At 58.5% G+C, this 57,671-nt stretch carries 46 protein-coding genes, 2 tRNA genes and 2 pseudogenes (1 of these 50 running past the window's edge); 19 read left to right on the forward strand and 31 right to left on the reverse strand.

What is annotated here, in order from left to right; all coding sequences use genetic code 11:
• The 4 genes and pseudogenes from BMY49_RS17535 to BMY49_RS04455 form a co-directional block, all read right to left on the reverse strand.
• A pseudogene (locus tag BMY49_RS17535) lies at positions 1–341 on the reverse strand (IS1380 family transposase); the annotation flags it as partial.
• 123 nt (positions 342–464) lie between these two features.
• Positions 465–767: pseudogene (locus BMY49_RS17720) on the reverse strand (group II intron maturase-specific domain-containing protein); the annotation flags it as partial.
• Between the two features lie 78 nt (positions 768–845).
• A complete protein-coding gene (locus BMY49_RS04450; protein ID WP_089674987.1) occupies positions 846–1,496 on the reverse strand; it encodes a 3'-5' exonuclease family protein in 651 nt (216 codons plus the stop codon).
• 5 nt (positions 1,497–1,501) lie between these two features.
• Positions 1,502–3,319, reverse strand: a complete 1,818-nt coding sequence (locus BMY49_RS04455; RefSeq protein WP_074211534.1) for a putative nucleotidyltransferase substrate binding domain-containing protein — start codon at positions 3,317–3,319, stop codon at positions 1,502–1,504.
• Between the two features lie 607 nt (positions 3,320–3,926).
• Here BMY49_RS04455 and BMY49_RS04460 point away from each other — a divergent pair.
• From BMY49_RS04460 to BMY49_RS04475, 4 genes are all read left to right on the forward strand, one after another.
• The gene (locus tag BMY49_RS04460; RefSeq protein ID WP_074211533.1) at positions 3,927–4,187 is read left to right on the forward strand and encodes a DUF4212 domain-containing protein; all 261 of its coding nucleotides are present in this window, start codon (positions 3,927–3,929) and stop codon (positions 4,185–4,187) included.
• A 6-nt stretch (positions 4,188–4,193) separates the two neighbouring features.
• Positions 4,194–5,975, forward strand: coding sequence for a sodium:solute symporter family protein (locus tag BMY49_RS04465; RefSeq protein ID WP_089674989.1), 1,782 nt, complete (start codon positions 4,194–4,196; stop codon positions 5,973–5,975).
• Positions 5,976–6,079: 104 nt separating this feature from the next.
• On the forward strand, positions 6,080–6,610 hold the full coding sequence (locus BMY49_RS04470; protein ID WP_062374854.1) for a hypothetical protein: 531 nt from the start codon (positions 6,080–6,082) through the stop codon (positions 6,608–6,610).
• A gap of 128 nt (positions 6,611–6,738) precedes the next feature.
• Positions 6,739–10,683 (forward strand): NahK/ErcS family hybrid sensor histidine kinase/response regulator, encoded by a 3,945-nt coding sequence (locus tag BMY49_RS04475; RefSeq protein WP_089674992.1) that lies wholly within the window; start codon positions 6,739–6,741, stop codon positions 10,681–10,683.
• 67 nt (positions 10,684–10,750) lie between these two features.
• Here the strand turns inward: BMY49_RS04475 and BMY49_RS04480 are convergent, their stop codons facing one another.
• The 3 genes from BMY49_RS04480 to BMY49_RS04490 form a co-directional block, all read right to left on the reverse strand.
• Positions 10,751–11,413 (reverse strand): LuxR C-terminal-related transcriptional regulator, encoded by a 663-nt coding sequence (locus BMY49_RS04480; protein WP_016916171.1) that lies wholly within the window; start codon positions 11,411–11,413, stop codon positions 10,751–10,753.
• Positions 11,414–11,683: 270 nt separating this feature from the next.
• Positions 11,684–13,633, reverse strand: a complete 1,950-nt coding sequence (gene acs / locus BMY49_RS04485) for an acetate--CoA ligase (protein WP_089674993.1) — start codon at positions 13,631–13,633, stop codon at positions 11,684–11,686.
• A 169-nt stretch (positions 13,634–13,802) separates the two neighbouring features.
• Positions 13,803–14,351 carry a SprT family zinc-dependent metalloprotease gene (locus BMY49_RS04490; protein WP_044628722.1) on the reverse strand — a complete coding sequence of 183 codons (549 nt, stop codon included), beginning with the start codon at positions 14,349–14,351 and terminating at the stop codon, positions 13,803–13,805.
• A gap of 87 nt (positions 14,352–14,438) precedes the next feature.
• Between BMY49_RS04490 and BMY49_RS04495 the strand changes: the two genes are divergently transcribed.
• A complete protein-coding gene (locus tag BMY49_RS04495; protein ID WP_058577146.1) occupies positions 14,439–15,113 on the forward strand; it encodes a YecA/YgfB family protein in 675 nt (224 codons plus the stop codon).
• Positions 15,114–15,116: 3 nt separating this feature from the next.
• On the opposite strand, the gene BMY49_RS04500 is transcribed toward BMY49_RS04495, so the two are convergent.
• From BMY49_RS04500 to ampD, 7 genes are all read right to left on the reverse strand, one after another.
• Positions 15,117–16,238, reverse strand: coding sequence for a phospholipase D-like domain-containing protein (locus BMY49_RS04500; RefSeq protein WP_089674995.1), 1,122 nt, complete (start codon positions 16,236–16,238; stop codon positions 15,117–15,119).
• 37 nt (positions 16,239–16,275) lie between these two features.
• A complete protein-coding gene (locus tag BMY49_RS04505; RefSeq protein WP_044628725.1) occupies positions 16,276–16,986 on the reverse strand; it encodes a class I SAM-dependent methyltransferase in 711 nt (236 codons plus the stop codon).
• Complete coding sequence (gene tsaB, locus BMY49_RS04510; RefSeq protein WP_062362230.1) at positions 16,983–17,684, reverse strand: tRNA (adenosine(37)-N6)-threonylcarbamoyltransferase complex dimerization subunit type 1 TsaB; 702 nt, start codon at positions 17,682–17,684, stop codon at positions 16,983–16,985. Before tsaB ends, BMY49_RS04505 begins: the two co-directional genes overlap by 4 nt.
• Before the next feature lie 112 nt (positions 17,685–17,796).
• Complete coding sequence (gene adk, locus BMY49_RS04515) at positions 17,797–18,450, reverse strand: adenylate kinase (RefSeq protein ID WP_062362226.1); 654 nt, start codon at positions 18,448–18,450, stop codon at positions 17,797–17,799.
• Positions 18,451–18,715: 265 nt separating this feature from the next.
• Positions 18,716–20,728 carry a pyruvate dehydrogenase complex dihydrolipoyllysine-residue acetyltransferase gene (gene aceF, locus BMY49_RS04520; protein WP_044628728.1) on the reverse strand — a complete coding sequence of 671 codons (2,013 nt, stop codon included), beginning with the start codon at positions 20,726–20,728 and terminating at the stop codon, positions 18,716–18,718.
• 58 nt (positions 20,729–20,786) lie between these two features.
• Positions 20,787–23,459, reverse strand: a complete 2,673-nt coding sequence (gene aceE / locus BMY49_RS04525) for a pyruvate dehydrogenase (acetyl-transferring), homodimeric type (RefSeq protein ID WP_089674998.1) — start codon at positions 23,457–23,459, stop codon at positions 20,787–20,789.
• A gap of 400 nt (positions 23,460–23,859) precedes the next feature.
• A complete protein-coding gene (ampD, locus tag BMY49_RS04530; RefSeq protein WP_062374848.1) occupies positions 23,860–24,441 on the reverse strand; it encodes a 1,6-anhydro-N-acetylmuramyl-L-alanine amidase AmpD in 582 nt (193 codons plus the stop codon).
• Positions 24,442–24,523: 82 nt separating this feature from the next.
• On the opposite strand from ampD, the gene nadC reads away from it, so the two are divergent.
• A complete protein-coding gene (nadC, locus tag BMY49_RS04535; RefSeq protein WP_062374847.1) occupies positions 24,524–25,378 on the forward strand; it encodes a carboxylating nicotinate-nucleotide diphosphorylase in 855 nt (284 codons plus the stop codon).
• Between the two features lie 4 nt (positions 25,379–25,382).
• On the opposite strand, the gene BMY49_RS04540 is transcribed toward nadC, so the two are convergent.
• Positions 25,383–25,913 (reverse strand): GNAT family N-acetyltransferase, encoded by a 531-nt coding sequence (locus tag BMY49_RS04540; RefSeq protein ID WP_089675000.1) that lies wholly within the window; start codon positions 25,911–25,913, stop codon positions 25,383–25,385.
• 146 nt (positions 25,914–26,059) lie between these two features.
• On the opposite strand from BMY49_RS04540, the gene tsaA reads away from it, so the two are divergent.
• Positions 26,060–26,812, forward strand: coding sequence for a tRNA (N6-threonylcarbamoyladenosine(37)-N6)-methyltransferase TrmO (tsaA, locus tag BMY49_RS04545; protein WP_062374845.1), 753 nt, complete (start codon positions 26,060–26,062; stop codon positions 26,810–26,812).
• Here the strand turns inward: tsaA and purC are convergent.
• The 3 genes from purC to dapA form a co-directional block, all read right to left on the reverse strand.
• Positions 26,809–27,525, reverse strand: coding sequence for a phosphoribosylaminoimidazolesuccinocarboxamide synthase (gene purC / locus BMY49_RS04550; RefSeq protein ID WP_044628734.1), 717 nt, complete (start codon positions 27,523–27,525; stop codon positions 26,809–26,811). The two genes, tsaA and purC, sit on opposite strands and share 4 nt — an antisense overlap.
• A gap of 32 nt (positions 27,526–27,557) precedes the next feature.
• Positions 27,558–28,526: an outer membrane protein assembly factor BamC gene (locus tag BMY49_RS04555; RefSeq protein ID WP_074211523.1), complete on the reverse strand. Its 969-nt coding sequence runs from the start codon at positions 28,524–28,526 to the stop codon at positions 27,558–27,560.
• Between the two features lie 81 nt (positions 28,527–28,607).
• The gene (gene dapA, locus BMY49_RS04560) at positions 28,608–29,492 is read right to left on the reverse strand and encodes a 4-hydroxy-tetrahydrodipicolinate synthase (RefSeq protein ID WP_044628736.1); all 885 of its coding nucleotides are present in this window, start codon (positions 29,490–29,492) and stop codon (positions 28,608–28,610) included.
• A gap of 247 nt (positions 29,493–29,739) precedes the next feature.
• On the opposite strand from dapA, the gene BMY49_RS04565 reads away from it, so the two are divergent.
• A complete protein-coding gene (locus BMY49_RS04565; protein ID WP_062362204.1) occupies positions 29,740–30,213 on the forward strand; it encodes a peroxiredoxin in 474 nt (157 codons plus the stop codon).
• Between the two features lie 48 nt (positions 30,214–30,261).
• On the opposite strand, the gene BMY49_RS04570 is transcribed toward BMY49_RS04565, so the two are convergent.
• Both BMY49_RS04570 and BMY49_RS04575 read right to left on the reverse strand, forming a co-directional pair.
• Positions 30,262–31,359 (reverse strand): AI-2E family transporter, encoded by a 1,098-nt coding sequence (locus tag BMY49_RS04570; protein ID WP_044628738.1) that lies wholly within the window; start codon positions 31,357–31,359, stop codon positions 30,262–30,264.
• Positions 31,356–31,634 (reverse strand): sulfurtransferase TusA family protein, encoded by a 279-nt coding sequence (locus BMY49_RS04575; RefSeq protein ID WP_044628739.1) that lies wholly within the window; start codon positions 31,632–31,634, stop codon positions 31,356–31,358. Before BMY49_RS04575 ends, BMY49_RS04570 begins: the two co-directional genes overlap by 4 nt.
• A 182-nt stretch (positions 31,635–31,816) precedes the next feature.
• On the opposite strand from BMY49_RS04575, the gene BMY49_RS04580 reads away from it, so the two are divergent.
• On the forward strand, positions 31,817–33,277 hold the full coding sequence (locus BMY49_RS04580; protein WP_089675002.1) for a M48 family metalloprotease: 1,461 nt from the start codon (positions 31,817–31,819) through the stop codon (positions 33,275–33,277).
• 78 nt (positions 33,278–33,355) lie between these two features.
• Here the strand turns inward: BMY49_RS04580 and nadA are convergent, their stop codons facing one another.
• The 8 genes from nadA to purL form a co-directional block, all read right to left on the reverse strand.
• Positions 33,356–34,384, reverse strand: a complete 1,029-nt coding sequence (gene nadA / locus BMY49_RS04585) for a quinolinate synthase NadA (RefSeq protein ID WP_089675004.1) — start codon at positions 34,382–34,384, stop codon at positions 33,356–33,358.
• Positions 34,385–34,775: 391 nt separating this feature from the next.
• A tRNA-Lys gene (locus BMY49_RS04590) sits at positions 34,776–34,851 on the reverse strand.
• 117 nt (positions 34,852–34,968) lie between these two features.
• Positions 34,969–35,044 (reverse strand) — tRNA-Lys (locus tag BMY49_RS04595).
• Between the two features lie 137 nt (positions 35,045–35,181).
• Complete coding sequence (rluB, locus tag BMY49_RS04600; RefSeq protein WP_062374835.1) at positions 35,182–36,057, reverse strand: 23S rRNA pseudouridine(2605) synthase RluB; 876 nt, start codon at positions 36,055–36,057, stop codon at positions 35,182–35,184.
• The gene (gene scpB / locus BMY49_RS04605) at positions 36,050–36,844 is read right to left on the reverse strand and encodes an SMC-Scp complex subunit ScpB (RefSeq protein WP_089675006.1); all 795 of its coding nucleotides are present in this window, start codon (positions 36,842–36,844) and stop codon (positions 36,050–36,052) included. Before scpB ends, rluB begins: the two co-directional genes overlap by 8 nt.
• Positions 36,841–37,800 (reverse strand): segregation and condensation protein A, encoded by a 960-nt coding sequence (locus BMY49_RS04610; protein WP_062374830.1) that lies wholly within the window; start codon positions 37,798–37,800, stop codon positions 36,841–36,843. Before BMY49_RS04610 ends, scpB begins: the two co-directional genes overlap by 4 nt.
• 48 nt (positions 37,801–37,848) lie before the next feature.
• On the reverse strand, positions 37,849–39,669 hold the full coding sequence (locus BMY49_RS04615) for a DEAD/DEAH box helicase (RefSeq protein WP_089675009.1): 1,821 nt from the start codon (positions 39,667–39,669) through the stop codon (positions 37,849–37,851).
• 29 nt (positions 39,670–39,698) lie between these two features.
• Positions 39,699–43,625 (reverse strand): phosphoribosylformylglycinamidine synthase, encoded by a 3,927-nt coding sequence (gene purL, locus BMY49_RS04620; RefSeq protein WP_089675011.1) that lies wholly within the window; start codon positions 43,623–43,625, stop codon positions 39,699–39,701.
• Between the two features lie 165 nt (positions 43,626–43,790).
• On the opposite strand from purL, the gene mltF reads away from it, so the two are divergent.
• Positions 43,791–45,257 carry a membrane-bound lytic murein transglycosylase MltF gene (gene mltF / locus BMY49_RS04625; protein WP_054645112.1) on the forward strand — a complete coding sequence of 489 codons (1,467 nt, stop codon included), beginning with the start codon at positions 43,791–43,793 and terminating at the stop codon, positions 45,255–45,257.
• Positions 45,258–45,264: 7 nt separating this feature from the next.
• On the opposite strand, the gene tadA is transcribed toward mltF, so the two are convergent.
• Positions 45,265–45,717: a tRNA adenosine(34) deaminase TadA gene (gene tadA / locus BMY49_RS04630; protein WP_208596167.1), complete on the reverse strand. Its 453-nt coding sequence runs from the start codon at positions 45,715–45,717 to the stop codon at positions 45,265–45,267.
• A 111-nt stretch (positions 45,718–45,828) separates the two neighbouring features.
• Between tadA and BMY49_RS04635 the strand changes: the two genes are divergently transcribed.
• Entirely contained in the window at positions 45,829–46,650 is an 822-nt protein-coding gene (locus BMY49_RS04635; RefSeq protein WP_062374825.1) for an acyl-CoA thioesterase, read from the forward strand.
• A gap of 228 nt (positions 46,651–46,878) precedes the next feature.
• Here the strand turns inward: BMY49_RS04635 and BMY49_RS04640 are convergent, their stop codons facing one another.
• Positions 46,879–48,150 carry a malic enzyme-like NAD(P)-binding protein gene (locus tag BMY49_RS04640; RefSeq protein ID WP_054645111.1) on the reverse strand — a complete coding sequence of 424 codons (1,272 nt, stop codon included), beginning with the start codon at positions 48,148–48,150 and terminating at the stop codon, positions 46,879–46,881.
• A gap of 476 nt (positions 48,151–48,626) precedes the next feature.
• Positions 48,627–48,842: a 50S ribosomal protein L31 gene (gene rpmE, locus BMY49_RS04645; protein WP_044630499.1), complete on the reverse strand. Its 216-nt coding sequence runs from the start codon at positions 48,840–48,842 to the stop codon at positions 48,627–48,629.
• A gap of 144 nt (positions 48,843–48,986) precedes the next feature.
• Between rpmE and BMY49_RS04650 the strand changes: the two genes are divergently transcribed.
• The 8 genes from BMY49_RS04650 to BMY49_RS04685 form a co-directional block, all read left to right on the forward strand.
• A complete protein-coding gene (locus tag BMY49_RS04650) occupies positions 48,987–51,242 on the forward strand; it encodes a primosomal protein N' (protein WP_228168343.1) in 2,256 nt (751 codons plus the stop codon).
• Between the two features lie 144 nt (positions 51,243–51,386).
• Entirely contained in the window at positions 51,387–53,072 is a 1,686-nt protein-coding gene (gene argS, locus BMY49_RS04655; protein WP_089675019.1) for an arginine--tRNA ligase, read from the forward strand.
• A gap of 3 nt (positions 53,073–53,075) precedes the next feature.
• Entirely contained in the window at positions 53,076–53,834 is a 759-nt protein-coding gene (locus tag BMY49_RS04660) for an SPOR domain-containing protein (RefSeq protein WP_089675013.1), read from the forward strand.
• A 167-nt stretch (positions 53,835–54,001) separates the two neighbouring features.
• Positions 54,002–54,535, forward strand: coding sequence for an ATP-dependent protease subunit HslV (gene hslV / locus BMY49_RS04665; RefSeq protein WP_044630495.1), 534 nt, complete (start codon positions 54,002–54,004; stop codon positions 54,533–54,535).
• A 10-nt stretch (positions 54,536–54,545) separates the two neighbouring features.
• On the forward strand, positions 54,546–55,868 hold the full coding sequence (gene hslU, locus BMY49_RS04670; protein WP_062374819.1) for an ATP-dependent protease ATPase subunit HslU: 1,323 nt from the start codon (positions 54,546–54,548) through the stop codon (positions 55,866–55,868).
• 87 nt (positions 55,869–55,955) lie between these two features.
• A complete protein-coding gene (locus BMY49_RS04675) occupies positions 55,956–56,339 on the forward strand; it encodes a gamma-butyrobetaine hydroxylase family protein (RefSeq protein ID WP_044630493.1) in 384 nt (127 codons plus the stop codon).
• A 121-nt stretch (positions 56,340–56,460) separates the two neighbouring features.
• Positions 56,461–57,216, forward strand: coding sequence for a bifunctional demethylmenaquinone methyltransferase/2-methoxy-6-polyprenyl-1,4-benzoquinol methylase UbiE (ubiE, locus tag BMY49_RS04680; RefSeq protein WP_044630492.1), 756 nt, complete (start codon positions 56,461–56,463; stop codon positions 57,214–57,216).
• Positions 57,217–57,259: 43 nt separating this feature from the next.
• Positions 57,260–57,671 carry the 5' portion of a ubiquinone biosynthesis accessory factor UbiJ gene (locus BMY49_RS04685; protein ID WP_044630491.1) on the forward strand. The gene runs 251 nt beyond the window's last position, so the window shows 412 of its 663 coding nt (coding positions 1–412); the start codon lies at positions 57,260–57,262; its stop codon lies beyond the right edge, outside the window.

The raw sequence follows: 57,671 nt of genomic DNA on the forward strand, positions 1-57,671 counted from the left end.
ACCTTCTGGTAGGTCCGCGAGACGCCTTCCTTCTTCGAGTTGCTGTTGTCCATGACGAAGGTGTCGATGTCCAGGCAGACGTGCGTCGTCTCGGCGGTGATCGGTGCTTCGATCAGTGACAGCAGGGTCGTGGACCAGGTGGCGGTGCGCGCCTGCAGGTCGTTGGCGGCAAGTTTCTCCAGCCGCTGTCGCAGCGTCGCCGCGCTCGGCACCTTCTGCAGGGTCAGCAGTTGTTGGAAGGGCTTGTCGCGGCGGAAGTTCTCGACAGCGTCATAGTCGCTCATGCCCAGACACAGCAGGCCCAGGTAGCTCTTGATCACGTCACTGGTGCGCATGCCCAGCCGATCAAAGTAGGCCACCGTTAATACATGATGGACTCCCGACAGACTGTTGTGCCACCAGCGACGACTCAACGCCGCCACCGATTGTGCTACCCTCGGCGTAGCGCCAAGACGCATCAGCTCACGATAAATCGTCTTACCCCGACGCCATTGCTTAAGGTGCAAAGCTCTTAACCGTCGTCGTATCCACCCGTCCAGCGACCGCCAGATACGAGGTGTTTGCGACAGCTTAAAGTAGCCTTGCCAGCCTAAAAGGTAGCGTCGTAGATAGGCGACGACCTGTGAGATACTGCGTCCGCCATTTCGGCGTGTCAGTTGCCTAATCCGCTGTTTAAATGCCCCCAACGCTTTTGCTGATATACCACGTCGGACATCTCCACCCTTAGCTTCCCATAGGGCGTAGCCCAGGAACTTGCGGCCAAACACGCTGGTGACCGCACTTTTGGACTCATTGATCGTCAAGCGCAGCTTACTGTAACAGCGACGCTCTACCCAATACAAACCCTAGGCAGTTAACGCTATCTCGCGCTGAAGACGCAGATACAGCAACGCGCTGGCGGTGGCTTCGCTGACCACGCTGGGCCAGGTTAATGGGGGCAGTTTCCATCGGGTAAGCGCATCACCAAGGCGGCTGCTGGCTTCGATATGAGGATGCAGCCGCCGTAGCTGACGCCCGTGCAGTTTAGCAATATCCACCTGCGCGTTAGGCAGCCCGAATCCCAGCACGTTTCGAAACAGCCCATTAAGCGGCTCAATGGTGTTCTCTAATTGCCACCCGACTAGCGGCCGATTGCCAATAAACTCCGCCAGCTCACTCAGACACTCAGCATCGGGAGAACGGGGCGAGTGCGTGGCATGCAACTGATGATGGCGTCGCAGAGTAGCAGGCGCCAGCGCCGATGATGCGACTAAGGTGGCCACCCACGTACGGCTGGTGTGCACTTGGCGCGGGCTTAGCACCACCGCCGCCACACTCATTACAGCGGGCTGAACGGCGCTTACCTGGCACGCCATGGCCACGGCCTCTTCCCCCATATAAGGCTGAAACAGCCAGGCATAGGGCGAGTCCGCCCAGCGACGGCGGTCGCTCTCACGCTGAAGCAGAGTGCGCAGTGAACCGCTGAACAGGGTCATATGTCGATCTAACAAGCGCATTCCGCTCACGAATACTCCAAATGGTAACGATGGGAAAGACGCTGCTTAAAGTCTTTCACGATGCGTAGGGCTTCACGCAACAAGTCCCGTTCTAGCGAAGAGAGTTCCTGAACGACCACTCGATTGGTGCGTTTAGGGTTGACGTTATCCAACTCCTGAAGCTGCTGACGAAGGCGTAGCTCGGTAAACAGCGCCAGCGCCTCGCCTAGATCATCAGCAAAGCGGCGGTCAAGCCGCCCATCGGCGGCCAAGGCATCTAAGCGGTCCAAGGTAGAGGTCGCATTAATGCGCCGCTCAAGGGCCATCGTACGCACACCGTGGACTATCGGAAAAATACCGCCTTTTTTGATATCAATACCGTGCTGGGGCTTTTTCAGCGAGCCAAATAGCGTCAGAGGCGTCGAGAAGCGCAGTGCCGCCCGGGCAAAGTAAGAGAGCAGCAGTTCATCGTGGGAGCAGCGCTCAAACAGCGCTTCACGCACCTGATCCAGTAGCGCCGGATTACCCGCCACGCCGTGGGAGTCCAATAGAATCGCTAGTTTCATCAGGCTATCGCCATCTCGGGCATTGACCCACTTAGTGATATTGTTTTTCCACTGGGAAACCGTACCCACCCACTCTGGGTTAGACACCATGATATTGCCGGGGCAAGGTGGATAGCCTAGCTGGATTAGCGTTTCCGTTAGAGTGTTCATCTCCTCAGCCACCGTGGGCCACTGGCAATCATCAGCTAAGATCAACCCATTATCTTGATCGGTTTTGAGGATCTGCTCGCCGCGTCCTTCGCTGCCCATCACCATTAAGCAGCTTTGGGTGTGGTACTGCTCAGGCACTGTGAAGCTCCACGCTTTGCTCATAATGCGCCCGTTCAGCGCCGCCAACAGATCCATGGCAAAACGCAGCTTTACGCCCTGCGCCATCAGCGCATTCACTAATTCCGGCGTACGCTGGCTAGCCGCCGCCAGCGCTTCCAGACTGCTAGCCTGCTCCACCTGCAGGCTGACCACGTAGCTACGGCTAGAGAAGAAGCTCAACACGTCCATTAGCTCAACGACGCCTTTAACACTCTCCCCTTCCATTACCACCACCCGCGCCACTTTATGGCGGGTCATTAAAATCAGCGCTTCAAACAGGTACTGCTCGGGAGCTACCGTGACCAAGGAGACGTTGGCCAGCGCTTCAACCGGTGTTGCCTGGGTGCAGTTACCCAATACCAACCCATTGAGCAGATCGGTTTTGGTCACCATGCCCAGGGCGCCTGCAGTAGCGACCAGTAGACTGTCCGCATGACTATCATGTAGCTGTCGAACAGCGTCATGAATACTCTTTGAGGCATCAATGAGCAGCGGCTCGCGCATACACTCATTCACTTTGGCCAGCATAAAGCCCGCCATGGTGACGCCGCCTTCAGCGCGTTTTTCGGTGAGCAGGCGCGCTTTGTGTGAGAGCGACTGCTTAAAGAACTGCTCAAACGGTGGATAGTGACGGCACAGTTGAGTAAACAGCGCTTTAGGCATCACATAGCACAGGCACTCTTGTTCAGCTTGGAAGCGGTAGCGGCTTTTGCCGTTGAGAATACTGATGGCGCCAAACAAATCGCCTGCGGTGTAGTGGCCAATGCGCGCACTAGCAGCAGGCAGGGTGGGATCAAGCTCGGCGACTTCTCCTTTATGTATCAAAAAAACCGACTCACCCGGCTGGCCCATCTCCAGAATAATTTCATCGCGGTCAAAGTAGGCAAGATCCATCCCGCGACGAACATGATCGCGCCCCGCCTCATCCATCAGCGTAAACGGTAGCTGGGAGAGATCCACTTCTACCATGGGCGACCTCGCTTAAGGGCAGGGGTTGGGAAGTAAAGCGAACGGTTTGACTACTTTTCAACTCATTCACTTATTATACTTTAAGCTATAGCGCTAACGTCTTAACGACGTTCGTTTAGCGACTAAAGTAGTGTCTTTTTTAAACTCTCTTAAAACGATTAAACATCACTCATTAAGGTAGCAAACATTACTTTTAACCGAGCCATAGACTATTGTCCTATCACTTCTCAGACGGCGTTTAAATATCGATGAAAAATCAATAAAAATAATGCTTTATATTCAAAACAGCCAATTTCACTGCCTTGCAAAGAGCACCTGATACCAAAGTCTGGGATTTATTTTTTGCAATTATTGCCCAGTATTATCAACGAGTCATACAGGGTAATCGCACGACACCTATCTAACGCACTTCAAGCCGCTGACGATAACTTGCCGATCACCCAATAACGACACAAGACGGCTTAACAATAAGAAGGTGACGTGCCTGGCAACGCTGTCTTACCGCCCAACACCCAGCGCGGTTTTCTATGCGGGGTCGCCCTGATGAACCAAACACTATCTTGAGTTCACTTTCCAACCCTAAAAATCACAACTGGAGAGCAACACAATGGCAGACGATAAATCCAATGCTGCTGAATACTGGAAGGCCAACGTCCGTCTGATCTTAGGATGCCTGGCGGTTTGGGCATTTGTCTCTTATGGATGCGCCATCCTCTTTCGTCCGCTTCTCGCGGGCATTCCCGTTGGCGGTACGGACCTGGGCTTCTGGTTTGCTCAGCAAGGCTCCATTCTTACCTTCATCGTGCTGATCTTCTTCTACGCCTGGAGAATGAACGCGCTCGACAAAAAATACGGCCTGGGGGAGTAAGCCAGCATGAGCCAGTTTGCAATTAACTTACTGTTTGTTGGCGCCTCGTTTGCCCTCTATATCGGGATTGCGATATGGGCGCGAGCGGGCTCCACCAAAGACTTCTATGTCGCCGGTGGCGGCGTACACCCGATTACCAACGGCATGGCGACAGCAGCCGACTGGATGTCGGCGGCATCCTTTATCTCTATGGCGGGCTTGCTCGCTTCTGGCGGCTACGCTAACTCCACCTTCCTGATGGGCTGGACCGGGGGCTACGTTATCCTGGCGATGCTACTTGCCCCTTACCTGCGTAAGTTCGGCAAGTTCACCGTTCCAGATTTCATCGGCGACCGCTTCTACAGTAACACCGCGCGTTTAGTGGCGATTGTGTGTTTGATCGTAGCCTCGGTGACCTACGTTATCGGCCAGATGACCGGTGCAGGCGTTGCGTTCTCCCGCTTCCTAGAAGTGAGCAACACCTGGGGTATCTGGATCGCCGCGTTTATCGTCTTCCTTTACGCTGTTTTCGGCGGTATGAAAGGCATCACGTATACGCAGGTTGCTCAGTACGTGGTACTGATCATCGCCTACACTATCCCGGCGGTGTTTATCGCCATGCAGCTTACCGGCAACCCAATCCCGATGTTCGGCATGTTCAGCACACATACAGAGTCCGGCATTCCGTTACTCACGAAGCTTGACGATGTGGTCAATGCACTGGGTTTCCAAGACTACACCGCAGACGTTGATAACAAGCTGAACATGGTGTTGTTCACTCTATCGCTGATGGTCGGTACTGCCGGTCTGCCCCACGTTATTATCCGCTTCTTTACTGTACCGAAAGTAGCCGATGCACGTTGGTCAGCGGGCTGGGCACTTGTCTTCATCGCACTGCTGTATTTAACCGCTCCTGCGGTTGGCTCAATGGCACGTCTCAACCTGGCTACAACCGTCTATCCAGATATGGCTGGGCAGGTGGAAAACTATGAAGAAGCCACTCTTAACCCCATCCTCTATGAAGATCGCCCTGACTGGTTCCGCACCTGGGAAGAGACTGGCCTGATTACCCATACTGACCTGAACAACGATGGTCGTATCCAGATGTACAACAATGCGGCTGATTTTTCTGATCGCGGCTGGGAAGGTAACGAGCTAGAAGTAAACAACGACATCCTAGTATTGGCGAACCCTGAAATTGCCAATCTCCCAAGCTGGGTAGTGGGCTTGATCGCAGCGGGCGGTATCGCAGCGGCACTCTCTACCGCAGCGGGTCTGCTCTTGGCAATCTCGTCAGCGATCAGTCATGACTTGATCAAAACCATGATCAACCCGAAAATCTCCGAAAAAGGCGAAATGCTGGCAGCACGTATCTCCATGGCCGGTGCGATCCTGCTAGCAACTTACTTGGGCCTTAACCCACCTGGGTTTGCCGCTCAAACGGTAGCACTTGCCTTCGGTATTGCCGGTGCCTCGCTGTTCCCTGCGCTAATGATGGGTATCTTCTCTAAGCGCATGAACAACAAAGGCGCAATTGCCGGTATGCTGGCAGGTCTGATCTGCACCCTGCTCTACATCTTCACCTACCTGGGCTGGTTCTTTATTCCGGGCACCAACATGCTGGCCAATACGCCGGATAACTGGATACTGGGCATTTCACCGCTCTCGTTTGGTGCTGTAGGCGCGCTGATCAACTTCGCTGTGGCCTTCGTTGTCTCTAACGCCACCGATGCGCCGCCGCAAGAAATTCAGGACCTGGTGGAAAGCGTACGCTATCCGAAAGGTGCTGGTGCAGCGGTTGATCACTAAGTCATAATCGTTCCACCTTATTGCGCCGTCGGCCAATAGCGAACGGAACCACCTTCCATCGGGCTTCCTTAGGGAAGCCCGATGGCTTTTCAGAAGGAAATAGTATGATTTGGCACTTAGTGGCCGCTGTGTTTGCAGGCCTTGCCGCGGCAGGTATCGGCCTATTGCTTCGAACAATCAGCCGTAAGCGGCTACCCAAATGGATCGTGCCGGTGTTTGGTGGGCTGGGCATGCTGGGTTATCAGGTTCAATTTGAGTATGACTGGTTCGAGCATAAGCAGCTGCAGCTGCCGGAAACGGCCCAAGTGATTTCCAGCGACACGTCCAGCAACATGTGGCGACCCTGGACGTTTATTTTCCCGATCACCACCACTTTTAGTGTGGTGGATAGCGAGAATGTACGCGCCCAAACCGTCGATGGCGATCTGGTGGCCGAGTTTATTCTTTACCAGTTTGAGCGCCGCCATACGGACCTGATCACCACGCAGCCCTACATCCTCAACTGCTCAAGCCGAGAGCTGATTCCGCTAAACCCAGAGACCGGGGACGCGGATCTCAATGAGCTACGCACACTCCGCGACACCTCACCGCTGCTGACCACCGTTTGCCAACTGGCCAACGAACGGCAGACGTAGCGCCTCCCCTTCGCCTAGAATGGAGCCCTTTGCTGGGCGAAGGTCGGTTTAGACGTGCTGTTTAGACGTACTGCTCAGTACGCGCTATTTAAAGGTACAGTTAAAAGTACGATTGGTGAGGAGACACTATGTTTCATGGCGGGCTGCTGGTCGCGGTGTCACTGCTCTATATTGCAGTGCTGTTTGGTATTGCCTGGTTTGGCGACCGGCGTGCACGCACTCACGGCGCTAGCCAGCGCCGCCCGATTATTTATAGCTTGGCGCTCGCTATCTACTGCACGTCATGGACCTTCTACGGCGCGGTGGGTCAAGCTGCCACCGCGGGCTGGTCGTTTGCCAGCATCTTCGTGGGGCCTATTCTGACGTTTTTGCTCTTCTGGCCTGTGCTGGCGAAGATGATCCGCGTTGCCAAGCACCAAAACGTCACCTCCATTGCCGACTTCATTGCCTCCCGTTACGGTAAAACCCAATCTCTGGCCGCTTTTGCTAGCCTGGTCGCCCTTGTCGGCACCCTGCCCTACATCGCGCTACAGCTAAAAGCGGTCTCCACCACGTTCAGCGTGCTCACCGACGCTTCCGATGTTACTCATACGCCACTGTTTGGCGATACGGCCTTTTATGTGGCAGTAGTGATGGCCATTTTTGCCATTCTATTCGGCACGCGGCATACCGATGCCACTGAACATCATGAAGGTTTAATCCACGCCGTCGCGTTTGAGTCATTGGTCAAGCTGCTGGCCTTTGTCGTGCTCGGCGCTTTTGTTACCTGGGGCATGTTCGATGGCCTGGGTGAGCTGATGGGGCACGCAGAGAGTCAGCTTGAACTTCAGCGCCAGCTCGCTAATCAGGATTTTGGCCAGAGCTTCTGGGCGCAGACCCTGCTCGCCATGCTGGCAATCCTGTGTCTACCCCGCCAGTTTCATGTGGCGGTGGTCGAGAACATTCACCCTAACGACGCCACTAAAGCACGCTGGCTGTTTCCGCTTTACTTGCTGGCGATTGCCTTTTTCGTAGTTCCCCTGGCCGCCGCTGGTCTGCTGCTGTTTTCAGAAAGCGGTGTGGAGCCCGACACCTATGCGCTCGCCCTTTCCATGGCCTCCGGCCAGCAGTGGCTCACGCTGCTCACGTTTATCGGCGGATTCTCTGCCGCAACGGGCATGGTGATTGTGGCGGCGGTGGCGGTCTCCATCATGATCTCGAACGAAATTGTGATCCCGGCGCTCTTCAGGCTGCGCTGGTTCGACACCAAAGCCAGAGACTATGGCCGTTTGGTGCTGCGCGCTCGCCGCCTCACTATCGTGGCCGTGCTGGCCATGGCGTACGGCTTTTATCAGCTGATTGGCGAATTCACCTCGCTGGCCTCCATCGGCATGCTCTCGTTTGCAGCGGCGGCCCAGTTTGCTCCGGCGCTGATTGGCGGGCTGTACTGGAAGCGCGGCAACCGCTTAGGCGTCATTGTGGGCATGAACGTGGGCTTTGCTATTTGGGCGTATAGCCTGCTCATGCCCGCCATGATTAACGCTGGTGTACTGCCTCAAGCGTGGCTTGCCGGTGGCCCGCTGGGGCTTAACTGGCTGTCGCCGACGGCGCTGTTTGGCCTGAACATGGGCGATGCCTTTACCCATGGCGTGATGCTTTCGCTAGGGGTCAATCTGTTCTGCTATATCTTTGTCTCACAGATCACCTCCCAGCGGGTAGTCGAACGCATTCAGGCGTCGCTGTTTGTGGATAGCGTCGAAACTCGCCAAACCTCCGTTAATCGCCCCTGGACAGGGGCCACAACGGTGGGCGATTTGAAAGTGCTGTGTGAGCGCTTCTTAGGCGCGGGCCAAGTCGACCGTGCCTTCGATGATTACGCACGCCGAGCGGGCAAGCCGCTGGACGATGGCACCCGCGCCTCCATCGACGTGATCCAATTCACCGAGCGGTTTCTCGCCTCTGTCTTGGGGGCATCGTCGGCGCGGATCGTGGTGAACTCTGCCCTTCAAGGGCGAGGCATCGGTATTTCCGATGTGATCTCCATCGTGGATGAGGCCTCCCAGGTGCTGGAGTTCAACCGTGCCCTGCTACAAGCCACCATCGAGAACATCAACCAAGGCATCAGTGTGGTCGACCAGAACCTGCGCCTAGTGGTGTGGAACCAGCGCTATTTAGAGCTGTTCCGCTTCCCCGACCACATCATTCGCGTCGGCGCACCGATGGATCGCATCTTCCGCTACAACGCCCACAACGGCGAGTACGGCCCCGGCGACCCGGAAGAGCACGTGCAGCTACTGCTGGATAACATTCGCGATGGCCAACCCCACCGCTACGTGCGCTACCGCCAGGACGGCAGCGTGCTGGAAGTACAGGGCAACCCGATGCCCGGCGGCGGCTTTGTCTACACCTATCAGGATATTACCCAGCAAAAGCGTATCGAAGAGGCGCTGATCCGCTCAGAAAACAATATCCGCATCTATACCGATAACGTCCCGGCGCTCATTGCCTACTTCGATAAAGAGAGCCGCTATCTCTTTACCAACCGCGCCTACGAGCAGGCGTTCAACATCGACCGCAACGCGGTGATTGGGCGGCGCTACGAAGACGTGCTGCCGGTGAAACAGGCCGAAGAACGGGTGCCCTGGGTACAGCGCACCCTGGCCGGTGAGCGGGTCAGTTTTGAAGTCTCCATGCAGGTCAACGACGCCATGCGCTATATGCTGGTGACCTACACCCCGCACTTTGGTGACAGCCAGTCGATTTTGGGTTTCTTCGCGCTGTATCAAGATATTACCGAGCGCCGCCAAGCAGAAATTGCCCTCAAAGAGACCAACGAAACCCTGGAAGAGCGGGTGCGCGAGCGTACCCAGGCGCTCTCCGAAGCCAACGCTGCTCTACGCCAAGAGAACCGCGTGCGTGCCGAAGCGGAGCAGGCATTGCGCCAGGCCAAACAGCTCGCTGAAGACGCCAACGCTTCGAAAACCCGCTTCTTGGCCGCCGCCAGCCACGACCTGCTGCAGCCTTTGAACGCCGCGCGGCTGTTCACCTCGGCGCTAATGCAGAACGTCACCGCCAGCGACACCCAGCGCACCATTGGCCATATCGATAACTCTCTTCAGGCCGCCGAAGAGCTTCTCGGCACATTGCTGGATATCTCCAAGCTGGATGCCGGTGCGCTGACGCCACGGCGCAGCCACTTTGCCCTGGCCGATATTTTCCGCCCACTACGCGCTGAGTTTGAGGTGATGGCCGATGATCGCGGCTTGGATCTTGACGTTGTGCCCACTCAGCAGTGGGTGGATTCCGACCCGCAGATGCTGCGCCGGATCGTGCAGAACTTCCTCTCCAACGCGATTCGCTACACTCAAGAGGGGCGCGTGCTGCTTGGCTGCCGCCGCCAAGGAGGGCGACTGCTGATCGAAGTATGGGACAGCGGGCCAGGGATTCCCGAATCCAAATTGACGGAGATATTTCAAGAGTTCCGACGCCTCGATCAGGTTTCCCGTCATAAAGAGAGTGAAAAAGGCCTGGGGCTGGGACTCTCCATCGCCGACCGTATGAGCCGCGTGCTGGATCACCCCATCAAGGTGCGCTCCTGGGAGGGTGTAGGTACGGTGTTCTCGGTCAGCGTGCCCATCGTTGCGGCACGGGAAGCGACGATAACTGATCATCAAGAACCCCACAGCCGCCGCAGCGGCAACAAGCTGGCAGGCACTCGGATCGTGTGTATCGACAACGAAACACTGATTCTAGAAGGCATGACTGCGATGCTCAGCGGCTGGGGCTGCGAAGTGTTTACCGCCACCAGCATCGGTGGGGCAAAGTCGATTCTACGCAATATGGACGGTGATCCTGACGCCATCCTGGCAGATTATCACCTGGATAACGAGATCACCGGCCTGATGGCGCTAGAAGCACTTAGTGAGCGCTTTGCAGGGGCCGTTCCCGGCATTGTCATCACCGCCGACCGTACCGAAGCCGTCGCAGAAGAGATCAAGCGGGCAGGCTACCAGCTCCTGCTCAAGCCGGTGAAACCAGCCGCCCTACGCGCACTACTCACTCGTACTCTCCAGGCCAGCCGCGCCAAACCCTAATACTAAAAAACAGCAGCGCCGCGCTTAGAAAAATCTAAGCGCGGCGCTGTTCACCTGCCGTTAGCCGTTACGACTCGACTTTTGGCGGCTCCACTTCCAGTTTCTGCGCGGCAATAACTGCCTGAGTGCGCGAGTGCACGCCCAGCTTGCGCAGAATGGCCGTCACATGGGCTTTAATAGTCGCTTCTGACACATTCAGCTCGTAGGCAATTTGCTTATTCAGCAGGCCTTCGGTCAGCATGTTCAGCACGCGAAACTGCTGGGGTGTTAGCGAGGCAATCGCCTCAGCAAAGCGCGACTCCTCTTCACTGGTCTCTTCCAGTACGTTGGCTAGTGCTTCCGGTAACCACACCTCACCCTGCAGAATCTCACCGACCGCTTCCGCGATCAGTTGCAGCGACGATGATTTAGGAATAAAACCAGAGGCACCGTAGTCGATAGCACGACGCACCACGTAGGGCTCATCGCTGCCGGATACGACGGCTACCGGAATATCCGGCATCTGCCCGCGCAGTTGGATGAGACCCGAAAAGCCGTGGGCACCAGGCATATGAAGATCCAGCAGAATTAAATCCGCATCGGGGTGTCGATTAACGACCTCAGTGGTGGCTTCCATGGTGTCGGCTTCGACAATCTCAGCCTGGGGGGCCAACTGGCGCAACGCCTGGGTGAGCGCTGCACGAAACAGCGGATGGTCGTCAGCGACGATAAACTTATGGGCTACTGCCATGGATATTCCTCCGGTTCCTCGAGCAGCGGGGTTGCCTGCCGCCGCGACGCTAGGCTCATACGGTTGAAGCATGGTACCCCATGGGCTTCATCATGCCCAAGCATCACATGCACAATTTGTTATTGGAACGTCATTCAAACAGAAACAGCGGTGCCGGCTCATGGCCGGCACCGCAACAGACTAACGCAGTTTTCCCTGATTCAATAAATCCAGGCGTGACGCTGGTCATTGAAAACAGCCCCCACAAGACGATTCATGGGGGTGCTTCCCTTACTGGTTGGCACGATGTTCGATCAGGTCATCGACCACCGACGGGTCTGCCAGCGTGCTGGTATCGCCCAGACCATCGCACTCGTTGGCGGCAATTTTGCGCAGAATGCGGCGCATAATTTTACCTGAACGCGTTTTCGGCAGCCCCGGCGCCCACTGGATAACATCCGGCGACGCAATCGGCCCGATATCCTTACGCACCCACTGGGTCAACTCTTTCTTTAGCTCGTCCGTGGGATCGATACCGTCGTTCAGGGTCACGTAGATGTAGATGCCCTGGCCTTTGATATCGTGGGGGAAGCCCACTACAGCCGCTTCGGCCACGGCAGAGTGCGCCACCAGCGACGACTCGATCTCGGCGGTGCCCATGCGGTGGCCGGAGACGTTCAGCACGTCGTCCACCCGGCCGGTGACCCAGTAGTAGCCATCCTCATCACGACGGCAGCCGTCGCCCGTGAAGTACATGCCGTCGTAGGTAGAGAAATAGGTCTGAACGAAGCGCTCATGATCGCCCCAAATAGAGCGCGCTTGCCCCGGCCAGGAGTCCAGAATCACCAGGTTGCCCTCGGTGGCTCCTTCGAGTTGGTGGCCTTCGTTATCGACCAGGGCAGGTTTGACGCCAAAGAAAGGCGTGGTCGCCGAGCCTGGTTTCAGGTCGGTGGCCCCTGGCAGCGGCGCAATCATGATGCCGCCGGTTTCTGTCTGCCACCAAGTATCCACAATCGGACACTTCTCGTTGCCGATCACGCGGTAGAACCACTCCCACGCTTCGGGGTTAATCGGCTCACCCACCGAGCCCAGTAAGCGCAGCGAATCACGCTTGCTGGAATCCATCACGTTGTCGCCATGAGCCATCAGCGCACGCACGGCTGTGGGCGCGGTGTAGAGGATATTGACCTGATGCTTATCGACGATTTCACCCATGCGGCCGTGGGTCGGATAGCTCGGCACGCCTTCAAACATCAGCGTAGTGGCACCGTTCGCCAGCGGGCCGTAAACGATATAGCTATGCCCGGTCACCCAGCCCACATCTGCCGTACACCAGTAGATTTCGCCCTCTTGATAGTCGAACACGTACTGATGCGTCATGGCGGCGTAGGTCAGGTAACCACCGGTAGTGTGCTTCAAGCCTTTCGGCGCGCCGGTGGAGCCTGAGGTGTAGAGAATGAACAGCGGATCTTCCGCATTCATCGCCTCAGCTGGGCACTCGCTGGACTGTTTGTCGACCAGCTCGTCAAACCAGATATCGCGGCCTTCCTGCCAGTCGATCTCACCGCCGGTACGCTTCACAACCAGCACGTTTTTGCACACATCGGTGCCGTCACGCTTGAGCGCAGAGTCGACGTTCTCTTTCAGCGGCACATGCTTGCCACCGCGAACCGACTCATCGGCAGTGATCACCAGTTTGGAATCTGCGCCGATGACCCGCTGGGCCACAGCGTCTGGCGAGAAGCCGCCAAATACCACCGAGTGCACCGCACCGATACGGGCGCAGGCCAACATGGCCATGGCCGCTTCGGGAATCATCGGCATATACAGCGTTACTGTATCGCCTTTCTGAACACCCAGCGATTTCAAGCCGTTTGCTAGCTGATTGGTGCGCTCGTAAAGTTCGCGATAACTAATATGTTTGGATTCGTTGGGGTTATCGCCTTCCCAAATAATCGCCGTTTGGTCGCCGCGCTTCTCTAGGTGGCGATCTAAGCAGTTCGCCGCGACGTTAAGTTCGCCGTCTTCAAACCAGCGGATATCGACGTTATCTCGGGCGAACGAGGTGTTTTTGATTTTGCTGGGGGTTTTAATCCAGTCGAGGCGTTTTGCTTGCTCGTCCCAGAAACCTTCTGGGTCGTCCATGGACTGCTGATACATTGCCGCATATTTATCTTTATCGGCCCATGCCTTGGCAGCGATGCTATCGCGCACTGGATAGACGTTTTTATGCTCGCTCATGAAATTGCCTTTGTCCGTGAAGTTGCACTCTCTAGAAAATGGTGTCGGCCTTATTATTGACTACACCGACGCGCGTAATCTTCACCTAGCATAAACCTGTCCTGAACGGCTTCCCTTTAGACATTGGTATTATCATTTTTTATTTTAAAAACAATGATTTAAAATAGCATCACAGGTTTTTAAATGCGCTGTAGACCAAGGTCTGATCACAATGGCGGCAACGATAACGACGCCCCTTTACCACCAAGGCATGACGTCTGGCGGTAAAATGATGGACCTGGCAGCCACACTCATACCGATAAGGACGCGGTTGGGAACGCTGAATATCAAAGCGGTGAGTCACCCGTGGCACCAAGCCAAACAGATTTCGCATCACCGACTGCCACTCGCGGCCGTGGGGCTTTAAGCGCGTGCCGTTGGCCAGATGAAAGACCAGCCAGTGGGCCATCTCGTGGGGAATCACTTCATCGAAGAAGGCCTGTCGATTGTCTTTCAACAGCACTGGGTTAAAGCGTAGTCCACCCCGCCCAAGATGCGCCTGCCCTGCTGAAGCACCTTTCAAATCAAACCATACCTTTGGGGCAGGCAGCGCTGGGTAGACTTCTCGGCAGCGTGCCAGGGCCTGCGCCACGCGCTCTTGAGCCGCCTGAAGCAGCGCGTCATGAGAACGCGACATGAGCTCATCGCGCGGCCAAGGGGGCAGTGGTGACGTCTTCATTAGTGATAAACTAGCCATTAGTAACGTTGCTCGATTGTGACGGATCGACAGCGGTTTTCAAAGATGACGTTGACCACGAGGCTCCCCATGGCAGAGCGCAATACCGTGACCGAAGCAAACTCGCCCGACAATGCCCCGCCTCAGCCGCTGCTTGATGATGAACAGCTCGACAGGCTGGATGATTTTCTCGATTCAGAGCAAGTGGGCGAAGATGCCCTCGATCTGATTTCAGCCCACGGCTTTCTAGTCGCCTTGGCGGTTGCCCCTAGCGAGCAGCCCACCGAGCAGTGGCTAGAGGAGCTATTCCAAGGCGAACCCAACTACCGCGACGCCGCCGAGCGCGAAGAGATCATCCAGCTGCTGACGCTACTGCGCGACAACACCATGGCGGTACTGGAGCAAGGTGGCCTACCGGAGCTGCCCTTCGAGCTAACGCTGGATGGCCTGCCCGCCGAGGAAACCCCTATTGGCGACTGGTGTGCAGGCTTTATGGAGGGCGTATTCAGCGACGAGAGCGCCTGGTTCCAGGAAGACGAAGAGGCTGCGGCCACCCTGCTGCTGCCCTTCATGCTGCTCTCGGGTCTGTTTGACGACGAACCCGACATGGCCGAGATGGCCAGCGACCAGGCCAATCAGGAAGCGCTGGTGGCCCAGCTGCCCGAACTGGTGCTCGACCTGTACCTGCACTACCGCGTACCCCCCGAGACGCCCAAACCCAAGCCCCGCAAGAAAACCCCTGCCAAGGGCAAAAAGCGCAAGTAGCCGCTACTTGAGCCGCGTCACCAGGCCATCCAGCGCGCCATATACCCACTCCCGGGCGCGCTGCCACCAGGGCCGCGCGGCCCAGGCATGGGCATCCACCTCTTGGCTGGCGGCAAAGTTACGCTCGAAAAGCGCCTGCACTTCGCAGGCAAACGCCGAGTCCTCGATCTCCTGATTGGCCTCTAGGTTCCAGTGTAAGTTCCAGTGGTCAAAGTTACAGGAGCCGAGGCTAACCCACTCATCGGCCAGGACGAACTTGGCGTGTATAAAAGTCGGCTGGAACTCGAAAATACGCACGCCCGCTCTCAGCAGCCCTTGATAAAAACGCTGACCCGCATAGCGCACGCCGGGGTGGTCGTGCTTGGCACCGGGCAGTAGCAGACGAACGTCGACGCCTCGCTGGGCGGCTCGAATCAGGCGACGACGCAGCGCAAATGTTGGCACAAAATAGGGCGTACATAGCCACAGTCGTTGGCGAGACTGGTGGACTCGCGCGTAGAGTGAGTGCCGAATGGCCTGGTAGCGATAGCCACGCCCCGAGATGACCCTGCCCCTGACACCCTCTTCGTGCGGCTCGGCTACCCGCGCCTCCGGCAGTGCCAGACGCGGCCCTTGCGGGGACGCATAGCGGGTCAGCCGCGAACGCCACAAGCGACGAAACAGCGCCTCCCAGTCGGCCACCACGGGCCCTTCGACCCGGGCGGCGATTTCGTACCAGGCCTCCAGGAATTCATCCACCGCGCCAAACCCGCCCGTGAAGGCTACCTCGCCATCCACCACCACGATCTTGCGGTGGTCACGGCTCAGGTTGCGTGCCAGCGAGTGGAAGCCAATCGGGTTGAACAGCTGCAAGGCCACGCCCGCTGCCTGCAAACGTTCACGGTCGCTTCGCTCCAACCCCATGGCGCCATAGCCATCTAGCAATAGATAGGTTTTCACCCCTCGCCGCGTTGCGGCTGCTAACGCGTCAATGACTTGGTTTGCGAGCTCGCCGGACTCCATCAAATAGAGTTCCACCAGCACGTAGTGCTGCGCCTGACTCACCGCCTCAAACATCGCCGGTAAAAAGCGCGATGCTTCCGGCAGCAGAATCACACGATTTCCTTCTCGCCACTCGTGCTGCATAGAGACTCCTTCTCTTGCTACGCTGCTTCATCCACGCTCAGCGGCTGAGTGAACGATGAACGTACAGATCGTAGCGGCTCGTTTTGCCTTCCAGCGTGTGCTGCGGCGCAGGCCCAGCAATGGGCGGCGCCTTACGCGGGCGTTTCACCACCACGCGGTGGGTTGCCACCTCCAGCGCCGCTGCTAATAAGCGCGGGGCATCGTCATCATCCCCGGCCAGCTCACGAAACACGCGCATCTCTTTTTTCACCAGCGCGGACTTTTCGCGATGGGGGAACATGGGGTCCAGATGAATGACCTGAGGCGCAAACTCAGCATCAGCGATGAGAGCTGCCAACTGTTCCGCGGCGTCGCCATGGCGAAGTGCCATTCGCCCGGCAATCAATGCCGTTTCATCTGCGCTAGCGGCACGTTCAAGGCCATCTTGCAGCAGCGCCGCAATGGCTTCGACCCGCTCAATCATTAGCACCTGCGCGCCTAGGCTTGCCAACACAAAGGCGTCGCGGCCAAGGCCTGCTGTGGCATCAACCACGCTCGGCGTGATGCCCTTGGTAAGCCCGCAGGCTTTGGCCACCAATTGCCCACGGCCGCCGCCGAACTGACGGCGGTGCGCGGCCTTGCCCGAGACAAAATCAACGCTGAGCGGCTTGCCGTACTGGCGCTCATCCCCCGCTAAGGCAAGCTGACCATTCACATACCCCAGGGTTAGCCCTGGCGGCAGGGCCACCTGTGGCACCGGCTGGCTCATGCCGGTTTTTTCCAGGCAACATTATTGCGCAAGTACACCGGCTGCGCTTCATGGGCCGCCCGGCCTAAGCCTGCGTCCAAGTCGCGGGCGGCCAGCCAGGCCATCTCCTCTGCGCGCGGTTCTAAGTCCGTGAGATGTTGCGACATACTGGCCTGCACGCCGACAGCAAACTCATCCCACAGGCTAAAGCCCGAGCCTACGCCCACCCAATCGGTCTCGTCGGCCGGCAAGCGGAATGCACCGGGCGCGATGACGACCTCGTCACTTTGTAAGCTTAGGGTATCGTTCAAGCAGTGCCAGGTGGCCGCATACACTTCGCCCATGCGCGCATCCAACGCGGTGACTACATGGCGAAAGTGATAACGCCGATGCGCTTGTAGCGCGAGCGCCTCCAAGGTCGAAATGCCGAGCAGCGGGCAGTCCAAGCCAAACGCCAGGCCTTGGGCAGCACCGGCCGCAATGCGCAGGCCGGTAAACGAACCGGGACCACGCCCGAACGCAATGGCGTTCAGCGCTTGAGGGGCAATGCCCGCATCAGCGAGCAGCTCATCCACCATCGGCATCAAGCGCTTGGTGTGCGCGCGTGGCGTCATTTCATAGCGCGCCAAACAGTCATGCTGACCGCTTGCTTGGCGGAGCAAAGCCGCAGAACAGGCGCTGGAGGAGGCATCCAGTGCCAGAAGGTATAACGACGACATAGCGGTGTTGCACTCCGTAAAAATAGGCCTCTAGTATACCGTCACACGCCTGAAACGACGATGGCCCGCAGGAAGCCTGCGGGCCATCGTGACACGTGACGCTGCGGCGCGCTTAGCTCAGCGCTTCTTTCACCTGGCGCGTGATGTCCGCCACGCTGCCCACGCCCTCTACGCGGTGGTATTGGGGCGCGGCGGCTGGGTCCTCTTTCGCCCACTGTTTGTAGTATTCCACCAGCGGCGCGGTTTGGTCGTGGTAGACCGACAGACGATTGCGTACCGTAGACTCTTGATCGTCTTCACGCTGAATCAGCGCTTCGCCGGTCACATCGTCTTTGCCCGGCTCTTTGGGCGGATTGTGCTCAACGTGGTACACGCGACCTGAGGCCGGGTGAACACGGCGACCTGCTAAACGGCTGACGATCTCTTCGTCCGGCACGGCAATTTCCAGCACGTGGTCGAGTTTCACACCGCCCTCTTTCATGGCGTCTGCCTGAGGAATGGTGCGCGGGAAGCCGTCAAACAGGAAGCCATTCTCACAGTCGGGCTGGCTAATGCGCTCTTTGACCAAGTCGATGATGATATCATCCGACACCAGACCACCGCTGTTCATAATCTCTTTGACCTTTAGGCCCAGCTCAGTGCCGTCCTTGATAGCGGCGCGCAGCATATCCCCGGTGGAAATTTGGGGAATCTTAAACTGCTCACAAATAAACTGAGCCTGAGTCCCCTTCCCCGCGCCGGGGGCACCCAACAGGATTAAACGCATGGCACTGCTCCTTGAATGATCGTCTTGAATGGTAGTGATAGATGAAATCAATGAACTGACAATAACCGTGCCGTTCAGGCGACACAACTCCCCAAAAGCCTGAGAGCACGATTATTTTGTGTTTTTTTGAGCAAAAACAGCAAAGTGGCCAGCGTTAGTACTTTGGTCACCCTGTTTGCGCCAAGCCACCGTTTACGCGGCTAAGCCGTTATAAACACAAGCGGCGCCCGAAAGGGCGCCGCTTGTGGCTTGCTCTTATGTCCGCTTACAACAGTAAGCGACGGATATCGGTGAGCACGTCCGCCAGGAAGGCGGTGAAGCGCGCTGCATCCGCACCGTTGATCGCGCGGTGATCGTAGGAGAGCGACAGCGGCATCATCAAGCGCGGCTGGAAAGCACTGCCATCCCATACCGGCTTCATCTGCGCTTTCGATACACCCAAGATCGCGACCTCAGGGGCGTTGACGATCGGCGTGAAGGCCGTGCCACCAATCGAACCCAGGCTCGAAATGGTGAAGCAGCCACCGGTCATCTCTTCCCGCTTGAGCTTCTTGGTTTGCGCTTTCTTGCCCAGCTCCGCCATCTCCTTGGCAATCTCAATCAAGGACTTCTTATCGGCGTCGCGCAGCACGGGCACCATCAGACCGTCCGGCGTATCCACCGCGATACCGATATGGACGTACTTCTTCCACACCAGCGTATCGCCGTCGCCTTTCAAGCTGACGTTGAACTGCGGGAACTTGCGCAGTGCAAAGGCACAGGCCTTGACCAGGAAGGGCAGCGGCGTGAGCTTGGCTCCCTGGGCTTCGGCTTCCGCCTTCATAGCTTTACGGAAGTTCTCAAGCTCGGTGATGTCGGCTTCATCGAACTGAGTCACATGGGGTACGTTGAGCCAGCTGCGGTGCAGGTTCGTTGCGCCCATCTTGAGCAGGCGACCCATCGGCTTCTCTTCCACTTCACCAAACTGGCTGAAGTCGACTTCCGGCACGGCGGGGATACCTGCACCACCGCTGGCAGCAGGAGCGGCTGCCTGGGCTTTGCCCTGGTTCGCAATGGCTTGCTTAACGTACGCTTGTACGTCCTCTTTCAGCACGCGGTCTTTCGGGCCGCTGGGCTTCACGAGGCCAAGGTCGACACCTAGCTCACGGGCCAGCATGCGTACTGCGGGTCCTGCGTGAACCAGCTTGCCGTCACGCGGCTTATGCGCGGCCATTTGCGCTTCGGGGCTGGGAGAACCCGCCGGAGAAGCCTGCTTGGCGCTGGGTGCGCTCTGCGGCTTGCTATCCGCCTTTTCAGGAGCTGCTTTTTTGGGTGCGGCTTTCTTGGCACCCGCGACTTCCATATAGCCGATCACGTCACCTTCGGAGACCGTATCACCCTCTTTGACGGTGAGCTCCAGAATCTTGCCCTTGAAGGGGCTTGGCACGTCCATGGAGGCCTTGTCAGACTCCAGAGTGATCAGCGGGTCTTCGATGTCAACTTCATCGCCAGCGGCAACACCAATTTCGATAATCGGCACGTCAGAAGAGCCCGACAGATCCGGCACGCGAATCTCTTTGCGTTCGGGCTCGCCGCTGCCGCCCTCTTCTTCGGCCGCATCGTCTTCGGCGTCGGCAGATTGGTTAGCGGTGGCAGACTCGTCAGCCTGCTCAGGCGCGTCCGCGTCGTCGGTATCGTCACCTTCGCCCGCGATCTCCATCTGGCCAATCACGTCGCCTTCGGAAACGGTGTCGCCCTCTTTCACCGTTAGCGACACGATCTTACCGCTGTGCGGGCTAGGCACGTCCATGGAAGCCTTGTCAGACTCCAGGGTGATCAACGGGTCTTCAGCGTTGACGTCATCGCCTTCGCTCACGGCGACTTCGATGATCTCGACGTTATCGGAGCCGCCAAGGTCAGGCACCTTGATGTCGACGGTCTGCTTGCCACCGCTGGCTTTCTTCGGCGCAGGGGCCGCTTCTGGCTGCTTGGCGGGCGCGTCGGCTTCGGGCTGGCTGTCTTCTGCGGCGGCTTCTGGCTCGGCATCGCTCTCACCGCCACCTTCCACTTCCAGCTCAACGATATCGTCGCCTTCGGAGACTTTATCGCCCTCTTTCACCAACACTTTGACCACCTTGCCGCCTTTCGGGGCCGGTACATCCATGCTGGCTTTGTCGGATTCCAGAGTGATCAGGGTGTCTTCCGCTTCGATGACGTCGCCTTCTGACACCGCAATCTCGATGATTTCGACATCGGTATCCCCACCGATGTCGGGAACTTTGATGATTTCGCTACTCAAGGTCGCGCTCCTTCCAAATCGGATCGAGCCGGCGGACATCTGTCCGCCGGGCAGCGGTTTAGCTGGTCAGCGGGTTCGGCTTGTTGGCATCGATGCCATATTTCTTCAGCGCTTCGCCAACCTGCTTGCGATCAAGCTCACCACGGTCGGCCAGCGCACGCAGCGCAGCAACGGTGACGAAGTAGCGGTCTACTTCGAAGAAGTAGCGCAGCTTCTCGCGGGTATCAGAACGACCAAAGCCGTCGGTACCCAACACGGTGTAATCACTGGGCACCCAAGCACGTACTTGATCCGCGTAGAGCTTCATGTAGTCGGTAGACGCAATCACCGGACCATCACGACCTTCCAGGCACTTGGTAACGTGGGGCTTGTTGGCCTCGGCATCCGGGTTGAGGAACGCTTCACGCTCCAGCAGCAGCGCTTCACGACGCAGCTCGTTGAAGCTGGTCACGCTCCAGATGTCCGCCCCGATGCCCCAGTCGTTGGCCAGCAGCTCAGCGGCAGCTTCCACTTCACGCAGAATGGTGCCGGAGCCCATCAGCTGAACGCGCCCTTTGTCACCCTTCGTCTCTTTGAGCAGGTACATGCCCTTGACAATGTCGTCGGCCGGTACGTTCTCAAGCTCAGGGTGCTCGTAGTTCTCGTTCATTACGGTCAGGTAGTAGAAGCAGTTCTCTTGATCCGTGAACATGCGCTTCAGACCGTCTTGCACGATAACCGCCACTTCGTGCGCATAGGTGGGGTCGTAGCTGCGGCAGTTGGGGATGGTGGAGGCCTGAATCAGGCTGTGGCCATCCTGGTGCTGCAGGCCTTCACCGTTGAGCGTGGTACGCCCGGCGGTGCCGCCAACCATAAAGCCACGCGCCTGCAGGTCGCCTGCGGCCCATGCCAAATCACCAATACGCTGGAAGCCGAACATCGAGTAGTAGATGTAGAACGGCAGCAAGGTGATGTTGTTGTTGCTGTAGGAAGTCGCGGCGGCGATCCACGCCGACATCGCGCCTGCCTCTGTAATGCCTTCCTCGAGTACCTGACCTTTCTGGTCCTCGCGGTAGTACATGATCTGGCCTTTATCGACCGGCTCGTACTTCTGACCTTCGGCAGTGTAGATACCCAGCTGGCGGAACATGCCTTCCATACCGAAGGTACGGGCCTCATCGGGGACAATCGGCACGACCTGCTTGCCCAGCTGCTTGTCTTTCACCAGGCCATTCAGGATACGCACGAAGGCCATGGTGGTTGAGATTTCGCGGCCTTTGGAACCGCCCATCTGGGAGGCAAACGTCTTGTCTTCCAGGCTGGGGATTTCCAGCGCTTCGAAATCGCTGCGGCGGCTCGGCAGGTAGCCGTTGAGACGCTCGCGCTGCAGGTGCATGTACTTGAGCTCGGGAGAGTCCTCTTCCGGCTTGTAGTACGGCACGTCTTTGAGCTGCTCGTCGGTGAGCGGAATGCCGAAGCGGTCGCGGAATTTCTTCAGCGCTTCGTACTCCATGCTCTTGACTTGGTGGGCTTCGTTGGCGGCTTCGCCATCGCCGCTACCCATGCCATACCCTTTGACGGTGTGCGCCAGGATAACCGTGGGCTTGCCGTTGGTGGTGTTGACCGCTTCGTGGTACGCCGCGTAGACCTTGAACGGGTCGTGGCCACCCCGGTTGAGCTTCCAGATATCCTCGTCGGAGAGGTCTTTGACCATCGCTTCGGTTTCTGGGTACTTACCAAAGAAGTGCTCACGGGTGTAAGCACCGCCGTTCGCCTTGTAGTTCTGGTACTCGCCGTCGACCGCCTCGTCCATGCGCTTCTGAAGGATGCCTTTCTTATCCTTCTCGAACAGCGGATCCCAGAGACGACCCCAAACGACCTTGATCACGTTCCAACCGGCACCGCGGAAGACGCCTTCGAACTCGTCCATAACGCGGGAGTTGCCGCGTACCGGGCCGTCCAGGCGCTGCAGGTTACAGTTGATCACGAAGATCAGGTTATCGAGGTTCTCACGGCCCGCCAGGGAGATCGCGCCTAGGGATTCCGGCTCGTCACACTCGCCGTCGCCCATGAAGCACCAGATCTTGCGGTCGTGCATGTCTTTCAGCTCACGGTGATGCAGGTACTTCATCACGTGGGCTTGGTAGATAGCCTGAATCGGGCCAAGACCCATGGAGACCGTGGGGAACTGCCAGTAGTCCGGCATCAGCCACGGGTGCGGGTAGGAAGAGAGGCCATCGCCGTCGACTTCACGACGGAACTTGTCCATCTGCTCTTCGGTCAGGCGGCCTTCCAGGAAGGAGCGCGCATAGATACCCGGTGCCACGTGGCCCTGAATGTAAATCAGGTCGCCTTCAAAGTCGCCTTTGGGGGCGCGGAAGAAGTGGTTGAAGCCCACGTCGTACAGCGTGGCGGACGACATGAAGCTTGCAATGTGGCCCCCCAGGCCCGGGTTGGCCCGGTTGTTACGAATCACCTGGGCAATCGCGTTGTAGCGAATCAGGGAGCGAATGCGACGCTCCATGAACAGGTCGCCCGGCATGGGCGCTTCGCGATGAACCGGGATCGTATTACGGTGGGGGGTTGTCACCGAGAAGGGCACCTTCATCCCGTCCCGGCGCAGGCGATCCGCCAGGCGGGTCATCAGGTAGCGGGCACGATCTTCGCCCTCACGATCCAGTACCGATTCCAGGGATTCCAGCCACTCCGTGGTTTCGACCGGATCGAGATCTTCTCTTGTCTCCAGACTCATAGAGGTCTCTCCGAATGACGATAAATGACAATGAGCCCCGCCAACCCTTCGGGCCTGGGGCGGCTGCAGTGTTTGGCCACCACAGGCCTGTGAATAGCCGACGCGATGCATCGAGCAGGGGATTTTCACCCTACATTCAATGAGCTACGCTTTCATGAATGTAGTTAAGCTACAGGTATTTGGTAAAAATTAGCCTTTTGTATATGCGAAGATACCGCAAAGTCGCCACGCTGCCAATTCCGGCACGCCGCAAAAAGCCATCGAAAACAAACTATTGCACTGCAACATAAGCGCTTTATAAGACCTTTGTCGCTGCGACTAACACCTTCTGAATGTAGTTAAACTACCGTTTTATTACCTGCCTCAAGAACCACTTAACGCTACTTTTTAACCCACGCTTTTATCGTTTAAAGGCCGCCTGTGACAATCGCTGGCGGAAATACGCCCAATCGAAGGCGGGCCCTGGATCGGTTTTACGCAGCGGCGCTACTTTGGCATGGCTGGTGATTCGCTGTGGCGTCAAAGCCGGGTAGCGAGCCATCAGCCACCCCACCGCGTCGACGAGGGAAGTGTACTGCGCTTGGGTAAAGGGAGTGTCATCATCGCCCTCAAGTTCGATGCCCACAGAAAAATCGTTGAGCCTGGATCGCCATACGCCCAGCGCAGGGTCCCACCAGCAGGAGCGACCGGCATGCCAGGCACGCTGGTCGGTATCGACGAACTGAACGCACTCGCCGTCGCGACGGATCAACAGATGGGCCGATACCCGCAGGTGGGCGATCTCGGCAAAGAAAGGGTGTCCGTCCGGGGGCAGTCGATTGGTGAATAGCGCCTCGATGGCATCGCCCGAGAACTGCCCTGGCGGCAGGCTAATGGCGTGCAAGAGCAGCAGCGATACCTCGCCGTGAGGGCGTGCATCCTGGTTAGGCGACGCTACCTGCCGTGCCCTGGACCACTGCCCTGCCCTGTTTTCTTGGTTCATGATCGCACTCGCTCCTCTACGTTAGCGTTCTGTTTCACTATAATGCCCGTCATCGAAGACGACGCCCAGAGACCCCACCGCTATGGATTATCAAACTGCTCTTGCTGAAGAGATTCGCGCCTGTGCTGCCCGCCTGTTAGCGGAAGACGTTGGTACGGGAGATATCACGGCTCAGCTGATTCCTGAGAACCAGTGGGCAACCGCTAAGGTGATCACCCGTGAACCTGCCGTGCTGTGTGGCGTTGCCTGGGTTGATGAAATTTTTCGTCGTTTGGATAGCCGCGTGACATTACGCTGGCAGGCTGCTGACGGCGATGTTTTAGATGCGGAGCAGTGTTTTTTAGAGATTGAAGGCCCGGCCCGTAGCCTGCTGACCGGTGAACGCGCAGCGCTGAACATTCTGCAGACGCTGTCTGCCACGGCCACCGCCACTCGCCGCTATGTAGACCTGATCGAAGGCACCGGCGTACGCCTGCTGGACACCCGCAAAACGCTACCGGGGCTACGCTTGGCACAAAAGTACGCAGTCACCTGTGGCGGTGGCCATAATCACCGCCTGGGCCTGTGGGATGCCTTCTTGATCAAGGAGAATCACATCGCGGCCTGTGGTGGCATTCAGGCCGCCGTGGCGCAGGCCCGCAAACTAGCCAGCGACCTGCCGGTAGAAGTGGAAGTCGAAACCTTCGAGGAGTTGGACCAAGCGCTGGCGGCAGGTGCCGACATCGTGATGCTGGATAACTTCGCCATTGAAGACCTGCACGTGGCGGTGGAAATCAATGGCGGACGCGCCACTCTGGAAGCCTCCGGCAATGTGGATGACACCACGCTAAAAGCGATTGCCGACACCGGCGTAGACTGCATTTCTAGCGGCGTGCTGACAAAAGATGTGAAGTCCATCGACCTGTCGATGCGCATCACCCAAACCTTTAACGTCTGAGCGGCTAGGTTTCCACTGCGTTTAGCTGCTTGACGAGCCGGTAGCGCTGTAGCATCTCGCCGCTGCGCTCTACCCACTGCTCGCCGTGGTTCACGAAGCCTCGGCGTAGCAAGCGCTCGTAGAGTACCAGGCTCGCCTCGATCTCCACCTGAGACACGCCATGTTCCAGCAGAATACGCTCGGCATGGATCAGTAGCGTGGTGCCTATGCCGCGTCCCGCTAATGACGGCCACACGTAGAGGGTCTCAATACGTCCAGCGCTGATATTAAGCTCTAAAAAACCGACGCACCGGCCATCGCAGGCGGCGACCAGCGTGGTGTAGAGTGCTTGGCGCGCCGCCCAGGCGCTCGCCTCCCGGGGTAGCGCATTGGCCCAGGCGCGGCGCTCATCCAACCCGTAATGGGTGGCCGCCCCCTGCATGACGGCATGGTAAAATACTTCCGCCTGATCAGCGGCATCCTTGGCTAACGCCGCGCGATAGGTAACGCGGGCGGTGGGCGCAGGGGATGGTGCGCGTTCGTTCGTTTTCAACATGCTTCGCCTCAATGCGATTTAGCGGCTGGCAACGGACAACTCACTGTCTGCCGCCAGTTGGCTATTTTATACTCATCGCTACATTACTAAATACCCACGACTTCGTTGACCACGTTGGCACCGACCAACCTTCAAAAGGCAGTGCTATGCACGATCGTTCAGATAGCGCGTCATTTGCGCTGACGCCCATTGGTCATATTATCAGCGACTATCCGGATAAATTCGGCGTCCCCCGCCAGCCTGGGTTAGCGCCAGCGGCCAATGCACGTCTAGTACTCACAGCGCCGTTTGATGATCCTCTCACCGTACGGGGCTTGGAAGACTTTAGCCACCTATGGATATCATTCATCTTTCATCAAAGCCCAACCCGGTGGACGCCCTTAGTGCGCCCGCCGCGCCTGGGTGGCAACCGTAAAGTCGGCGTCTTTGCCAGCCGCAGCACCCATCGCCCTAACCGGTTGGGGCTTTCGCTGATTGAGCTATCGCACATTGATACTCAGCAAGGGGTGAGTTTGCACTTGGCAGGCTGTGACTTGGTCAGCGGCACGCCAGTGGTCGATATTAAACCCTACCTGCCCTGGGCCGAAGCGAAGCCCGAGGCGCGGGCGGGATTTGCCCCCAGCGCCCCGTCACTGCTGCCCGTGAGCTTTAGCCAGGCCGCCCAGGCCAGCCTTGCCGCCCGCGCCGACGGAGCGTCGCTCTACGCGCTAATTGAGCAGGTGTTAGGCCAAGACCCACGCCCGGCTTACCAGCGTGAGGAGCAGAGTGGGCGCATTTATGGGGTACGACTGCGGGATATAGATGTGAAATTCCAAGCGGTAAAAGAAACACCCCTTGAAAACGACGCCACCACCCTGAAGGTGGTGGCGATCGATACGCTGACTAACGAAACACGTTAGGCGGGAAAGGTAATCCCTAGACGACGGCCGACTTCTTCGTAGGCTTCAATGACGCCACCCAACCCCTGACGGAAGCGGTCCTTATCCAGCTTCTCGCGGGTGTTGGCATCCCATAAACGGCAGCCATCCGGGGAGAACTCATCACCCAGTACCACCTCGCCTTTGAACACGCCGAACTCCAGTTTGTAATCCACTAACAGCATATCGCCTTCGGCAAACAGCTGCTTGAGGATATGATTCACCTTAAACGTCAACGTCTTCATTTTGGCGAGCTGCTCGGGGGTTGCCCAGCCAAAGGTTTCCGCCAGCGACTCATTGATCATCGGGTCGCCCTTCTCGTCGTTCTTTAAGAACAGCTCAAAGGTCGGCGGGTTAAGGGCAATCCCCTCTTCCACGCCCAGTCGCTTCACCAAACCACCTGCGGCAATGTTGCGCACCACGCACTCGACCGGAATCATCTGCATTTTTTTGACCAGACTTTCGTTGTCGGAAAGCTGCTTCTCAAAATGCGTCGGGATACCGCCCTCTTCTAAACGCTCCATGATGAAAGCGTTAAAAATGTTGTTCACCATCCCCTTACGGGCCAGCGCCTCTTTCTTTTTACCATCGAAAGCGCTGGTGTCATCACGAAATTGCAGTACCAGCAGGTCAGGATCGTCAGTGGTGTAGACAGATTTTGCCTTGCCGGCATAGAGTTCTTGGCGCTTTTCCATGGAGGCTCCGTGAGAAAGTGAGAGTCAAAGGGTTAACGTAAGTAGCCGGAGACGCGCTCAAGCAACTCGCGCTGATCATCAGCGCTAAAACTACGCTCGCTGGCGTTGATAGCCCGCAGCACGGTCTGGTCACCGTTGGGCTCAAGCGCTAGTCGAATCTGCTTAACATCAGGGCCAAAGACGATCTGCAGCGGGTTGCGCCCACGCTCAGTTTCCGTCATGTACTCCACCAAGAACTCATAGTCATCGGCGGAGGTCGCGAGCAGATTACGCTGCCCCTCTTGGGTGAAATCAAGAGAGAGGTAGTGGTTCAGCTCCGCCCAAACGCGGTCGATGGGTTGCGGAATCAGCACTTCCCACTCATCGCCCTGTTGACGCAGTTGCAGCGTTTGCTCGCTAGCCAAGCGCTGAGCGGTCCAGGAAGAGGAGCTAGCCGTTGCGCTACGCGCGCCCAGATACTGCTCTAGTGCCGTTAAGCAGCTCTCAGCACTTTGCCCACTCTGGTCACAGCGCACTTCGCTGCTACCAGCGCGCAGGGCACTCTGCAGGCTTAGTGTGGCTTGCGGGGTCACGATCACGCCTTGGGTGGCGCTGCTCTCTTGAACAGGAAGCTGGCGGCTGCGTACAAACGCTTCCAGTTGTGGCCAAACGGTACCAGGGTCGGCGGCCACTACTAACCAACTTTGATCGCCCACCTGACGGCGCTCAACGTACTCAGGCTCTAATCCACCACCAATGGCCAACGGCTGCGGCGGTTCAATCTCTGCCGGTTCGTCAAGCTGTGAGCCCTGCAACGCTATCTGGGGAACGGGCATGGCATCTTGGTAACGCTGCGTATTACGGGTTTCAGGCAGCACGAGGGGCGGCGCAGGAGCCGCTTCGGTGTAGTCCAAGTTGCGGTCGTGGTAATAACCATCGCGCGCGCAACCTGCCAGTGTGACAGCAGCTGCGAGTGCCAGCGGTATCCATTTAAGCGCACGTTGTTCAAGCACAGAGCTCATCAAGCCACCTTAACAGTCAACAGATCAGTTACCCGGAAGGCCATGCCATCACCGGGTAGCAAAAGGGTTTCGAGCGCCGGGTTACTCCTCTACGACGCCCGCCAGCTGCAGTGCTTCGCTTACCGTGCCGTGGTACTTCTCCGACAGCCACGTCAGCGGCAGACGTATACCTGCTTCCATGTAACCCATGCGGTGCAGCGCCCACTTTACGGGAATGGGATTAGATTCAATGCCTAGGTTAGTGTGCAGCGGCATCAAGCGCGTATTAATTTGGTGAGCCTTATCGGCATCGCCCGCCACAGCAGCCGCGCACAGGTCATGCATGGCTTTGGGGGCAACGTTCGCGGTCACGGAGATATCACCATGCCCACCCATTAGCATGAAATCGCAGGCCGTTGCGTCATCACCCGAGTAGAGCATGAAATCGCTGCCTTTCAGGCGTGAGATTAGATCCTCAGCGCGCTCAAGGTTCCCGGTGGCATCTTTCAGGCCGATAATGTTGTTCACTTCCGCTAAGCGCACCACCGTCTCGTTGTAGAGATCGGAGCAAGTGCGGCCAGGAACGTTGTACATAATGACCGGAAGTTTGCTACCTTCAGCGACCGCTTTAAAGTGCTGGTACAGGCCTTCCTGGGTAGGCTTATTGTAGTAGGGGCAGACGGATAGGCAGTAGTCCGCGCCCACTTCACTGGCGTAGCGCGCCAGCTCAACGGCTTCCGAGGTAGCGTTCGCCCCGGTACCGGCAATGACAGGAATGCGACCATTGACTTCTTCAACCACGCTGCGGATCACATCAAAGTGCTCAGCAAAGGACATGGTCGTGGGTTCACCCGTGGTGCCCGCAGCGACGATGGCATCAGTGCCATTATCGAGGTGGAAGTTCACCAGACGACGAAGCGCCTCCCAGTCGATGTCGCCATTGACTTTCATCGGCGTCGCCAGGGCGACAATGCTGCCTGTGATCATCCGTATTTTCCTCACCTGCAAAAAGTTGAAATCAAGCTGCCACGTAGGGTGCAATGACGTACATTGAGTTAAGACGCGGCGTTGATACTTTGAAGGAGCGCGATCACCCCTGCCCACAAACAGCAAATGGTACTCAGGCGATTCGAGCCTGTACAGCGTAAAGCGCTGCGAGTTTACTTAACGCTTTGACAGCAGCGCAGCGCTTGCGTGTAATTTTCTATGAAAGTCACCCCCATAAGGAGCCTTTATGGCGATTGAACTCGGCCAGCCCGTCCCTGATTTTTCCGCCCCAGCCACCGGCGGCGACACCATCACGCTGTCGGAACTGCGTGGCAAGCAGGTAGTCATCTACTTCTATCCGAAAGCCAGCACGCCAGGCTGCACCACCGAGGGCGGCGACTTCCGTGATCGCAAAACTGCCTTCGATGCTGCCAACACCGTGGTCATCGGTGTCTCCCGGGACGGTCTGCGCGCCCAGGAAAACTTCAAAGCCAAGCAGGATTTCAACTTTGCGCTGATTTCCGACAAAGACGAAACCGTTTGTCAGCTGTTTGATGTGATCAAACTCAAGAAAATGTACGGCAAAGAGCACCTGGGCATCGAGCGTAGCACCTTCTTGATCGACCAGGATGGCAAGCTTGCCCAAGAGTGGCGCGGCGTTAAAGTTCCTGGCCACGTAGATGAGGTACTAAGCGCGGCGCAGGCACTGAATAGCCAGTAATAATGCACCGCTGGCTGTGCCCATATCGGGGCACAGCCATGCTCACGGCTAATCCTGCTTCAGCGGTGGCACCTGCGATGTTTGTCGGCCTTCAAGCCCTCTTGGCCATGCATACACCAGCGCTTTCAGCAGCGTGGCAAGCGGGATGGCAAAAAACACCCCCCAGAACCCCCAAATACCGCCAAAGAACAGCACCGCCACGATAATCGAGACCGGGTGGATATTGTTGGTTTCTGAGAACAGTACAGGGGCCAGTACGTTGCCATCCAGCGCCTGCAGCACGCCGTAGGCCACTAAAACGTAGACAAACTGCTCGCTAATACCGAAATGGAAGCCCGCTACCGCCGCCACGGGGATGGTTGCCACCGCCGCGCCAATGTAGGGCACCAATACGGAAAAACCGACCAGCACGGCCAGTAGCGCCGTATAGGGCAAGCCAAAAAAGGCAAAGGTGATATACGCCACCGTGCCGACGATGACGATCTCAATGGACTTACCGCGGATATAGTTGGCGATTTGGCGATCCATTTCATGCCAGATGCGCGTCAGCAGCGTACGCTTCTGCGGCAGCAGCGAGAGCGTAAAGCCCACCAGCGCCTCACGATCTTTCAGCATAAAAAAGACCAAAATCGGCACTAACACCAAATAGATGATCAACGACATGACATTGCCAAGCGAGGTCAACGAGAGCGTCAAGGCGCGCTGACCTAGCTGGCTAATTTCCCGCCCGGCGACGCCAATCCAGCTCTGCATCTGATCAGGCGTCACGATATTAGGGAAGCGCTCCTGCAACTGATCTAGCCAGCCCTGGCCGCTGGCAAACATGCGCGGCGTCTCTTGAACGAGCCCGACCAGCTGATTCCAGATCAGCGGCATCAAGATAAACGCTAGCGTGAGCAGCACGCTGACAAATGCCAAAAACACCATAATGACAGCCAGCAAATGCGGCACTCGACGTCGCGTGAGCGCGCTAACCACGCCTTGCAGTAAAAACGCCAGCACCAACGCGGTAAAGAACGGTGCCAACATGCGGCCAAACCAAATAATGGCGGCAAACCCTGCCACCAGCACCACCAGAAGAATTAACGCCTCTTCGTCTGAAAAGTAGCGCTCTACCCAACTTTTCAGAATACTGCGCATGGTCATGAGTGGGTGTTCCCTGCTTTACGAATCCAAAATACATACACGTCGCCGCGCTGCACCCGCGCTTCCATCACATGGTCGCTTAGCTCAGTAAATGCCGCCATATCCCGCCACGAGCCCGCATCGGTCGCACTTACTTCCAGCAGTTGGCCTGGCGCAAGGCCTGCCAGTGCCTGCTTCGCCTTTAGCAGCGGTAGCGGGCAGTGCAATCCGGTGGCGTCCAACACTTGATCGGGCTTAAGCCCTTCGGCTAACCCTGACGCTGTTTGCTCAGACATACTCTCCCCCAAAGGCAGCTTCCATGATGCTAAATCGTTCAATGGCTACATAACCATCGCATTGTTGCATAAACTGTTTTTTTGCGATGCCCACTGCGATATTGATTTAACGGCACTTCCCTGCCTGAATCAATGTCACACCGTTGTTAGCCGTGCCTATTATTCGAACGAATGGGGATGTCATGCTGCATTTTAGACCCGCCTACTCTCGCTGGGCCTGCACGCTCGCGCTCTCGCTCAGCGCTTTGTGCGTTAGCTTGCCCAGCCACAGCTATGACGACTACCAACTGCCCAGTTTAGGGGGCGCATCGGCATCGGTAAGCAATGAGGAGTTTCGCCTTGGCCGCGCATGGCTGCGCCAGTTCCGCGCTCAGGCCCCCCAGTGGCAGGACCCCATAGTCAGCGATTATTTAGAGAGTTTAGTGGCACGTTTGGCACCCTACAGCCAGCTGGGTAGCCTGCAAACCACCACGGTGATGGTGGATAACCGTTCGCTCAACGCCTTTGCGGTGCCCGGCGGCGTGGTGGGCATTAATTCAGGGCTGTTTGCCTTTGCTGAAGATGAAGGCGCTTTTGTATCGGTGATTGCCCACGAGCTTGGCCACCTTTCCCAACGCCACTACGCCCGTCGCAGCGCCCGTGCAGAACAGACCCAGCTGCCCGCCATGGCGGCTATGCTAGCGGGTATGCTGATTGCTGCCAGCGGCGGCGGCGATGCAGGCATTGCCACCGCCATAGGCTCTCAGGCGGCGCTTATTCAGGACCAGCTCACCTACTCCAGACGTTTTGAACAGGAGGCTGACCGTATTGGCCTACAGGCCATGGCAGAGGCAGGCTACGACCCAGAGGCCATGGTGCGTATGTTCGATACCATGCAGCGCCTGTCGCGGCTTCAAGGCGGCACGCCGCCTGAATTTCTATTGACCCACCCTGTGTCAGATAGCCGCCTGAGCGACGCCCAAGCGCGGGTTTCTCAGCTTAGCGTGGCCAGCCGCTACACCAGCGATACGCTCTATGACATGATGCGCGCTCGCGCTTTGCTGAGCATTTACCGCAATTCACCCCAGCAAGCGGCTTCGCGGCTGGCTCAGGAGGATGCCGAGGAGCCTGCGCTGCGTTATATCAACGCACTTATTGATGCGCACAATGGTCAAACCGACCGCGCGCTGCAAACCCTCGATCAGCTTGCCAACGAGCTTCCTGATTACGGCATGCTGCCCGCCTCCGCGGCGAACGTAGCCCTGGAAGCCCAACGCTACGATGAGGCCATTTCCCGCAGCCAGCGGCTGCTGCGGCTGATGCCTAACTATCTGCCTGCTCAGTTGACCCTAGCGGAGGCGCAGCTACAGCGCGATCCAGAAGCGGCTTACGAACTGCTTCGAGATATCACCACGCAGCACCCGGAAAGCCCCCAGGGCTTCAACCTGCTGGCAGAGGCCGCCGGGCGCAGCGGGTTTAACGGCTGGGGTCACCTGGCCCGTGCCGAGCACCTGCAGCTCACCGGGCGCGTTGACCGAGGCATTCGTCAACTGAGTATCGCCAAGGATGCCGCCCAACAGGAGAACGACCAGCAGGCATTGGCGCGCATCGAGCAGCGTCGGGAAGCGTTTATGGAGTACCGCGAGGCGCTGGAAAAATTTTAGCCGTTTAGAAACACAACGCCCGAATGCAGCGGCATCCGGGCGTTATCTAGGGCCTGGCGTTCAGCCTTAGCGTTTGGCTTAAGCGTTAAAGTTCAGCATACGCTCCAGGGGCTTTAACGCCTGCTGACGCAAGGCATCATCAACAAAGATCTCGCCGCTGCCTTCACGCAGCGCGCCTGCCAAATTATCCAGCGCGTTCATCGCCATCCAGGGGCAATGGGCACAGCTGCGGCACGTCGCACCGTTTCCGGCGGTGGGCGCTTCAAAGAGCGTTTTCTCAGGCACGGCCTGCTGCATCTTGAAGAAAATGCCCCGGTCAGTGGCCACAATCAGCTTTTCATTGGGCAGCGTTTGCGCTGCTTTGATGAGCTGGGAGGTAGAGCCAGCCACATCGGCCAGCTGCACAACAGCCTCCGGCGACTCCGGGTGGACAAGCACGGCGGCATCCGGATACAGACGCTTCAAGTCTTGAATGCCTTTCGCCTTGAACTCCTCGTGCACGATGCAGGCACCGTCCCACATCAGCATGTCGGCACCGGTTTTTTTCTGAATATAGCCACCCAGATGCTTATCCGGTGCCCACAAAATCTTTTCACCCTTCTCCTGCAGGTGCTCAATGACCTCCACGGCAATCGAAGAGGTCACGACCCAATCGGCACGCGCTTTTACCGCCGCCGAGGTATTGGCGTACACCACCACCGTACGGTCCGGATGGGCATCGCAGAACGCGCTGAACTCGTCAATCGGGCAGCCAATATCGAGCGAGCAGGTCGCTTCGAGCGTAGGCATCAACACACGCTTTTCTGGGGAAAGGATCTTGGCCGTTTCGCCCATAAAGCGCACGCCTGCAACCACCAGCGTGGTGGCATCGTGACGGGCACCGAAGCGGGCCATTTCCAGGGAGTCCGCCACACAGCCGCCAGTCTCTTCAGCAAGCTGCTGAATGGCATCGTCGGTATAGTAATGCGCTACCAAAACGGCGTTGTTCGCCTTGAGTAACTGCTTGATCTCAGCCACTCGCGCTTCGTCTTCCGCAGGGATACGGGTAGGACAGTATGGGCTTGGTAGCGGAGCGTCTAGCTCAGCTTGAGAGGTCATCATAGTCATTGTGTCTACCACTGTGACGAACAGGGAATCCCCCTGTTAAACACCAGTCACGGCGTATGCGCTCCGCATGCGCCGCACTCGGGGGCAACGGCCGCTGCGTCTCTCGCGGTGGCACGTCACCAGCCTGGCTTGCTTAGAGCCAGGGCTGCCGTGACATCTTCGGCAGCCAAACGATCTATCGATTATGCGTTAACCAATACGTTTTTCACTATTCTTCTAACTATGCTTCTCACCACGCGTCTCACCACTGGACCACCGTGGCAATCACGTTATTGTCATCATATTGTGGTGGACAATCGTTGCCCGCTGCAAGCAGAAAGTCACGTTGCAGCGCGGCAAAACGTGCATAGCAAAACGCCCCTGGCAGCAAGCTACCAAGGGCGTCGGAATTTGGTGGGTCGTGTAGGATTCGAACCTACGACCAATTGATTAAAAGTCAACTGCTCTACCAACTGAGCTAACGACCCAAATTTTGCTGCGCTAATCAAAAACGACTAGCAAATACTACACTAACTCACATCGAAACACATATTGAAAACAAAGCATTGGTGAAACTATTACCTGATGCGTTTGCTTATTTCGGATGGTGGGTCGTGTAGGATTCGAACCTACGACCAATTGATTAAAAGTCAACTGCTCTACCAACTGAGCTAACGACCCGTCCGAACGGATGCATATAGTACGGATACGGCTTGTGAATAGCAAGCCCTTTTTTATCTTTCGTCTATATCTACTGCTCTGCACGGTGCCAAAAAGCCTTACCCCGTGCAGAGCGCACTGCTTGAACCGCGCCTAGCCTAACCGCGCTTGGGTTTCGGCTTGCGCATCGCCTGCACCGGACGACGCTTATGCTTGTCGCGGCTCCAGCGGTTCTTCTCGTCTGGCGTCAGCTCAGGCACTTTGCGGGTTTCCAGGTTGGCCAGCGTCGCTAAGTCATCCACCTCATCCTGAGAGAGTTCGACCCACTCACCGGCTTTCGCCCGCTTGTCGAGGAAGATATTGCCGTAGCGCACACGCTTCAGGCGGCTAACGGTAAGCCCCTGGGACTCCCACAGGCGGCGCACTTCACGGTTGCGGCCTTCCAGAATCACCACGTGGAACCAGGTGTTAATGCCTTCGCCACCAAACTCCTGCACGTCGGTAAAGCGCGCTGGGCCATCTTCCAGCATCACACCGTCGACCATGGCGACGATATGCTCGCGCTTGACGTCGCCCATGACCCGCACCGCGTACTCACGCTCCACCTGGGTGGAGGGGTGCATCAAGCGGTTGGCAAGTTCACCGTCGGTGGTGAACAGCAGCAAGCCGCTGGTATTGATGTCCAAGCGGCCAATGGCAATCCAGCGCTCGCCTTTCAGGCGCGGTAGGCGCTCAAAGACCGTGCGACGGCCTTCCGGGTCTTTACGGGTGCACAGCTCGCCTTCCGGCTTGTTGTACATAATGACCCGGCGCGGCACTTCCTCTTCCGGACGCAGCGTCACCGGGCGGTCATCAAAGCTGACCTTATCCCGCGCTTCCACTCGGTCGCCCAGTTTGGCCACTTGGCTATTCACCTTCACCCGACCATCGGCAATGGCAGTTTCCATTTCACGGCGGGAGCCAAGGCCCGCGCGGGCCAGCACTTTCTGCAGTTTTTCGCTGGTAGGCGGCGTGGTGTTGTTACTTTCACTCATGGTCGTCTGACCTCACATCGTTGGTCTGCGTGTCAGCGTCCTCATGTTGACGCTGCGCACGTGCCGCTAGCCGCGCCTCTAAATCGGCAAAGCTGAGCGGCTGGGTTAACGCCGTCTCGGCGTGGTGGTCGGCACTCTCTGCCAACGTATTCTCATCTTGCTGGGGTGGCGCATCCTGCACGCTTTGCACCGTTTCGTCCAGTGCTAGCGGCGGGTTTTGTTCGGATGATGCCTCCTCCAGAGAAAGCGCTTCGCGATCGTCACCGTTGACCAGGGTATACATGGGCGGCAGCGCATCCAGGGTTTTCAGCCCGAAGTCATCCAAAAAGCTGCGCGTGGTGGCATAGACCGCCGGACGGCCCGGCACGTCCCGGTGGCCCACCACGCGTATCCAGCCGCGCTCCATCAGCGTGCGAATAATCGAACTGCTGACGCTCACACCGCGCACATCTTCGATATCACCCCGAGTCACCGGTTGGCGGTAGGCAATTAGCGCCAGCGTTTCCAAGAGTGCTCGAGAGTAGCGCTGGGGGCGCTCGTCCCACAGCCGCGAGACCCAGTGGGCCAAGCGTGGGCGAATGCGTAGCTGAAAGCCAGAGGCGGTCTCGACCAGTTCCAGCGCGCCGTTATCGTGGCGCAGCGCTAGCCGTGACAGCGCTTCCCTCAACGCTTTGCGGGAAGGGCACTCGTCGGCCAAAAATAGTGTTTCCAGGCGCTCAACCGGCAGCGGTTCACCCGCTGCTAGCAGCGCCGCTTCAATAATGTCATCTAACGTGGTGTCTCTCACCGCGACTCCTCGTCAGGTTCAAACACAGACTCTTCGAATGCTGAGGCGGCATCGCCCTGCTCCTCTTCCAAACGCTCGAATGCGTCCTCTTCCCCATCGACCAGCGCCGCTTGGCGGGCACGCACATGAATGGGCGACAGCGGTGCATTTTGAACAATCTCAATCATGGCTTCTTTGGCAAGCTCTAGAATGGCCATAAAGGTCACGACTACACCGGCACGTCCCTCTTCCAGGGTAAACAGCGCTTCAAACGGCGTATAACGGCCGCTCTCGCCATCCTGACTGAGCTGCTCCATGATTTTCAGCATGCGCTCGCGGGTGGAGAGCACTTCACGGCTGATCTGGTGGGCCTGGGCCAGCTCGGCGCGCTTGAGAATATCGGACAGTGCTCCCAGCAGCTCATCAAGCTCTACATCGGGATGGATCACCCGCGTTTCCAGCGGCGGTAAGCCCGCCTGCACGCTGAACCAGTCCCGGCCGACGCGGGGCAGCGTATCCAGCGCCTCAGCGGCCTCTTTTAGGCGCTCATACTCCTGCAGGCGGCGAATCAGCTCGGCGCGGGGATCCTCTTCCTCCTCGCCTTCCGCTTTGGGAGGGCGTGGCAGCAGCGTCCGGGATTTAATCTCCGCCAGCATGGCAGCCATTAGCAGGTACTCACCCGCCAGCTCAATCTCCATGGCTTTCATCAGCTCCACGTATTCAATGTACTGGTGGGTGATGGTGGCCACGTTGATGGTCAGAATATCCAGGTTCTGCCGCCGAATTAAATACAGCAGCAGATCCAGCGGCCCCTCGAACGCTTCCAGGAAGACCCGGAGCGCCTCGGGGGGAATATAGAGATCTTCCGGCAGCTGCGTAATGGGCTCATCGAACAGGCGCCCAAGGGCCTCCACGGTGGGCTCCACCGCAGAGGGCATCGCGTCTTGATCCGGCACGGCGCTGGGCGTCTCGCTCACGCGGGTCGAGTCCTTGTCAGTTGAAAACGGCAGTGTAACAGCGCTCCATCAATGCGGCATCTCGGCCGCCTCGGCGGCTTTACGATAGCGGCCCTGATAGTCGAACAGCTTGTCGCGGATTTGAAAGTGGCGGCCTACCTTTCTACCCACCACAAAGTCGGGATGGCGCAGGCGAGACTGGGCAGCCACCACGTCGTCTGGCGTTGCTGGCTGCCACGGCACGCCCGGCGCGCGCAGGTGGGCGCGCAAGAAGACCGCATAAAAGGCGCGGCTCTGGGCGGCGGTCTCCAGGGCAAACCATTCGCTCAGGCTGGCACCGTCTTCGTCATGATAGGTCACTTTGAGACGCGGCAGGCCGCGCCCGTTGGTGGTCGCCTCCAGCTGCATGCCGCTCACCCGCAGTACTTTGGCGTCCTTGAGCCGCAGCGCCTCCTTGAGCTTGTCATCGGCATCCACCAGCAGCTTCTCGCAGCCATGGCAGCGCCGGGCAGCGATATCGTTCTCTGCCCCGCACGCATCGCAGACCTTGAAGCGAAAGCGAAAGGTGCACTGGCTACGGCGTCCGGTGTCGTCCTCCACCAGCCCCTGGCAGCGGCGGCCAAAATGCTCGATCACCAGCTCACCGTCGCGCTTGCCCCAGAACAGGTTCGCGTGACCGCAGTCCGGGCAGGGCACCTGCACCGGTTCGCTATCGCTATCCGGCTTGGGTTCGCCTACTTCCGGGGCGTAGAGATCCCACGGGTTGCCCGCATAGTCGAGAATCAAGCACTCCTCTTTACCCGGCGAGAGGCGCAGCCCGCGACCAACGATCTGCTGATACAGGCTGACCGACTCGGTGGGCCGCAGAATCGCGATCAGATCCACATGGGGGGCATCGAACCCGGTGGTTAATACCGCCACGTTGACCAGATACTTGAGCTTGCGCGCCTTGAACGCATCGATCAGCGCGGTGCGCTCGGCGGAGACCGTCGCACCGGTGATCAGCGCGGATTGGTCGGCAGGCAGATACCCCATGATCTCTTCGGCGTGGGCGACCGTCGCGGCAAAAATCATCACCCCCTGGCAGTCGGCCGCCTGCTCGACCACTTGGGCAATGATGCCCGGCGTGGCGCGACTTCCGGCCACCACCCGATTAAGCTCTTCTTCCCGAAACAGCCCACTAGAGGAGGGAGCAAGCGCCGAGAAGTCGTACCCTTCAATGGCCATATCCAGCCGTTTGGGTGCGGCCAAAAAGCCTTGCTTGACCATTAGGCGCAGCGGCTGCTCGAACACGCAGTCGGCAAAAAAGCTCTCTTCTGAACCGCGCACCATCCCGTGGTGGTGGCGGTGGTAGATAAAACCCTGCCCCAAACGAAACGGGGTGGCGGTTAGGCCGAGGATTTTTAGCTGCGGGTTCTGGCTCCGCAGGTGCTCAATTACTTGGCGATAGCTGGAGTCCTCCTCCAGCGATACCCGATGGCACTCGTCGATTACCAGCAGAGTAAAGCTGGCGTCGTTGAACTGCTCCAGGTTACGCACCACCGACTGCACCGAGCCAAACACCACTTGGCGGCTAGCCTCTTTGCGCTTTAACCCGGCGCTGAAGATATCCGCCTCCAAGCCGTAGGCTTGGTACTTGGCGTGGTTCTGCTCCACCAGCTCGCGTACGTGAGCCAACACCAGCACCCGCCCACGGGCGAGTCTCGCCAGTTCAGCGATCACCAGCGACTTGCCGCTGCCTGTCGGCAGCACCACTACGGCGGGGGCGCTGGTGGCGCGAAAGTGGCTGACTACCCGCTTGACCGCCTCGGTTTGGTAGGGGCGCAGCGAAGGCGCTGCCCCGTTAGCCAAGAAAGGCGGCCCGGAGGCCGCCTTTTCAGGATGTGTCATCCATCACCTTTCGGGTTGGTCACATGATGTTAGCCCAGCCATACCCGCGCATTGCGGAACAAGCGCAGCCACGCACCATCTTCGGTCCACTCCGCCGGACGCCAGGAGTTAGTGACCGCGCGGGTCACCCGCTCGGGGTGCGGCATCATGATCGTCACGCGGCCATCCGGCGTGGTCAGGCCGGTAATGCCCGACGGGGAGCCGTTGGGGTTGGCCGGGTAGCGCGTAGTGACTTGACCGTAGTTATCGATATAGCGCAGGGCAATTTGGCTGCTCGACTGCATGCTGCGCAGGTGCGCCGTATCGCGGAACTCGGCGCGGCCTTCCCCGTGGGCCACAGCGATGGGCAGCTTGGAGCCTTCCATACCCGCCAGCAGAATCGAGGGGCTCTTCTCGACCCGAACCATGGAAACGCGGGCCTCGAACTGCTCGGACTCGTTGCGCACAAAGGCAGGCCAGTTTTCCGCACCGGGAATCAGCGTTTTGAGCTGCGAGAGCATCTGGCAGCCGTTACACACGCCCAGCGAGAAGCTGTCGTCTCGGTTGAAGAAAGCTTCAAACTGCTCGCGGGCGCGTTCATTGAATAGCACTGACTTCGCCCAGCCGCCGCCTGCTCCCAGCACGTCGCCGTAGGAGAAACCGCCACAGGCCACTAAGCCTTTGAACTCCTCCAGGGAGACACGGCCTTCCAGGATGTCGCTCATGTGCACGTCCACCGCATCGAAGCCCGCTTTGTGGAAGGCCCAGGCCATCTCTACCTGACCGTTGACGCCCTGCTCGCGCAGCACGGCCACCGCCGGCTTGGTGGTGTTGATATACGGCGCGCTGATATCGTCGTTGATATCGAAAGTCGGTGCGGCGCTGAGGCCCGGGTCGCGAACGTCGAGCAGGTTGTCGAACTCGTTCTTCGCGCATTCCGGGTTATCCCGTAGCGCCTGCATGCGGTAGCTGGTCTCGGACCAGGTGCGTTGGGTTAGCTGACGGGTAGTCTCCAGCAGCGGCTCTTCGAACAGCGTGACACGCACTTGGTCGTCGTAACGCGGGCGAGCAATCACGCCGCAGGTTTCGATACCGGCCATGGCGAACTGCGTCAGCACCTCTTCGGTGTGCTCACGGCTTACCTGGATCACCGCCCCCAGCTCTTCAGAGAACAGCGCGTTGAAGGCTTCTACCGGCTCGTCGATCAGCCAGTCGAGCTTGATTTCGAGACCGGCGTGCGCGGCAAAAGCCATCTCCAGCAGCGTCACCAACAGGCCACCGTCGCTGCGGTCGTGGTAAGCCAGCAGCTTACCGTCGCGGTTCAGACCTTGGATCACTTCGAAAAACGCTTTCAGATCTTCCGGGTCGTCCACATCGGGGCACTCATCGCCCACTTGGCCATAGACCTGCGCCAGCGCCGAGCCGCCAAGGCGATTCTGGCCATTACCCAGGTCGATCAAAATCAGATCAGACTCATCCTGCTCCAGGTTGATCTGCGGCGTCAGCGTCGCCAGCGCGTCGGTCACCGGTGCAAAGCCAGTCACCACCAGCGACAGCGGCGAGGTAATGCTCTTCTCTTCGGCGTCATCGCCCTCTTGCCACGCGGTGCGCATGGACATGGAGTCCTTGCCCACCGGCACGGCAATCCCCAGCGCCGGGCACAGCTCCATGCCCACGGCATGCACGGCGTCGTACAGCGCCTGGTTTTCACCGGGGTGGTCGGCGGCGCTCATCCAGTTGGCAGAGAGTTTGATATCCGACAGCTTGGCAATCGGCGCGGCGGCTAAGTTGGTAATTGCTTCTGCCACCGCTAAGCGCGCGCTGGCGGCGGGGTTGATGAGCGCCACCGGCGGGCGCTCGCCCATGGCCATGGCTTCACCGGCATGGGTATCGAAGCTGGCGGTGGTGACCGCTACGTCGGCCACCGGCACCTGCCAGGGGCCGACCATCTGATCGCGAGCTACTTGGCCGGTGATGGAACGGTCGCCGATGGTGATCAGGAAGCTTTTCGAGGCCACCGTGGGCAGGCGCAGCACCCGATCCATCGCTTCGCGCAGGTCCAGGTTATCCAGCATGACGCCCGAGAGCTCAGGGGTTTGGCGCTCAAACGAACGGGTCATCTTCGGCGGCTTGCCAAACAGCACGCTCATGGGCAGATCGACCGGTTTGGTCTCGAAGTGGCCGTCGCGCACTTCCAGGTGGTGCTCCGCCTGGGCTTCGCCCACTACCGCGTAAGGGCAGCGCTCGCGCTTGCACAGCGCGTCGAAGGTATCCAAGTCTTCAGGGGCTACTGCCAGTACGTAGCGCTCCTGGGCTTCGTTACACCAGATTTCCAGCGGGCTCATGCCCGGCTCGGCATTGGGCACCGCACGCAGGTCGAACAGACCGCCACGGTTGCCGTCTTTTACCAGCTCCGGCAGGGCGTTAGACAGCCCGCCCGCGCCTACGTCGTGAATGAAGCGAATCGGGTTTTTCTCACCCAGCGCCCAGCAGCGATCGATGACTTCTTGGGCACGGCGCTCAATTTCCGGGTTTTCCCGCTGCACAGAGGCGAAGTCCAGGTCCGCGCTGGACTCACCGGAGGCCATGCTGGAGGCCGCACCACCGCCCAGGCCGATCAGCATCGCCGGGCCGCCCATGACGATCAGCTTGCCGCCGACCGGGATCTCGCCTTTTTGCACGTGTTGTGCGCGAATGTTGCCGTAGCCACCGGCAATCATGATCGGCTTGTGGTAGCCGCGACGCGCAATGCCGCCTTCGCCGAGCGCATCCTGCTCGTAGGTGCGGAAGTAGCCGGTCAGGTTGGGGCGGCCAAACTCGTTATTGAACGCGGCACCGCCAATCGGGCCGTCCAGCATGATATTGAGTGCGGACTGCATGCGCTCGGGCTTGCCGTAGTCGAAGGCTTCCCAGGGCTGAACAAATTCAGGAATGCGCAGGTTAGAGACGGTAAAGCCGGACAAACCTGCTTTCGGCTTGCCGCCGATGCCGGTCGCGCCTTCGTCCCGAATCTCACCGCCAGAGCCGGTGGCCGCACCGGGGAACGGCGCAATGGCCGTGGGGTGGTTGTGGGTCTCCACCTTCATCAGAATGTGGATCGGCTCTTGATGGGCATCGTAGCTGGCACGCTCGCCCTCGGCACCGGTGAGCGGCGTGGGGAAGAAGCGTCCGCCGTGGCTGCCTTTGATCACCGCCGCGTTATCGCTGTACGCAGAGAGCACGTTATCCGGTGACGTGGCGAAGGTGTTCTTGATCATCTTAAACAGCGAGTGGCTCTGGGCTTCGCCGTCGATGACCCAATCTGCATTGAAGATTTTGTGGCGGCAGTGCTCAGAGTTCGCCTGGGCGAACATCATCAGCTCAACATCGCTGGGGTTGCGGCCTAGCTCGATAAAGGCGGCTACCAGGTAGTCGATCTCATCGTCTGCCAGCGCAAGGCCAAGTTCGCGGTTAGCCGTGACAAGAGCGTCGCGACCGCCTTCCAGAATATCCACGCTGCCAAGGGGCGCAGGCGAGTGGTGGGCAAACAGTTTGCCCGCCTCGGCTACGTCGGCCAGTACGTGTTCGGTCATGCGGTCATGGAGCAGCGCGCTAATCGCTTCCAGCTGTTCTGTGCTGGGTGCGCCGCGCAGCTCTACGCGGTAATCAATGCCGCGTTCAATGCGGCTGATCTGGCTAAGCCCGCAGTTGTGGGCAATGTCGGTTGCTTTAGAGGACCACGGTGACTGGGTGCCTAAACGCGGGACGACCAAAAAGCGCTGGGCGTTGTCGGGAATCTCTTGGCTGTCTCGGCTGCCGTACTCCAGCAGTTTCGCCAACCGCGCCTCGGCGGCATGATCGAGCTCTTCGTGGTGGTCAATGAAGTGGACGTAATGGGCAGACAGTGCCTCCACCTCCGGAACACGGTCACGCAACACCGTTAACAGCCGTTCATGGCGGAAGGCAGAAAGGGCGGGTGCGCCTCGCAGTTCGAGCATATCTGGGAGCCTCTAAAGCAGGGAGAGTTCGAGCAGGAAATCACCGGGCCGCAAAGCGGCAATCCCACTATGATACTGGAAAGCGACGGCCACACGAAATCAACAAGGTGACAGCGTCTATCAGGCTGGGTATCGTGGCAGACTGTTCCATGTTGACAAGACATCATGCCGACATTGATTTACCAACACTTTATCGCCTATTACCGGGCGTATTTCGCGATGATCGCGACACTTTTGCTTATTTTGGTGCCGCACAGTTCGTCGGTACCAAGCGGTGAACATTTAGCGCAAATTAATGCAAAAGAGTTCATCACTATTCACACTCGCAACACACCTACCACCTATTACGAAGGCCGCCAGGGGCCGACTGGCTTTGAGTATGAGTTGATGCACCGCTTTGCGGACTACCTGGGAGTTAGCCTCAACCTGAACGCAAGCCACCACCCGGAGAGCGTGCTCCCCGCCGTGCGCGAGCAGGGCGACTTAGGTGCCGCGGCCCTCCCCCTGCTGGCGGATTCACCAGGCATTCACTACACCCGCTCCATCATTCAGATGCAGCCGCTGGTGGTGTATCGCCGCGGGCTCAACGGCATTGATGAACCGGCAGATCTTGTCGACCTGGAACTTGGCACGCTAAGCGAAGCGGGCACCAGTCAGGCACTGCTATCACTGCAGCGTGACTACCCCAGCCTTACTTGGAAAGAGTCTCACGAGCTTGAAGTGGCCGAACTACTGGCGCGGGTAGAGAGCGGCACCCTGGATGCGGCGATTATTTTTGATCATCAGTTTCGTTTGAACCGGCTGTTTTTCCCTAACGTCGAACGCGGCTTCTTTTTAGGCGAGCCGCTCTCTCTGGCCTGGGCGGTTCCTAGCGGCCGCGGACTTGGATTATTAGAAGCCGCCAATCAATTTCTCCAGGAGCTGCAAGAGAACGGCACCCTGGAGCAGTTGGTAAGTCGCTATTTTGGCCACGATGACTATCTTGAGTACGTGGGCACTCGAACGTTTCTCGCCCACCTTGACGAACGTCTGCCCAACTACACCGAGCTATTCAAGCAAGCGGCCCGCGATACCGGCTTTGATTGGAAGCTACTGGCCGCCGTCGGGTATCAAGAGTCGCACTGGGACCCGACCGCTGTATCCCCCACCGGGGTTCGCGGCCTGATGATGCTGACCAACCCCACGGCCAGCGAAATGGGCGTAGCCGACCGCACCGATGCTGCACAGAGTATTGATGGCGGCGCGCGCTACCTGCGCAGTATTAAAGACCGGCTTCCAGACAGCATTACCGGGGATGACCGGCTCTACATGGCCATGGCAGCCTACAATGTAGGCCTTGGCCACCTTTACGATGCGCGTAAGATTGCCGAGATGCGCGGCGGCGATCCGGATCGCTGGCAGGACGTTCGTGCGGCGCTCCCGCTCTTACAGGAACGAGAGTGGCATAGCCAAACCCGCCACGGCTATGCCCGTGGCGGCGAGCCGGTCATCTATGTGCGCAACATCCGCCGCTACTACGAGATGATTGAGTATGTGGAGCGCAGCCGACAACAGTTTTTCCAGCTAGAGCAAACGCCAGCCAGTGAAGAACCATTATTGCTGTTCGATATTATTCCGCCGGTTGAGCAGTAATCGCGCGCTAACGTTTTTCAGCGAAAAACTGCTTGAGCAGCCTTTTGGCCGGCACTGCTAGCACGCCGCCCGTAATCTCTATCTGATGATTAAACCAGGGCTGAGCAAGCAGGTTGGCCTTTGACTCCACCATGCCCGTGCGTGGCTCGGGCGCGCCGTATACCAAACGGGCAATGCGCGCATGCACCATAGTGCCTGCGCACATCATGCAGGGCTCTAGCGTTACAAACAGCGTACAGCCCTCTAAACGGTAGTTGCCCAGCCGCTGCCCCGCCTCGCGTAGCGCACGCACCTCGGCGTGGCCGCTGGGGTCGCAGCTTGCCAGCGGTGCATTGTGGCCAGCACCAATAATCTCCCCCTGGGTATCCACCACCACCGCGCCCACCGGCACTTCTCCGTTGGTAAACGCCAGGTGCGCTTGGTCCATAGCGCGGTGCATGTAAAATTCATCGCTGCGTATCAAGGCAAACTCCGCTAAGGTAGCAAAACGATCGTTTTAATAGCGTGATGGCCGCACTGGGTATACTTGCAATCATCGGCGGGAAAACAGACAGCACCAAGGATACAGAGAATGAACGACGCGCTGAAGTCACTGGTCAACTTGTTAGAGCTTGAAACCCTTGAAGAGACGCTATTTCGAGGCCAGAGCCAAGATTTAGGCTTTCCCCAACTGTATGGCGGCCAAGTGTTGGGCCAGGCACTGGCCGCAGCGGCGCGCACGGTGCCGGATGAACGCCGCCCGCACTCCCAGCACGGCTATTTTTTGCGCCCAGGCGACCCGCACCGCCCGGTGGTGTATCAGGTCGATACCATTCGCGACGGCGGCAGCTTTACCACACGGCGGGTGACGGCTATTCAGAAAGGGCGACCGATCTTTTTCTGCAGCGCCTCTTTTCAGAGCGCTGAAGAGAGCATCAATCATCAGCGGGCCATGCCAGAAGTGCCCACGCCGGAAGCGCTTATAGAGAGCGGCGATGCCAAACACGCGCGCTTCCCCGGCCACCCTATCGAGTTTTTGCACTTGAAGGATAAGCCGGACAGCGCGTCACCGGCCGGTCAGTGCCTGTGGTTCCGCTTTGCAGGTGGACCGCTCCCGGATGACCCGACACTGCATCGTCATCTGCTCTCTTATGCGTCAGATTTCAACCTGCTGACCACCGGACTGATTCCTCATGGCATCAAGTACACCGACCCGAAACTGCGCATTGCCAGTCTCGACCATGCGATTTGGTTGCACGAAGATACGCGGCTAGATGAGTGGCTGCTGTACGCCATCGACTCCCCCTGGAGTGGTGGCGCACGGGGCTTGGCGAGGGGCCATATTTATCGCCGCGATGGGCGTTTAGTCGCCACGACGGCGCAGGAGGGGTTGGTGCGCTATCCGCAGTCTTGAACCTCTGCTCTAAACACCTCTAAAAACAGCAACGCCCGCAGTGTGCGGGCGTTGTAAAATACCGGTCAGCACAACCCTAGACGGGGGGCGCTGTAAACCCGTCCTTGGGCGCTACTTTCGCCATCTGACCGCCATGGATGGTGGAAATACCGAAATTGCAGGGAGCATTTTTCGGCCATGGCGAAAGACCCCCGTTACGGGCTGCCCTGACCTAAGTGGCCTTGTTAATTACCCACCATACACGTCATTAATGGTTTTCAGCGGGTAGTGAGCCGGGTACGGCTTGCGGGCCACGCCAGAGTCGACCGCTGCCTGGGCCACTGCAGATGACACGCGCGCCAGCAGACGGATATCCACCGGCGTGGGGATGATGTAATCACGCCCGAAGCTCATCTCGGTACGCTCGTAGGCGTTCAGCACTTCCTGGGGAACCGGCTCGCGGGCCAGGTCTTTCAGTGCATGCACCGCCGCCAGCTTCATGGCTTCGTTGATACGCGTGGCGCGCACATCCAGCGCGCCGCGGAAGATGAACGGGAAGCCCAGCACGTTGTTCACCTGGTTCGGGAAGTCCGAACGGCCGGTGGCCATGATCACATCCGGGCGCGCTTCGCGGGCTACGTCCGGGTGAATTTCCGGGTCGGGGTTGGTGCAGGCGAAAATCACCGGGTCAGCGGCCATTTTCTTCACCTGATCTGCAGAGAGCAGGCCCGGGCCAGAGAGGCCGATAAACACGTCCGCGCCGTCGATGGCATCGTCCAGCGTGCGCATGTCGGTATCGCGGGCGAACTCCGCTTTGTACTCGTTGATGCCGTCACGCTCAGTGTGAATGACGCCACGACGATCCAGCATCACTAAGTTCTCTTTCTTAGCACCGCAGGAGATCAGCAGGCGCATACAAGCAATAGCAGCCGCCCCGGCGCCCATGCAGACGATTTTCACGTCTTCAATCCGCTTGCCCGCGATATCCAGCGCGTTGAGCATGCCCGCAGCGGTCACAATTGCCGTGCCGTGCTGGTCATCGTGGAATACAGGGATGTTGCAGCGTTCAACTAACGTCTTTTCGATCTCAAAGCACTCAGGCGCTTTGATATCTTCCAGGTTAATACCGCCCCAGGTGTCGGCAATGCGGGCAACGGTGTCGATAAACGCCTGCGGGCTTTCAGCGTCTACTTCGATATCAACGGAGTTAATGCCCGCAAAGCACTTGAACAGCACGCCTTTACCTTCCATCACCGGCTTACTAGCCAGCGGGCCAAGGTTGCCCAAACCCAGAATCGCACTGCCATCTGAAATAACCGCGACTAGGTTACCTTTGCCGGTATAACGGTACGCATTTTCCGCTTCGCGAGCGATTTCGCGAACCGGCTCAGCAACGCCTGGGCTATACGCTAGCGCCAAATCCCGAGCTGTCGCGGTGGGCTTGGTCAACTCCACGGAAAGCTTACCGGGGATCGGCTTAGCGTGATAATCCAAAGCTGCCTGCTTATTTGCATCCGTCATAGTAAAGGTCTCATCAGCCTAAAGTAGAAAAGTTGTATCAGAATATAGAAAAAACCTAGGCGCCTCAAGCACGTAGTAAACTTACCTACGAAACGATCGTTTTAGCCACATTCCCTTCCATTTCGGAACTTTTCCACGTTATTTGCTGCAACTTATGCATCCAGCCATCAGCTATAAAGGTTTCCTTATTGATGCAGCGCAGTATTTTTGGAAATAAATTCCAATAAGAGCAACACATAGTTATCCACACCTGGTTGTCAAAACACCCTGTGGAAAAGATGACCAAGTAAGTAGAAAAAGAACCGCGTTAGGAGGGCAACACGTCAAGCAACGTGCCGTAAAGCAAGTGGCAACACATTCAGGCAGTAGGAACGCTAATAAAAAGGGTAGTCCCTTAGGGACAAAAAGCCCACGCCGTGGCGTGGGCTTTTGCACAGAGCACAATGCGTGCCTGCGATAGGCTTAATCCGTTAGGATTAGCCGCGCTTGATAGCAGCGCCGAAACGCTTGTTGAAGCGCTCTACGCGGCCACCAGTGGTCGCTTGCTTCTGCTTGCCCGTGTAGAACGGGTGGCAGTTGGAGCATACGTCCAGAGAGAAGTCCTGACCAGAGGTAGAACCGACCTGGAAGCTTGCACCGCAAGAACAGTTGGCGGTGACCGTGTTGTAATTCGGGTGGATACCTTGTTTCATCTTGAGCCTCATAAGCTATATGCCGCCACCTGATCCGTTGCCAGGCACCGCATACGGGTTTGAAAAACTGCTAACCGGTTAACCGCTCCATCCGATAGATTCAGAGCGGCCGCGCATTCTAGCAAACTAATCGCCGGAGGCCAATTGTCCGATTCTGTTTCTGCCCAGCCATCGTCACCTGGGCTGCCTAAGGGCGCTTTTCAGGTGCTCAAGGTCGCGTTACCGTCGCCGCTAAGACGCCTGTTTGACTACTTACCCGCACCGAGGGCTCCCGCCTGTGGCTGGCAGCCTGGGCTGCGGGTAAGGGTGCCGTTTGGCCGCCGCGATGTCGTCGGAGTGGTGGTGTCTTTGGCTTCCGGCAGCGAATTACCGCGCTCGCAGCTGCGGGCCATCGGTGAAGCGCTGGATGAGGGCCCATTACCCAGCGACTGGCAGTGGCTGTGCCAGTTTGCAGCGCGTTACTACCAGCACAGCCTGGGCGATACCATGCAGCACGCTATGCCCGCCAGGCTACGCCAGGGCCACCCTATGGCAGGGCGCACCCAAACCCTGTGGCTTCCGCTACCCAACGATGAAACAGCGCTGGCACGCGCGCCTAAACAGGCGGAGCTTTATGCGCTTCTTCGCCAGCACCCTCACGGGCTGCCGGGCCGCGCCGTGAGCGCCCACGGCTTCACCCGAGACCAGCTATTAGCGCTGCAAAAAAAAGGCTTTACCCAACCCCAAGAGATTACCCTCACCGCCGCTCAACCCACCGGCGGAAGCTTACTCGCCTCCCCGTCGCTGCCGCTCAACCGTGAACAGGCCACTGCGCTATCCGTGCTGCATGAAAAACTCGACGGCTACCACCCCTGTTTATTGGAAGGCGTGACCGGTAGCGGCAAAACCGAGATTTACCTACAGCTCATCGAAGCGCTCGCTGCCAAAGGAAAGCAGTCCCTGGTGCTCGTGCCCGAAATTGGCCTCACACCACAAACGCTAGCGCGGTTCAAAAGCCGTTTTCGCGTGCCGGTGGTGGCGCTGCACTCCGGGCTTACCGACCCAGAGCGCTTAGATGTATGGGAAGCCGCCGCCAACGGCCGCGCACTGGTGATTATCGGCACCCGTTCGGCCATTTTCACCCCGCTGGCAAACCCCGGCGCGATCATCGTCGATGAAGAGCACGACGGCTCCTATAAACAGCACGACGGGCTGCGCTACCACGCACGGGACCTTGCTGTTGCCAGGGCGCACTACCACGGCATTCCCCTATTACTGGGCAGCGCGACGCCCTCGTTTGAAAGCCTGCAGAAGGCGCTTACGGGCGCTTATCGACACCTGCGGCTAACTCAGCGGCCCAGCCGTCACCCGCCCGCTAAGTTAGAGCTAATCGACCTGCGTCATCAACGTCGCCAAGGCGGGCTGTTGCCGGGGGCCATCAAAGCCATCAAAAGCACCCTCGCGGCGGGCAAGCAGGCGCTCATTTTTATCAACCGGCGCGGCTTTGCGCCGAGCCTAGCCTGCCATAGCTGCGGCTGGATGGCCGAATGTGGCCAGTGCGATGCGCGTATGACGCTACACCGCCAGCCACCGCTGCTGGCCTGCCACCACTGCGACAGCCGCCGCGCCCTGCCGGATGCCTGCCCAGAGTGCGGCAGCGGCGATTTACGTGCGCTGGGTAGCGGCACGGAGCGCACCGAGGAGACGCTACAAGGGCTGTTCCCTGACACCACTGTTCACCGTATTGACCGCGACAGCACGCGCAAAAAAGAGAGCTTCGAGCAGGTGCTCAAAGAGATTCAGCGCGGCGAGCCCTGCCTGCTGGTGGGTACTCAAATGCTCGCCAAAGGCCACCACCTGCCCCACGTCACCTTGGTGGTGGTGGTCAACGCCGATGGCGGCCTCTACGCGGCGGATTTTCGCGCCCTAGAGCACAGCGCACAGCTATTGGAGCAAGTAGCGGGGCGCGCAGGCCGCGCCGCCCACCCTGGCCGGGTGCTGGTGCAAACTCTCCACCCGGATGACCCACACCTAGGCCAGCTGGCCGAACATGGCTACGGCGCGCTGGCCCGCAACCTGCTGGAAGAGCGCCGCATTGCCAAACTGCCACCGTTCAGCTTTATGGCCCTACTACGTGTCGAAAGCCCCCAAGAGCACGCCGCCCTAGCGCTGGCCCAGCAGGCCGCCCAGGCGCTACGCCAGTGGTTGAAGGACGCCAATGTGCCGGTACGCTGCCTGGGGCCCGTGCCCGCCCCCATGGAGCGTCGCCAAAACCGCTACCACATTCATGTCATGATCACTGCTGACAAACGTAGCCACCGCCACGCCGCCGCTAACTGGCTGGTGCAGTGGCTAGAAGCCAACCGAGAGGCGCGCAAAGTGCGCTGGTCGATTGACATCGATCCACAAACCCTGGCCTAGCCGCCAGAGCTCGTATCCAACGCAAGTCCTATCCTAAGGGAATACGGCTTTGAAACTGCGCGCCAATTGCCGATAATGACCGCTTTGCCGCTGCATTACCTGGGCGCCTGCACACGCCGCCACCGACGACATCCGGATATTTACATGAAAGATACGATTATTTCTCTGCTCGAAGGCGCGGTTGACGCGCTTAAGCACCAAGGCGTGCTGCCCAACGACTTAACGCCCACGATCAAAGTGGACCCTACCAAAGACAAGGCCCACGGCGACTACGCCACCAACCTCGCACTGATGTTGGCCAAGCCTTCCGGCATGAAGCCACGCGAGCTGGCCGACACCCTCGTCGCCGCCCTGCCCGCCAGCGATGCCATTCAAAAAACTGAGATTGCGGGTCCTGGGTTTATCAACTTCTTTGCCGCCACGGACGCCGCTGCACAAATCGTTGCTCAGGTGCTGGATAGTGGCGATGCTTTTGGCCGCAGCCTAATCGGCAAAGGCGAGAAAGTGCAGGTGGAGTTTGTCTCTGCCAACCCCACTGGCCCGCTCCACGTAGGCCACGGCCGAGGTGCGGCGATTGGCGACAGCCTTTGCCGCCTGCTGGAAGCCACGGGCTACGACGTGACCCGCGAGTTCTACTACAACGACGCGGGTGCTCAGATTAAGAACTTAGCACTTTCCGTTCAGGCTCGTGCTAAAGGCCTCGGCCCCGACGATGCCAGCTGGCCGGAAGATGGCTATCGCGGCGAGTACATCGTGGATGTCGCCAACGACTATATGGCGGGCAAAACGGTCACCGCCGATGACCGCGAAGTAACGGCTAAAGCGGATGCGGATGATTTAGATGCCATTCAAGCCTTTGCCGTTGCCTGGCTGCGCCGCGAGCAGGATCTAGACCTCAAAGCCTTTGGCGTCGAGTTTGACGTTTACTTCCTGGAGTCCTCGCTCTACGAAGATGGCAAGGTCGAGGCCACCGTCGAAAAACTGGTCGCCAACGGCCACACCTATGAAAAAGATGGCGCGATGTGGCTGCGCACCACCGACTTTGGCGATGACAAAGACCGCGTAATGCGCAAGCGCGAAGGGGGTTACACCTACTTCCTGCCCGACGTCGCCTACCACCTGAACAAATGGCAGCGCGGTTTTAAAACCGTGATCAATGAACAGGGTGCTGACCACCACTCCACCGTCACGCGCGTACGCGCAGGCCTGCAGGCGCTGGAAGTGGGCATCCCGACAGGCTGGCCCGACTACGTGCTGCACCAGATGGTGATGGTCACCCGTTCTGGGGTCGAAGTGAAGCTCTCCAAGCGCGCAGGCAGCTACGTCACTATTCGCGATTTGATTGATGAAGTGGGCCGTGATGCAACGCGCTTCTTCCTGGCGGCACGGCGCGCGGACTCTCAGTTGACCTTTGACATCGACCTCGCCCGGTCGCAGTCCAACGACAACCCGGTGTATTACATTCAGTATGCCCACGCGCGGGTGTGCAGCATGTTGCGCAAAGCCGAAGAGGCAGGCCAACCCTTCGATCACAGCATCGCCACGGCCCACTTGGCACTGCTCGATAGCGATCAGGAGAAAGCGGTGCTGAACCGGTTGGCCCGCTATCCGGAGGTGGTCGAACACGCCGCCAAGAACCGCGAGCCGCAGCAAGTCGCCCAGTACCTGCTGGACTTGGCCGGTGACTTCCACACCTGCTACAACGCGGTCAAAGTGATGGTCGATGACGACACGCTGCGCAACACTCGCCTAGCCCTGGGCCTAGCAACCCGCCAAGTGCTGCGCAATGGTCTGGACCTTATGGGTGTTAGCGCACCCGAGGAGATGTAGTTCATGGCCAGCCCGCGCACTAAGCCCACCCGCCGTGGAGCCACGTCGCAGCGTAAGTCCGCCCGCCGCTCTGGGGGCGGGCTACGCATTCCCGGCTGGCTGTGGGGGATTGTCGGGGTCGCCGCTGGTTTTTTCCTCGCCCAGCACCAGCACGGCACTGCTCCCTGGCAAGATCAGCAGGAGGTTCCTCAGGCGACGGTACTGCCAAAACCCGCGGGTAGCGATGAGCGCAGCGCAGCGCGGCAAACCGAAACGCCCACCGAGCCCTCCATGCCTACGTTCGAGTTCTACACGCTGCTGCCTGAAACCGAAGTCATCGCCCCCGGCGGAGCGATTCCCTCGACCGTCACGCCCCCGACCGTAACGGCCAGTGATGCAGACGCAAGCGATACGGCAACCGATAGCACAGAAACCGCCACCAGCACGCCTGCTGACGACCCCATTGCTCAGGTGATTGCCGCCAACACGCGCCCCAACGAGCAGGCCGCTGCCGCTCAGCAGGCACCCGCGGCCAGCAATAGCACGCCCAGCCGCTATATGCTGCAAGCCGCTTCGTTTCGTGAGATTGGCGATGCCGAACAGCTGCGCAGTCGTTTGCGTAACCTAAGCCTGCTAGCGCAGATCAGCGAAGTGCAGGCCAACGGTGATACCTGGCACCGGGTTCAGGTTGGCCCCTACGACGACACCCGCGAGCTCAACCGCGCTCAGGACTTAATGAGCACACAAGGCATTGAGCCGCTGCTGATACAGCTACAGAACTAACTAACAGCGTGCTGAGCTGCGCCAGGCACGCTTTATCTGATGGCTTTCGCTTGCGGGCGGTTGATTTTTTATCAGCCGCCCGCATTTTGTTGGGAATCGCTTTTTATACGGCCGCCCAGGCGGCCGATCAGTCATCGGGAGCGCGTCTCCCCCAAGGAGTTATCTCCATGACCACAATTGTTTCCGTTCGCCGCGGTAACCAAGTAGCCCTCGCAGGCGATGGCCAAGTCTCGCTTGGCAACACCGTGATGAAAGGCAATGCCAGCAAAGTACGCCGCCTTTACCGTGGCAAAGTGCTGGCCGGTTTCGCCGGTGGCACCGCTGATGCGTTTACCCTATTTGAGCGTTTTGAAGCGCAGCTTGAAAAGTATCAGGGCCATTTAACCAAGGCAGCAGTTGAGCTTGCCAAAGATTGGCGCACCGACCGCGCGCTGCGCCGCTTAGAAGCCCTGTTGGCCGTGGCCGACCACAGCGCCTCGCTGATTATTACCGGTAACGGCGATGTGGTTGAGCCAGAGCGCGGCATTATTGCGATTGGCTCAGGCGGCAACTTTGCCCAGGCCAGCGCCCGCGCGCTGCTCGAAAATACTGAGCTGTCTGCTCGCGAGATTACCGAAAAATCCCTCGCCATCGCTGGTGACATCTGCGTATTCACCAATCACCACGTGACGCTCGAAGAGCTGAACATCAACGAACGTTGAGGCCACTTTAATGACCCAGATGACACCCCGCGAAATCGTCCATGCGCTGGATCAGTACATTATCGGCCAGCAAGATGCCAAGCGCGCAGTGGCTATTGCCCTGCGTAACCGCTGGCGTCGTATGCAGCTCGACGACGAGCTGCGCCCGGAAGTTACGCCGAAAAACATTCTGATGATTGGCCCCACCGGCGTGGGTAAAACCGAAATTGCCCGCCGGTTGGCGAAGCTGGCCCGTGCGCCGTTTATCAAGGTAGAAGCCACCAAGTTCACCGAAGTGGGCTACGTGGGCCGCGACGTCGAGTCGATTATCCGCGACCTGATGGAAGCGGCGATCAAGATGGTCCGCGAGTACGCCAAAGAAGAAGTTAGCCACCGCGCCGCAGACGCCGCTGAAGACCGTGTACTCGACGCCCTGCTGCCGCCGCCCCGAGGCCAGGAAGATAAGCCCCGCGAAGATAGCAGCACCCGCCAGACCTTCCGCAAAAAGCTGCGTGAAGGCCAGTTGGACGATAAAGAGATCGATATTGAGATCTCCTCCCACGGCCAAGGCATCGACATCATGACCCCTCCGGGTATGGAAGAGATGACCAGCCAACTGCAGAGCCTGTTCTCCAACATGGGCCAGCAGAAGCGTGAGCAGCGCCGGGTGACCGTGAAAGAAGCGCTGGTGCTACTACGTGATGAAGAGGCCGGCAAACTGGTCAACGAAGAAGAGATCAAAGCCCGCGCCGTGGAAGCCGTCGAGCAGCACGGCATCGTGTTCCTGGACGAGATCGACAAGGTCGCCAAGGGCAGCGGCCAGTCAAGCGGCGGCGAAGTATCTCGGGAAGGTGTGCAGCGTGACCTGCTGCCGCTGATTGAAGGCTCGACGGTGTCGACCAAGTACGGCATGGTCAAAACCGACCACATTCTGTTCATCGCTTCCGGTGCTTTCCACCTGTCGCGCCCTTCAGACCTCATTCCGGAACTGCAGGGCCGCCTGCCGATTCGCGTTGAGCTGGATGCGCTAACGCCGGGCGACTTCAAGCGGATTCTCACCGAGCCTTCTGCCTCACTGACCAAGCAGTACCAAGCGCTGCTGGCAACTGAAGGGCTGGATCTTGAGTTCACCCCGGACGGTATTGAGCGTATTGCCGAAATCTCCTGGCAAGTGAACGAAGGCACCGAGAATATCGGTGCTCGCCGCCTGCACACTGTGCTAGAGCGCCTATTGGAAGAGGCATCGTTCAAGGGTGGTGATATGGATAGCCCCTTGGTCATCGACGCTGACTACGTCAACGCTCAGCTAGGCGAACTGGCGGTCGACGAAGACCTGTCGCGCTATATTCTGTAAGCGCTAGTATCGGTATAGCCACCGGCAGCTTGTCCGCTTTGCGGGCAGGCTGCTTTTGCTACTTATCGTCACGAGGTTCCCGTATTTATGAACGCCCCGACACCCACACGGGTTCACTACCATAAGCAGGCTCGCGAGCTGGAGCTTGGCTATGCCAACGGTGACACCTATCGACTACCCGTTGAATTTTTAAGGGTTTACTCCCCTTCAGCTGAAGTGCGCGGCCACGGCGGTGACACGGCCGTTCTGCAAGTCGGTAAAAAGGAAGTCGGCCTGCAAAATATTACCCAGGCCGGTAACTACGCGCTCAAACTGCACTTTGATGACGGTCACGACAGCGGCTTGTTTAGCTGGAACTACCTGTTTGACCTTGCCACACATCAAGATGCCTATTGGCAGAACTATCTCAAACGCTTGGAAGAGGCAGGGGCCTCCCGCGAGCCTGCGGGCATTCAATTCAAGCAGCTGTGACGCGGTGCCCCAGGTGAAGCGCAGACAAGCCGGGGTCGGGAAGGCTACAATGTTGCCAACTACTTATTGCGATGACCTAACGGTCGACAACTACCGCCTCGAACTCGGGAGCTAAAGCCCCATGAGCCCCACCGAAAAACGCACTACCCATTTCGGCTACCAAGAAGTGCCGGTCGACGAGAAAGCCTCTCGCGTGGCCGATGTATTCCACTCAGTGGCCGCCCGCTATGACGTGATGAACGACCTGATGTCCATGGGCATTCACCGGATCTGGAAACGACTCACCATTGAGCGTGCAGGCGTTCGCCCAGGGCACCATGTGCTGGACATCGCTGGCGGCACGGGCGATCTCACCCTAAAGTTCTCCCGCTTAGTTGGCCCGCGTGGCAAAGTCGTTTTGGCCGACATCAATGCCTCCATGTTACGCGTTGGCCGCGACAAGCTGATGGATAACGGCGTAGGTGGCAACGTGGAGTACGTTCAAGCCAACGCCGAGTGCCTACCCTTCCCGGATAACAGCTTCGACTGTATTACCATTGCCTTCGGCTTGCGTAACGTCACCGATAAAGATGCCGCGCTGCGTTCTATGGCACGGGTACTCAAGCCAGGCGGCCGCCTGCTGGTGCTGGAGTTCTCCAAGCCCAACAACCCGCTGCTCTCCAAGGCCTACGATGAGTACTCTTTCCGCCTGCTGCCCAAAATGGGCGAGCTGGTGGCGGGTGACGGCGAAAGCTATCGCTACTTAGCCGAATCAATTCGCATGCATCCGGATCAAGAAACCCTGAAAGGCATGATGGAAGCCGCGGGCCTTGAGCGGGTCGAGTACACCAACCTGACCGGCGGTATCGTCGCCCTTCACCGCGGCATCAAGTTATGACACAGCAGCATCAAGCAATCATCCTCTGGCACCAGAGGTCAGCATGCTAATCACCCCGACCCTGCTGCTGGCCGGATGTGAACGCACGTTAAATGCTCTACTTGCCCGCGATCCAGCCGCACCTGCGCGGCTGGCGGCGCTAGCGGGCAGTCGACTGCTGGTTCGGCTTGAGAAACCTCATTTGGCGCTTCTTCTGTGCTACCACGCGACAGGCGTTGATCTGCAACATGGCGATGAGGTGGAAGAGACCGACGTTGATGCCGTGGTGGAACTGACGCCTGAAACGCTCTCCGAATGGCTGAGCGGCGCTTCCATTGAGCGGCTGATGTTCGACGGGAAACTGGCCGTACGCGGGCGTATCCACCTATTGGAAGCAACCCGCGATCTGCTGTTCGATCTGGATATTGATTGGGAGAGCGAGCTGGCGCGCTGGCTAGGCGATATGCCTGCTCACT

The organism is Vreelandella aquamarina (assembly GCF_900110265.1).
Lineage (GTDB): Bacteria > Pseudomonadota > Gammaproteobacteria > Pseudomonadales > Halomonadaceae > Vreelandella > Vreelandella aquamarina.

Coding starts and splice junctions, on each gene's coding strand:
- adk (WP_062362226.1), bottom strand. CDS start 18,450: ATGCGTTTAATCCTGTTGGGTGCCCCCGGCGCGGGGAAGGGGACTCAG.
- acs (WP_089674993.1), bottom strand. CDS start 13,633: ATGAGCGAGCATAAAAACGTCTATCCAGTGCGCGATAGCATCGCTGCC.
- mltF (WP_054645112.1), top strand. CDS start 43,791: ATGCCGACATTGATTTACCAACACTTTATCGCCTATTACCGGGCGTAT.
- BMY49_RS04460 (WP_074211533.1), top strand. CDS start 3,927: ATGGCAGACGATAAATCCAATGCTGCTGAATACTGGAAGGCCAACGTC.
- rluB (WP_062374835.1), bottom strand. CDS start 36,057: ATGAGTGAAAGTAACAACACCACGCCGCCTACCAGCGAAAAACTGCAG.
- tsaA (WP_062374845.1), top strand. CDS start 26,060: ATGCACGATCGTTCAGATAGCGCGTCATTTGCGCTGACGCCCATTGGT.
- BMY49_RS04640 (WP_054645111.1), bottom strand. CDS start 48,150: ATGACGGATGCAAATAAGCAGGCAGCTTTGGATTATCACGCTAAGCCG.
- nadA (WP_089675004.1), bottom strand. CDS start 34,384: ATGACTATGATGACCTCTCAAGCTGAGCTAGACGCTCCGCTACCAAGC.
- BMY49_RS04635 (WP_062374825.1), top strand. CDS start 45,829: ATGAACGACGCGCTGAAGTCACTGGTCAACTTGTTAGAGCTTGAAACC.
- aceE (WP_089674998.1), bottom strand. CDS start 23,459: ATGAGTCTGGAGACAAGAGAAGATCTCGATCCGGTCGAAACCACGGAG.
- BMY49_RS04555 (WP_074211523.1), bottom strand. CDS start 28,526: ATGAGCTCTGTGCTTGAACAACGTGCGCTTAAATGGATACCGCTGGCA.
- BMY49_RS04565 (WP_062362204.1), top strand. CDS start 29,740: ATGGCGATTGAACTCGGCCAGCCCGTCCCTGATTTTTCCGCCCCAGCC.
- BMY49_RS04580 (WP_089675002.1), top strand. CDS start 31,817: ATGCTGCATTTTAGACCCGCCTACTCTCGCTGGGCCTGCACGCTCGCG.
- hslV (WP_044630495.1), top strand. CDS start 54,002: ATGACCACAATTGTTTCCGTTCGCCGCGGTAACCAAGTAGCCCTCGCA.
- BMY49_RS04490 (WP_044628722.1), bottom strand. CDS start 14,351: ATGAAGACGTCACCACTGCCCCCTTGGCCGCGCGATGAGCTCATGTCG.
- nadC (WP_062374847.1), top strand. CDS start 24,524: ATGGATTATCAAACTGCTCTTGCTGAAGAGATTCGCGCCTGTGCTGCC.
- BMY49_RS04470 (WP_062374854.1), top strand. CDS start 6,080: ATGATTTGGCACTTAGTGGCCGCTGTGTTTGCAGGCCTTGCCGCGGCA.
- BMY49_RS04455 (WP_074211534.1), bottom strand. CDS start 3,319: ATGGTAGAAGTGGATCTCTCCCAGCTACCGTTTACGCTGATGGATGAG.
- purC (WP_044628734.1), bottom strand. CDS start 27,525: ATGGAAAAGCGCCAAGAACTCTATGCCGGCAAGGCAAAATCTGTCTAC.
- BMY49_RS04495 (WP_058577146.1), top strand. CDS start 14,439: ATGGCAGAGCGCAATACCGTGACCGAAGCAAACTCGCCCGACAATGCC.
- BMY49_RS04660 (WP_089675013.1), top strand. CDS start 53,076: ATGGCCAGCCCGCGCACTAAGCCCACCCGCCGTGGAGCCACGTCGCAG.
- tsaB (WP_062362230.1), bottom strand. CDS start 17,684: ATGTCGTCGTTATACCTTCTGGCACTGGATGCCTCCTCCAGCGCCTGT.
- ubiE (WP_044630492.1), top strand. CDS start 56,461: ATGAGCCCCACCGAAAAACGCACTACCCATTTCGGCTACCAAGAAGTG.
- BMY49_RS04480 (WP_016916171.1), bottom strand. CDS start 11,413: ATGGCAGTAGCCCATAAGTTTATCGTCGCTGACGACCATCCGCTGTTT.
- BMY49_RS04575 (WP_044628739.1), bottom strand. CDS start 31,634: ATGTCTGAGCAAACAGCGTCAGGGTTAGCCGAAGGGCTTAAGCCCGAT.
- BMY49_RS04475 (WP_089674992.1), top strand. CDS start 6,739: ATGTTTCATGGCGGGCTGCTGGTCGCGGTGTCACTGCTCTATATTGCA.
- purL (WP_089675011.1), bottom strand. CDS start 43,625: ATGCTCGAACTGCGAGGCGCACCCGCCCTTTCTGCCTTCCGCCATGAA.
- argS (WP_089675019.1), top strand. CDS start 51,387: ATGAAAGATACGATTATTTCTCTGCTCGAAGGCGCGGTTGACGCGCTT.
- BMY49_RS04500 (WP_089674995.1), bottom strand. CDS start 16,238: ATGCAGCACGAGTGGCGAGAAGGAAATCGTGTGATTCTGCTGCCGGAA.
- hslU (WP_062374819.1), top strand. CDS start 54,546: ATGACCCAGATGACACCCCGCGAAATCGTCCATGCGCTGGATCAGTAC.
- rpmE (WP_044630499.1), bottom strand. CDS start 48,842: ATGAAACAAGGTATCCACCCGAATTACAACACGGTCACCGCCAACTGT.
- BMY49_RS04615 (WP_089675009.1), bottom strand. CDS start 39,669: ATGACACATCCTGAAAAGGCGGCCTCCGGGCCGCCTTTCTTGGCTAAC.
- BMY49_RS04465 (WP_089674989.1), top strand. CDS start 4,194: ATGAGCCAGTTTGCAATTAACTTACTGTTTGTTGGCGCCTCGTTTGCC.
- BMY49_RS04540 (WP_089675000.1), bottom strand. CDS start 25,913: ATGTTGAAAACGAACGAACGCGCACCATCCCCTGCGCCCACCGCCCGC.
- dapA (WP_044628736.1), bottom strand. CDS start 29,492: ATGATCACAGGCAGCATTGTCGCCCTGGCGACGCCGATGAAAGTCAAT.
- BMY49_RS04570 (WP_044628738.1), bottom strand. CDS start 31,359: ATGACCATGCGCAGTATTCTGAAAAGTTGGGTAGAGCGCTACTTTTCA.
- BMY49_RS04675 (WP_044630493.1), top strand. CDS start 55,956: ATGAACGCCCCGACACCCACACGGGTTCACTACCATAAGCAGGCTCGC.
- BMY49_RS04505 (WP_044628725.1), bottom strand. CDS start 16,986: ATGAGCCAGCCGGTGCCACAGGTGGCCCTGCCGCCAGGGCTAACCCTG.
- BMY49_RS04450 (WP_089674987.1), bottom strand. CDS start 1,496: ATGCGCTTGTTAGATCGACATATGACCCTGTTCAGCGGTTCACTGCGC.
- ampD (WP_062374848.1), bottom strand. CDS start 24,441: ATGAACCAAGAAAACAGGGCAGGGCAGTGGTCCAGGGCACGGCAGGTA.